The sequence below is a fragment of the Leuconostoc sp. XM4 genome, from assembly GCF_055698815.1.
Window position 1 is genome coordinate 1,963,356 of sequence record NZ_CP134507.1, and the last position, 57,671, is coordinate 2,021,026.

Sequence of the window (57,671 nt, forward strand, 5' to 3'; positions counted from 1 at the left end):
CTAGGTACTGGATTGGTAGTTGTCATTGTCTTAGTTGGCCAAATTGCTGGCAGTTTATTCGTAGACCAATTTGGGTGGTTTGGAGCTAAGAAAAATCCCATTTCAGTCATTCAACTTCTGGGTTTATTTTTCATGGTTGGTGGCGTTATGTTAATTAAATTCTTTTAAAAAGTAAATACAATTATTCACCAACTTAAAATAAAAAATATAAAAACGTAAAACACCTATAAGTGTCTTACGTTTTTTATTAAGTGTCGACAAAATACATTCTGACATTGTCTATTGCAAAGTTCAAAGTCCCGTATTCATCCACTGTTTAAAATGATTAACCGTACTTTGTGGTACATATCGCAAATGAATAATATGATGCCCATTGCCATCCCTTACAATGACATCAAGGTGTAGTGCTTTTTTTCTAAAAACTGTTATGAACCCGCTTTCTCGCACCCCTTGAATTTTATCACGACGAATATAATAACCTTCCTTGCTAAAACCATTGCTTCGCTGTATATACACTAATTCTTGATTAAAACCAAGCTTTTGATCGGTAATCGTCAGTGTGTTCTTCAGAATTAGTATAGCTGTTATCACCATCATGATGATGAAGAAGAGCAACATATATGATCTTTGCAACATACTTGGAAAATAAAACATGACAACCGAAATTACCAAAGTCATTATAAGAATGTTGCGCAAAACACTGAAACGGACCTGATACCAAGCCGCTTTATCAATATTACTCACTTGCCAATGATCTACATCAAAATCAATAGACGTTAAGACCTTTTTTAAAGTGGTCATGATTTTATCTATTGACGCCACAGGAATCAGAACCGTTTGGGCATCTTTTTCATCCTGACTCGCCGAAAGCAACACATTAACACTCACTAATCTTACCAAACGCCTTAACATTGTTTGACGAAGTTGTATCGTTTGTATTCTATTAAGTTTTAGTTGCATCGTTTTATGCGCTAAAAACCCACGTGAGATATCTAAATGATTGTTCTGATGTTCAATTTTAAAATTAAAATATCGATTAAATATTCTGAAAAAACCGATAAATATACCAACAATCACGGTTAAGACAAAAAGAATACAAAGTCCTGTCACAGATTGATGATTAAAGAAAGCTTCAAAACTCGATTTTAAATTCTTTGGTAACATCTCATCAACTTGAGACCAAATCGTGAATAATACGACAACGCCACCTAACCCACTCAAGGATGTCAACGCATAGACGATCAATTCCTTTACGGTCACCTGATATTGAAGCTTCGTTGTTTCAATTGTCTCAAATTCTTTCTGAATACTATTTTGAGCAACCCGACGTTTTTGTTCAATTAGGTTAGCTTGTTTTATAGTTAATGCATCAAAAATCACATCTGGTTTTCCTTGACCTGACGTATCAATTTGCATGCGCACAACATGAAAAGGTTGATAGTAAAAAGGTATCGTACGCGTTATCGTTTGAATTCGTTCAAATGGAATATGCAGCTGATTTTTATTGAAAATACCTTTTTTTACAGTTAATTCGTGTTCATCAAACTCAAAGATAAAGAAAAACCACTGTACCCAAGCGCTTAGTAACAGAAGTAATAAGGTAACAATCACAATGATAGGAAAATATGTGAATCGGCTCTCATTCATATTGAATAGCCCCAAAAGAGCCGGCCATATAATCAATTTTATATTAGTTAACAAATTTATAAAAATAGCAAATAGACTTTGGTGTTGTTTAATCATCGGAAGCTACCTCACGTGCATGTAAAGCAGCTATTACCAATTGACCTCGCATTTTTTTTGCGGTCAATTCCTCAATTTCTCTAATCTTAAAACCATGTGCAGCAGTTTTAATTGACAAGTCCATTAATTTGAACTGGCGTAAAATAGGTCCTTGTGTTGTATCAACATTTTGAATACGATTTAAAGGAATAGTTTCTACTTTTCTAAATACAAATCCTCGATAAATATAAACCGCATGGTCATCTATGTAGTAACGCCTAAAATGGTAAAAATAATTAATCAACGCCATATGAATAAGCGGTATCGACACAACTATTAACATGAAGACTAAAGCAATATTTGTATAAATATCCCTTTTCGATTGTAAAAAAAGGATATAGACAGTGGCTAGTCCTATAAATGTAAACAAAAACCAAATGACATCATGGATCAACCAAACGAATTTGGCTGTTTTGGGTAATTGCACGGCATCTTCTGGTATCATATTCTTCCCTCGATCACTCTAAAATTATAATATTTAGTTTATCAAAGCAATTTACCGAATGCAAAAAAGTGACATAAATAGCTGATAGATTTTAAAGATTAAAATATAATTAACAGACTTAACTATTCATATTTATGCAAGAATTCTTTTAAAAGTTGAATTGTTGATGTGTAATATGTCACGCCATAATCAAACGCCACCTTTTGCACATCCGTCATGCCATTACCTTGCCACTCATCAAGTTGCGATTTCAAATCATTGAGTTGCAACTGTTTACGGTTTATTTCTTCTGTTAGAAATTCTTTTACTTTTTCGGATTCCAAATGATTGCTAAAATATAAACGCATTAAAAAATCAGATTTTAATACTTCAGGAGAAGTTGGTTTGAGGAGTTCTTCTGAAAAAGCTTTTGTTCCTTTTGGCGTTATAGAATATACATTTTTATTTGGTTTATCAGTTTGTGTTATTTGCTCTTTAGCAACCAAACCATCTTTTTCTAATTTCTTTAGTGTTGGATAAATCATACCAAATGTGCCATCAAAGAAATGATTGATTCGTGTTTGTATCACTTCGTTGATTTCATATCCCGTACGTGGTCCGTCTTGCAAAATACCTAGGACAATTTCTTTCCCTTTCATGGTCATAGCTTTTTCCTCCGAGTAGTTGCTCTTTATTATTATACACATTTGTTACACCACTAAGGAATTTTGCATTTTTAAAATATGTCGTTGCTCCTGCACTACTAAATATTCATTTTTTACTTTTCAAAAAAAATCCAATAATAGCCGATAATAATAGAAACGGTAATGATGCCAAATAGAGATTTTCAAAGGATTTTCTCAACTCTATATTAGTATTATTTTCAATGTTTTGTATACTATGTTTCAAAATAATTGGCACATCATTGATATTAGCTTTAACAAATTTTGTTGTATTCGTGTTTGTATTAATTTTATTGATTACATTTTCTTGCTCTTTATCAGGCAAGTGTAGTTTCATAATTTGATGATGTGCATAAGTTTTCGACGCTGTTTTTGCTACTGACAAATTACTATACAGGCCCGTTACAAATATTGCTACTGCAAGCATTGATCCTACTTGTCTCAAGACACCTGTCACACTTTGCGAGGCAGCAAGAAGTTTTCCTTCTAAACTTCCAGCAGCTATTATTAGAATTGGTCCTGTGATAATACCATATCCCATGCCGATAGCAAATCCTGCCAAAATTGTTTGCATCTGACTCATTAAAGCACCAAATGCGAGCCACATATAGCCACTAGCCATGACAATAAAGCCAATCAAAATTAACCATTTAGCATTAACGCGTGCTTGTGCAAAACCCGATATAGGTGAAAAAATAAGAATTGCTAGGGAAATTGGGGAAATTAAAAGCGATGAATGAAATGAATCAAATCCTGCAATATTAGTGAAGTAACTAGGTAAAATTACCGTTGTTGCTACTAGAAAAAGATTACTGAAAATAATAACTCCGGAGGATACTGAAAAGTTACGGTCGGAAAATAATTGTAATGGCACCATTGGGTTTTTACTACGATGTTCAATCCATACAAATAATGAAAAACTAACAGCACTAGTTAGAAAACATAAAACAGTAGCAAAAGATGTCCATGTCCAAACCCTGCCCTGCATCATTCCTAATGATACTGTGGCAAGAGTAACCATGATTAATATCGCACCCAAAATATCCATGGATTGTTTATGTTGCACTTCGTTACGCATATTTAAATTAGTTATACCGATTAAAATCATAATAATCGTAAGTGGCACATTAATCCAAAAAATCCATCGCCAACCCATAAACTGCGTAACTATGCCACCAATTGTTGGTCCCAAAGCTGCTGCTAGCCCTTGCGTAATACCCAATATGGCAATCATTCCAGTCCGTTTTTCAACGTTGACTAGCCCAATACCCAAAGTCATGGATAGTGGGAATACAATCGAGGCTCCTACACTTTGAATGGCACGACCAACTAACAACATACTTAGTTCAGAAGAAAGAGCCGATAGTGTTGAACCAATACCGAATAGGAAAACACCAATTAAAAAACATTTGTGAACCCCCAACATCTCAGAAATCCTTGTTAAGAGTATTGTGAGTGATGCAAATAAAATTAAATACACATTTAATGCCCACGACAACGAATCCAATCCAACATCTAGATGTTCGCCAATATTTGGTAAACTCACGTTCAAAATGGTAGTGTCCAACATACAAATAAAAATCCCAAGTATAAACAGTATCGTTAAAATCGTTCTTCTCATCATATAACCTCTGATCATTTTTATATTAACAATGTTAATATATACTTTGTTAATATAAATGTCAATAAATTATTGGTAATGTGAAGGCTTTGCATAATACTTACCAAAAAACACACTAGTGAATAATCACTAGTGTGTTTTTCATAAAGATATCTGACTATTGCCACATATTTTATTTCTCAAGATATCCTTGTATCTTATTCATGTAATTCTTAACATTTAATACTTCCTCATTAGTTAAATGACTGAATAATTGAACTATTTGTCTATCTGTCTAGGCATTAATTTGATTCAATGCTATTATTCCATCTTTAGTAATAGTAAGTGTATTTTTTCTATTGTCACTTACAGATTTCTTTTTTCAAAAAACCATTCTTTGTAAATTTTTCTTGTATTTCAAATAAAACACGAGCCTCTGTTATGGAGTACTCAGTATTAGTGGTTTTACCGTCCAACGTACCTATAACTATTGCATAGAAACGATTAAACTGTCTGATTTCATTTATAATTTCTTATCCATGGTATCCACACTTAAAAATGTGGACATAGTCAGCATTTTATTGTCTATATTTATTAGATATCATCTATAGGAGAATTATTATCATGATTATTAGACCTATTAAAAAATCCTTAAAATCATTGTACTTTTCTATTGAAGGCATTGCACCTTTTGATAAAAAACAAAAAATATGCGAGCTCCAAAAATTATACTTGGCCCCAGAAGAACAAGGGTTAGGTATCTCAAAACAACTAATGGAGACCGCACTTTCTTTTGCTAAAACATACTATGACACTTGTTGTCTAAAAACCAATCATACTTTCAAAACTGCTGGTATTTAAAAGATTTAAATTAGATATACATAAAGTTTTTTGATATGTTTTTACTAATTAACTCTCCAAACTAATCTCATATGTTTTCTCAACAAAGTCTTTAATAACCGTCACTAATTCAACTACCGAGGGAGATACTACTTTACTTTTACCAGTTACCAATACGATTTGTCTCGTATAAGACTGATGAAATGGATAAATCTCCACATCCCCTTGAATTTTTTTTAACGCTAATTTTGGCAAAATACCAAACCCAATTCCTGCCTCCACCATTGAAATAATAGACTGGTCATCAATAGAAAAGTTGATTGAATTAATTGTAACGTTGTAATCATCTAAAACTGACTTTGTATCACGGTCATAATCTATCTTTTGTAATACAAATTTTTGATTAATAATATCTTGCTGCGTGATACTTTTCTTGTTTTTAGGCACAAAACCTGCTGGTGTAACACAATGTATTGGATCCTCAATTAACGGAATAGTTGTTAAATTGTCTGTGACTGGTAATGTGGTAAAACCAACATCAATTTCTCCCGCCTTAACTTTTTTACTAATGTCCTCAAAACTGCCTTGAACAATTGATACTTCAATATCAGGATACTGTTTAGAAAACGAACTAATAATTTTCGGCAACCAATTAATACAGACACTACTAAATGCACCAATTTTGATTGATCCTAAACGTAACCCATTAATATTTTTGCTCATTTGCAATAAATCTGTTTCATCATCTAATATTTGTTGAATAAACGGTAATACCAACTCACCATCATGAGTTAACGTCATGCCCGAACGGCTACGTATTAGTAGCGGAAATCCTAATTGTTCTTCAAGCTGATTAATGGAGTGACTTACTGCACTCGGTGTGACATTAAGTACTTGAGACGCTTGATAAAAGGACTGATAACGAACAACTGTTGCAAAAACCTGATAAGAAAATGTTGACACAATAACTCCTTAGAATACTTTTTTTCATGTAAAACTGAAAAAGATTAATTTTATTTATTATACAAGATAATTTACTATAGAACATAGTGACTTGGAGGAAAAATGTAATGAGTCAACAACAGAAATTATCACGTACCCTATCTGGACGTCATATTAATATGATTGCCCTTGGAGGGACAATTGGAACTGGGCTTTTCTTAGGGGCTGGTGATTCGATCCAAAAAGCTGGGCCCACTATTCTATTAGTTTATATCATAACTGGCTTTTTCGTATTCTTGATGATGCGTGCCCTTGGAGAACTATTATTAACTGATCATAGTCAGACTGTTTTTATTGGATTTATCAAAAAATATCTAGGTGAGCACACTGGTTTTGTCATGGGTTGGACCTACTGGTTGGGTTGGGTTATTATTGCAATGGCTGAATTGACAGCAATTGGTAAGTATATGCAATTCTGGTTTCCGAAAACACCTGCCTGGTTGTGGGAGCTATTGTTCCTAGGGATTCTTTACAGCATGAACATTATCGCTGTTAAGGCATTCGGAGAAACAGAGTTTTGGTTTGCCTTAATTAAGATTGTTGCTATTGTGGCCATGATTTTAATTGGCGTTGTCATGGTTGTTTTTCACATACGTAGTGAAGCTGGTGTTACGAAATTGTCAACTTTATGGCAGCACGGTTTAATTGCAAATCATAGAAATAATTTATTAGCAGCTTTTCAAATGGCATTTTTTGCGTTCTTAGGTGTCGAATTTGTTGGTATTACAGCTGCTGAAACAAAAAATCCATTACAAACTATTCCAAAATCAATTAACTCTATTATTATTCGGATTCTTATTTTTTATATTGGTGCTTTATTGGCTATCATGACAATCCAACCTTGGACAAACTATAGTGCCAACACTTCACCTTTTGTGCAAGTTTTTTCTGGTATTGGTATTCCTGCAGCGGCTGGTATCATCAATTTTGTTATTCTGACCGCGGCTGCTTCGTCACTGAATAGTGCGCTGTTTACAACTGGCCGCATGATTTTTTCTTTGTCACCTAAGAATAGCTTTTTTAATAAACTAAATAAACACTATATTCCAATGCGAGGCATCACACTATCAGCGGTTTTAGTCGCTTCTGTTATTGGATTAAACTATATTTTCCCAGAAGATGCATTTGGAATAGTTACTTCAACTGCTTCAGCTACCTTCATTGTTATTTACATCTCGTTACTTTTAACACATATTAAATATCGAAAATCAGAACAGTTTGCTAATGGTGAAAAATTGTTCTTAATGCCTGGTGCCCCCTACTCAAATTATTTAACTATTTTGTTTATGGCTACTGTTTTCTTGATCTTATTGTTTTCACCCAACACAATGATAACAACAATATTAGCAGTCGTCTGGTTTATCGTTCTCTTTACGATTAGTCTGTATAAAATCAAAAAATAACACTAAAAAAAGGAAGACATATCTTCCTTTTTTAATTACTTCAGTTGTTTCAACCCAATACCAGTTAGCGCAGAAGCAATTGACATCACAGGCGACAACAATGCAAACAGCGTGAATGGTGCGAAAGCTAATACCGATACACCTAGTGTTTGCGCTGCAAAGGCACCAGCGACACCCCACGGTACTAAGTAATTTGTTACTGTACCACTATCTTCAATTGTTCTTCCCAACGCCAGCCCAGATAAGTTCACACGTGTAAAGCTATCTTTAAATAACTGCCCAGGTAAAATAGTCGCTAGATATTGTTCCCCAACCAAAAAGTTGGCGCCAATACCTGTTAATAGCGTTGCTAAAACTACTGATCCTTGGGATTGCAAATGTCCTACAACAGGTGCCATTACAGCTTTCAATATACCCAAACCATCTAATAGACCACCAAGCGCTAAGGCTAACATAATCATCATTACGGTATCCATCATTGAAGACATACCGCCACGATTCAGTAAAAGAATTAAGGTAGGATTGTTACTTGTCGTCTTGAAACCATGAACTAATAAGTCAGAAAAATCAGATACACTGTGTTGTGCTAAAAAAGCCACACTGGAAACCAAAATGTTAATCATTAAGGCCGCAATAGCTGGGATTTTAAACCAAGCGGTGACTACCAGCACAGAGAGTGGCACAATAGCCCACCATGTTGGTTGCAATAATGGTAATAATGAAGCAATTTTTTGTGTTGTTCCCGCACCCGAACGGTGGCCGAGACCAAGCATAATTGTCACAAGAAATGTTATCCCGAAAGCAGGTAATGTTGTCCACATTAAATTTTTGATATGCGCAAATAAATCCGTCTCTGAAATGGCACTTGCTAGGTTAGTTGAATCAGACAAGGGAGAACTTTTGTCCCCAAAAATAGCGCCAGAAAGGATAGTTCCAGCGACCAACGCTGGATTTAAGCCCATTAACGTTCCTACACCCATTAACGCCACACCCACAGTTGATAACGTTGTAAACGCACTACCAATTAACGTTCCTACTATGGCGGAAGTTAACAAAGCAGTTGGTAAAAAGAACTGGGGATTTAGCATTTTAAATCCAACCCAAACCATCGTAGGGATTACACCGGTAGCAAGCCAAAGTGCTATCAGGGCGCCTATTAGTAAAAATAAAAACAACGGTGCTATACCTGAAGTGATTCCCTTAATCAAAGCTGCTTGACTTTCTTGCCAACTCACACCTCGTAACCGAGCGACTAGGACAATCATACTAATCACTAGCAAAATCGGCACACTCGGCGATAGTCCAAAGCCAATAACAGCAGTAGCTAAAATAATAATTACAACAATCAACAATGTCGTCGATAACTTGGTAGTTAGTTTGTTTTCCATGTTTATCTCCCGCGAATAAGAACTATATTTCTGCAATAAAAAACGTCCCTGCTGTTATAAAACAGAAGGGACGAATCGACATTTACAGAAATCCGTGGTACCACCCAGCTTACGCGTCAAAAACGCATCACTTTAACATTTGATAACATGGTGTTGCCACGCTTAAATATTAATAGCTGTATTTCAGATAACGACACCTGCGCAGTTTTCACCAACCACTGCTTCTCTTCACCCCGAATGTCAATCTTACTTAGTATTTATGCTATTCACAGAAATTTCATTCTACTATGAAAATCTTTTTCTGTCAACTTAATCTCATATGTTACAAAATTTTCTCAAATCCATGTACAAAAATGCTTATTTATTAATAAGTTCAAGACCATATTCTGCTAACAATTTTTTGTCAGAAACACTATTTAATGAAATTCCTTTCGCTCTAAAGGAATCTAACAAAGTTGTTGTAATTTTTTTACTGTCCAATAGATCTTCGTGTTTTGTGTTGGTAAACTTGTACAGGGCATCAGTATCAACTATTCTGAAGACATGCTCTTTGCTTTCATAAATCACCGTTATATATTGTTGTAACCATTCACTTTTATTCTTAATCATAATTGAAGCCCACCCTTCTTAACCACATTGTACACCTAGCAAAGAAACTTTATCTAGAAAAGACATGTGTCTGCTTAAATGAGTTCAATATAATTAACCAAGTTTCTTATTGTGACTAATTTAACTTTATTAGTACAGTCGAGTCTATTAGCTTAGCTTCTTTTCTAACCCTTCCATTGGTGCTAATGCGTTTTGGTAGTCGCTTTGCGTTTCGATGTCATCAGTAAAATGCATGACAGAATAAAAGGACTCTCTTAAATAAACTTGCATGACAGATGGAATAGCCAATTCTGCCATATCGGACGGACTAATCAAAGTTCGAATACTTTCCAAATCGTTTCTTTCAATCTTTTGAACCCATTGCGGCTCTCTAATGAATTCTCGACCAATAGCTACTAAATCTGCACCATCAGACATGACAGCATTAACATCATCTGGTGTTTCCACTGATCCTATACCAATAAGCGGTACTATATTCTTCGTATGTTGAGAAAACTGAGAAATTAACGTTTCCTTGTTCGCCTTATTGTTTAGAGATGTCCGTTTATAACTGCCCATAGATAGATGGATATAGTCTACTTTGTGCTTAATCTGATCAACGAAGAAGAGAGAATCTTCTAATCGAATACCGGGCTCCTCAATTTCTTCTGGGGAGATTCGATAACCGACTATGAATGGTTTTTTTGAATATTTTTTTACCGTTTTATTAACAGTTTCAATCACAGCTAATGGGAACTTTAGGCGCTTTCCTCTAGAACCACCCCACTCATCACTTCTTTGATTGGAATTTTCAGAATAAAATTGTTGCAACAAATAAGTGTTGGCGCCGTGTAGCTCGACGCCATCAAAACCTGCTTCAATCGCTCGCCTAGTTGCTTCGCCAAATTCAGTAATAATTTGGTGAACTTCTGAATCGTTTAATGCCCGTGGAGTCTCAGAATCAGCTGGATAACTAGCAGCAATCGCACTAGCACTAACAGGGCGTTCCCCACGAAGGATAGCACTATTGGCTTTTCGACCTGCATGAAATATTTGCAAAATTGCTTTGGTACCGTCTTTATGAATAACCTTAGCTAATTTAGTTAATCCTGGTAGCATTGCGTCATGAGCAACTGATAATTCGCCTTCAAACCCTTTACCATTATCACTAACATTAGCAACACCAGTGATGATAATCCCCGGGCCTCCAGCACGAGCTGCGTAATAATTAAGTTCATCGGTGGTTATCATGCCATTATAAAAACTAGTCATTGTTGTCATAGGTGACATCACAATATGATTTTTAATTACTAAGCCGTTATCAAATTTAAAACGAGACAAAAACTTTCGTTTTTCCATTGTATTATCCTTTCGGTCAATTGTTTCTTATTCCTGTACATGTAGTATACTGTTTACAGATATTGAAACAAGTACGCACTAATATGTACCATAGGAACTAAAAGGTACTCGTAGAATATATAAGGAGTCACGTAATTACTGATGGAAAAAATATATCATATCGGTGTAGAAGCAACTTTAGATGTGATTGGTGGCAAATGGAAACCAATCATATTATGTCATCTAGGCAATGGCCCTATTCGTACTGGCGAGCTCCGCCGTCGAATACCTAATATCGCCCAGAAAACGTTGACACAACAGCTACGCGAATTAGAAGAAGATGAAATTATTATACGCAAAGTCTATAATCAAGTGCCACCAAAAGTAGAATATTACCTATCTGAGGAAGGTAAGACTTTGCGAGAAGTATTAATAGCAATGTCTATTTGGGGTGAAAAACGAGTCAGAAAATTGCAAAGTAATATGCAACCAGTCAATTTATTGAATAATAATCACAATGGCTATTTGAAATTCGATGATTAATATTAAACCTTTCTCGCTAATTATCTGGCATGTGATTAAAACTATTATCATCAAATTCATTTATATAGTCAATATTTTATGCTCCACTTATTTTATATTTACCAATAACATTGTCAGTGGCCATTTTGATTCAAAAAACTAATATAACAAATTTAAAGCATTATAAACCTGCTGAAATACGGTTCAACCGTTCAATGTCGCTGTTAGACAAATCGAAATTCAAAGCCTCTACGTTATCTTGTGCCTGTTGTATTTTAGATGCTCCTGGGATCGCTAAAACTGTATCCCCTTGAGCATTAATTAACCAGTTTAAAGAAATCTGAGAAATTGTCATACCATAGTTTAGTGATAACCTCTTTAGTTCTTGATAAAGTGGTTCAGTCCTTTGCAAGGTTTTAGTAGTCAGATTCGACTGTAGCTTTCTAAAACGACTCACCTTTGATAAAGATTCAGGTTGTTCATGAAAGCGCCCTGTTAATAATCCTTGTTGCAAAGGCGAGTAAGCAATTATTGTTATCCCTAATTCTTTAGCAGCCTCTAGTGTGCCATTTTTCTCAGGACTACGGTGTAGTAAATTATATTTAACTTGATTGGAAGCAAGTGTCATCCCATACTCTTGCAGTAAATGATGGGCTTTGACCATTTGTTTAGCAGAAAAGTTGCTCACCCCAATCTGTTTCACTTTGTGTTGTTCTGCAAGCGACACCATGGCTTCAATCTGCTTTCTTAAAGATGACCGAGATGTCGGTTGATGAATTTGATATAAATCAATGGTCGGTACTTGTAGGTATTCTAAACGGTCATCAATCGTTTTAGTGATTGATGACGCCGAACGAGCCAAAGGAAACCATTTACTCGCGATGAAAGGATTGGTTGCTAAGGCTTCTTCTCTTTGCAAGCGCTGCGTTACTTCCCCAATAAATGTTTCAGAGGTTCCATTGCCATAAATTTCAGCTGTGTCTATCCAATTCATCCCATTCTGTAAGGAATGCTTGATAATTTCATAAACTGTCTCCGTCTCGGTATTTCCCCACATTGAGGTTCCGCTGCTATTTTTTGTACTATATTGCCAGGTACCTAGTCCCAGTGGAGATAAATACAGGTCAGTCCGTCCTAATTGTCTACTTTTATTCATGGTTATTTTATTTCCTTTTTTATTTTCAATCGTACGATGTTTGTGTAGTATGCTATTATAGATAAAAATACTTTTACTATAGGATGAAGAAAATGAATGATGCTGATTTATTAAGATATCTTATCAATGCTGTCCAAAAAGAAGGACAGAAAAAATATGCTGAGTTCTTAGCTCCTCTTGGTATAACACCTAATCAAAGTGAGGTGTTACAAGTTTTGTCAAAAAAAGAACCTCTATCATTAAAAGAATTAGGTAATCTACTAATTTGTGAAAGTAAGAGTCCTAGTCGATTAGTGCAACGATTGGTGCAAAATGGTTTCATCTATAAAAGTAAAGCCATTGATGATAATCGAAAATCAGTCCTACATTTGACCTCTAAGGGCCGTGAGTTAATACCTAGTATCAAGGAGAAAGAAAACCTATTTAATGCATATAATCTCTCCTCTCTATCTGACACGATTGATATTAAAACCTTTATTTCTGTTTTGAGATACCAAATAACTGGTACAGAGAGTGAACAAAAAATTGAAAAAAGAATGAAAATAGATTCATCATTAACTTGATGAATCTATTTTACTTTTCCAATTCGTCCATTAACATACTAGGATAACGACTACCATGTGTATTAGATTCATCAAATGTTTTATCTAAAATATGAATTATTTTATCATCAAGATCAATATGACTTGATGCAATATTTTCGTTAATATGCTGAATTGACTTACTTCCTGGGATAGCTATTAAGTTACTGTTCTTTTGCAATAACCATGCCAAGGCTAGTTGTGAAGATGTCATTCCTAACTTTTGTGATAAATTACGAATTACTTTAAATACTTCCTGATTAGCAGTGAGATTGTCACCCTGAAACCTAGGCAAATATTGGCGTACGTCTTCTTTCGACGCATCCAAACTAAAGTCATCTGCAAAAAATCCTCTGCCCAATGGACTGTATGCTACAAATCCAATTTCATTTGCTTGTAAATAAGGCATTATTTCTTTCTCAACACCACGACTCCACAATGAATATTCGCTTTGAACCGCCGTTATAGGATGTGTTTGATGAGCTCTTTTAATCGTTGACAAAGAGGCTTCTGATATCCCAATGTATTTAACTTTACCCTCTTCAACTAGTCGAGACATTTCACCAATGCTTTCTTCAATTGGTACATCTGGGTCTACTCGATGCAGGTAGTACAAATCAATATACTCTCTATCTAAACGAATCAAAGACTTTTCAACTTCAGATCTAATATAATCAGGACGACCGTTGACTCTCTTTTGGTTCAATTGCATTTCTTGAATGCCCACTTTTGTGGCCACTGTCACTTGCTTGTCCACGCCTTTAAGTGCTTTTCCTAATAATTTTTCATTATGTCCGTTACCATAAACATTTGCAGTATCAAACAATGAAATGCCATTAACGACCGCCTGCCTAATTGACGCAATTGATTCCTTGTCATCAGCGCGACCGTACGTGCTACTCATACCCATGCACCCCAACCCGACTGATGAAACTTTTAACCCTTGCGACCCTAAATTTCTTTGTAGCATTTTCTTTTCCTTTTTTTGTAATAATTTGATAAATACATGATACATCATCTATTGTTTATAAACAACATATAATTAATAAAATTTATAGTTTTATATAAATAAAATGACTAGTCATTTTTAACTACAAAAAATGTCGACTATATTCATAATATATAAAAAGAGTGCAAAGTACCTGCACTCATAAAAACAGTTTATTAGACACCTATCTACCAACCACAACAAAAAACAGCCTGCTCTCAGGTGACAAACATAAGACCCATACATCTTATGCGTCACCATCGACCCTAATTACCAGCCACATGTACGTTTTCACACGTCCATCACTTTCCAACTAGAGTACTGAGCAAACTGTCCTGGATTGAAGAAAATCCGCTTAAGCTATCATTCGTATAGCTTACACAACTTGAATTGTTTTAGGACTCTCTCCTAATCTATACTTAAATTATAACATGGTTTTTGCTTGTCTGCAAGCGCTTACACGAAAAATATTTGTCTGTTCGGTATAATTAAAAAGAGCAACATTTTTACAAAGGAGAAAAAGTAATGAAAAAAATAGATGCCTTTTTGATCATCGCAAAGGAATTGAATAAGGTAGCAATTACTCCTGTCCTGATGGGTTCTGTTGGTCTAGAATATTTAACAAAAATAGATTGGCAGGCTAATGATATAGACATTCATGTACCCGGAAATCCTAACGGTTGGGATGCACCAGACCGTCTAAGAATCTACCAATGGGACTTGATTCTAAACATCATGCTTGGTTTGGGTTTTCAACTAACGAATTTGCATGAACATGAATTCCAAAAAGGGGATTTATCAGTGGCATTTGGTAGTATAGATTGTTTACCACAATTCGCAAATGTTGATTTACAGGATTTAGTTGAAAATAACCTCGGCAGTATTAAATTTCTGACGCCCACTTTACAACAATTTATGAATATTTATACAGCATCTTCAATGGACAGTTACCGCCAACAACAGGGCAACCAAAAAGATTTATCCAAAATTGTCTTTCTTAAGAAACAACTTTCACTGAAAAAGGAGAATAACAAATAGTTTATTTGTTATTCTCCACTGTTTTTTTAGTTCGTTTCGCCATTGTGATCGCTAACAAAGCTGTGATAATTAACATGATTATAAATACTGATAAAAAAAGAATTTTCATCCAACCTCGATCCATCATCATACCCGAATAAATGGGACCAATGACTCGACCTGAGCTGATCATCATTGAAACAAAACCTTGTGCCTGTCCAGCTACTTCTTTGGGGGTGATTTGCGCAACCCATGCTGGAACCTGCGGACTTTGTAACATTTCTCCAATCGTTAGTAATTCAAACACTAGCACAATTTGCCAAAACTCTTTTACAAATATTAAAAAGAAAAAGCTAGAAGCAAAAATAATACTACCTAAAATAACTGAAACTTGATATGGTCGCTGATTTGCCCAATTAGAAACAAACTTCTGAAGCAAAATAATAGTTACGCCGTTAATCATCCATAAGTCTGCATAATTACGCGTTGGCATACCTAAACTTTTCATGTGCGGTGCCATCACGGTTTCCCACAGCATGTAGGATAAATACGTAATGAACAGCAATGCCCCAATGGCAACTAAAACTGGCGTCAAGCGAAAACGTTGATTTGGTGCACCGACACTGCTCACTTTTTCTGTTCCTTCAGGCGTCGTAACGCCCGTTGCTTCAGTATTCGTGCGAACTACCGGAACATTAAATTTGGTTGCAATAATTAACATTAATGTAAAATATAATGCTGCCGAAATCATCATCAACAGGTTAAAACCGTAATCAAATAAATATCCTACGGCTAAGGTTCCCAAAACCACCCCAATATTCAACACAATGTACATATTATTGAATACGATGCGCGTTTTTTCACCAGGAATTGTTGTGGCAAAAGAGTTAACTAACGTTTGTTCCGCGCCCATACCAAAATTAGCTAGCCAAATAAAAAAGGCAAATACGGGCCACCCATTCCAAATAATTAGACTGGAAACAGCAATTAAGATGATAAAACTCGTAATTACCATCGCTTCATATGGCCGCCAATTATCAAATAGTTTGCCACCAACAAATGAGCCAACCATACTAATAAGTGATCCCACCATTAAAACTAGTCCCGCCATCGTAAAACTTTGGTGCAAAACACCGGTCATATAAAGTGTCGTGACTGGCCAAATCATTGAATTTCCAGTGTTAGATAATAAAGTACCAAAAAGTAGCCACTTTTCATCAAGTGGCCGCGGCTTATCAGTTAAGTCAATTTGCATAAATCCTCCGAATAATAGAATAATTGTAACACGAAACCTATTCATATAACGGAAAATTAAGTGCTTAATTTATCATCATTTGCGCATATCCCGTTTGTTTTTTATTAATCGAAGGATGACATATATAATACCCATTAAAATTAGACCCTCGAACGCCACACCAATACCTAAAGTGAAAGTTAGAATTAAAAATAAAATAATAATCAAGTAAAACATTTAGCACCATCCCGTTGTAAAATTATATTGTGAATATATAGTTTATTTAACATACTCAAACCATATTTTTAGTATAAACTAGTCATTTAATCAATTTTTGACTTGTTCAACGCTTAATATGTTTGTGAATCCCGTACTTTTCCAGACCTTTTTGCGTTATAATGGAGAGTGAATTTAATTATAATATAAGGGGAACATCATGGTTTCAGAAATCAAAACGTTGGTAACTTTCTTTGGCGGAACTGGTGATTTAGCAAAGCGTAAGCTTTACCCATCAGTTTTCAACCTCTACAAAAAAGGATACTTACAAGAACACTTTGCCATTGTTGGGACAGCACGTCAACAATTAAGTGATGACGAGTTTAAGCAATTGGTTCGTGATTCAATTAAAGACTTTACTGAAGATCAAGCACAAGCTGAAGCGTTTATTGCGCATTTTTCTTACCGTGCGCACGATGTCACAGATGCCGCTTCTTATGGTATCTTGAAGTCAGCGATCGAAGAAGCAGCAACCAAATTTGACATTGATGGCAATCGTATTTTCTATATGTCAGTTGCCCCTCGTTTCTTCGGTACAATCGCTAAATATTTGAAATCAGAAGGTTTGCTAGCTGAAACTGGCTACAATCGTTTGATGATTGAAAAGCCTTTTGGTACATCATACGCCACCGCAGAAGAATTGCAAAGTGATTTGGAAAATGCATTTGATGATGACCAACTGTTCCGTATTGACCACTATCTTGGAAAAGAAATGGTACAAAATATTGCAGCATTACGTTTTGGTAACCCAATCTTTGATGCCGCTTGGAATAAGGACTATATCAAAAACGTACAAGTAACTTTGGCTGAAGTTCTAGGTGTTGAAGAGCGTGCTGGTTACTACGATACCACTGGCGCCCTTTTGGATATGATTCAAAACCACACAATGCAAATTGTTGGTTGGTTAGCAATGGAAAAACCTGAATCATTCAATGATAAGGATATCCGTGCAGCTAAAAACGCCGCCTTCAATGCACTAAAGATTTATAACGAAGAAGAAGTGAATAAGTACTTCGTTCGTGCACAATATGGTGCTGGTGATACAGCTGATTACAAACCATATTTGGAAGAAGCAGATGTCCCTGCTGACTCAAAGAACAACACATTCATTGCTGGTGAATTGCAGTTCGATTTGCCACGTTGGGAAGGTGTTCCTTTCTATGTTCGTTCAGGTAAGCGTTTGGCTGCCAAGCAAACACGTGTTGATATTGTATTTAAGGCTGGCACATTCAACTTTGGTTCAGAACAAGAAGCACAAGAATCAGTACTCTCAATCATCATTGATCCAAAGGGTGCTATTGAATTGAAGCTTAACGCTAAGTCAGTTGAAGATGCCTTCAACACCCGCACAATCAACTTGGATTGGGCAGTATCTGATGAAGACAAGAAGAACACACCAGAACCATACGAACGTATGATTCACGATACAATGAATGGTGACGGATCAAACTTTGCTGATTGGAACGGTGTATCAATTGCTTGGAAGTTTGTTGACGCAATTACTGCCGTTTACGATGCAGATAAAGCACCATTGGAGACATATAAGTCAGGTTCAATGGGTCCTGAAGCATCAGACAAGCTATTAGCTGAAAATGGCGATGCTTGGGTATTTAAAGGATAAGCACATTTAAAAAGACCATCAAACAAATCTTTGTTTGACGGTCTTTTTATATTGTCTGATTTAAGATGCGTTTGGTTTCACGGAAAACGGCTGACAAATTGGTGTATTGATCAGCATGCAATACAACCGTGATATAATGCTTCCCTTTATATGTAAATAATCCCACATAAGAAACACCTGATTTAACAGAGATACCAAGTTTAACACCGGTGACCGTATATTTCGTATTTTTAAAATAATTTTTCATTAAAACATAATTACTATCTTGTGTAATGCCATCAAATTGATTTTGTGATTGATGAACAATTCTCTTTATTCGTGGTATTTTTTCTAAAATATTATCAGTCATAAGCGCAACATCAACAGCAGACATCTTATTTTCTGCATTATCAGGCGCCTTGACGCCATCATCCATTGCTTCATCATTACGGATTCCTGCTGCATTATACCATTGCGCTGATGCAAGCCCCCAAGACTGACTAGTCTTAGTCATTAATTTAACAAACTTTGTTTGTGAACCACTAACCTGATCACCTAAGGCAATAGCCGCGTCATTAGCTGATAACTGTAAGGCAGCACGCAATAATTCATCTGCTGAATAGGATTGATTACTATCCAAATTCACACTTGCCAGATTAGATTCTTCTCCGATTTTCATCGTGTTTGACGACGGCTGCACTTGCGTGCCTAAAGGTAACTTTTTTAGTACCAAATAGCCCGTCATTAATTTACTAATTGACGCAATCGCTAAAGGTTTATGAGCGTTTTTTTCGGACAAAATTTTATCTGTATCCGCATTCATCACCACCGCTGCTTTCGCCGTTGTTGTGATTTTTTTAATTGATTTCTTTTTTTTACTTGCTTGGATTTGTTGCCCATTCACAGGAAATGCTATACTCAATGTCACAATACAAATTGCTGCCAGTAGTCCGCTTTTCTTCATGACTATAATTGTACTCAAAAATAACCTGTTGACAATAGCTTCGCTTACATTATATAATTAACTGGTTAATTAACCAGTAAACTAAAGAGGTGTTTATGGAAAAAACAGATAAGATTATTCAAGAGCTTAACTCTTTTGTTCAAGAATACGCTACTAATTCTGAACTCGTAGCGGCAACTGCTGGACAAAAGATCAATTCAACACAAGCCCACTTACTAATGTTGCTTAAAATTCTGCAATCGCAGACTAACACAGAATTAGCTGCTGCAATGAATCTATCAAAGCCTGCTATCACCAAAGCTATTAAAAACCTGATGCGCTATCATTATGTCACAGCGGTGGTAGATGATTCTGATAAACGGAGCACTCACTATTTACTGACTGAAGATGGCGAAAAATTGGCACAACTCCACGAGCAGGCCCACGCCACGATGCACGATGATATTCATACCATCATGGCTGATTTCACACAGGAACAACAACAAACCATCACCCAGTTTTTAACAAAACTCAATAAAATAGGAAATAACTCATGAAAAAAATAATTATAGCACTCTCTGCCATTGTCGTCATCGTCATTGGTGTTGCCTTATTCAGAGGTAACTCCTCGTCGTCATCCAATCAAAAAATAACTATTGTTGCTTCAACAGACTTCTACGCCGAAATCGCCAAAACAGTAGTTGGCGAACACGGTACAGCAACTGCTATTATCAAGGACGCGAATGTTTCTCCCGAAGATTATGAGCCAACAACCACGGTTGCTAAAAAGGTTAGTGGTGCTGATATCGTTCTTGCTAATGGTCTAGGATATGACGCATGGCTAAATAAGCTTGCCAAAACTTCTAAAAATACAAAACTTATTCGCGTCGGCGAAGATGTTTTAAATAAAAAAACAGGCGTCAACCCGCACTTGTGGAATGATCCTGAAACGATGAGTAAAACAGCAAATTACCTAGCAACTGAGCTTGGTAAGAAAGACCCTAAAAACCGCGATTATTACAAAAAGAACGCCAAAAAGTACGTCGCTAGCCTGAAACCTGTGAATGATTTAATCACAAAAATATCCAAAAAGGCTGATGGCCAAACCGTTGCCCAAACTGAACCTGTTTTTGAGTATATGCTAGATGCCTTAGGATACAAAATAATGGATACAGATTTCTCTGAAGCAATTGAGGAAGGTAATGATCCTTCACCCGCAACATTAGCTGCACTTAAATCAGCAATTACAAACCATAAAATTGCCTTCTTCGTTAATAATACTCAGACATCAAGTTCAACTGTCTCTAACTTAATCGATTTAGCAAAGAAAAATGACATCCCCGTTGTTAATGTAACTGAAACCATTCCAAACGGTGAAAACTATGTTAGTTGGAAGCTAAAAGAACTGAAAGCAATCGAAAAAGTTACGCAATAAAAACCTCTCTGAAAAAAATTAAAAAGATCAGCTATCCAAATCATAAAGATAGCTGATCTTTTTAGCATTAATTTGCCTACCAATGAAATACTTTATATCTAACCCTATTTTGTCGCATAGTGTGCCGCCGCGGCACCCAAATTAAAACGAGAAATTCTAACTTTTTTGAAGCCCGACTTTAGCAGCAATTGCCCAAGCGTCATATAGTCCATAAAATGTTCTGTTGTTTCATCAAGATATTTGTATTCCTGATATTTTCCTTTAGCAAAAACACGCCCAAATAATGGCATGACATGACCAAAATATAACTGCCAAAATGGTTTAACAAGGGGGCTATCGGGTTGCGATGTTTCTAAAATGACAAGCTGTCCGCCTGGCTTTAAAATACGATACATTTCTTTGATTCCTTGCTTTGGATCAGGTAAATTACGTAATCCAAAACCAATGGTCACAATATCAAAGCTGTTATCAGGAAATTCTAAATCCATCACATCTCCTTGCTCAAGTGTGATTTTTTCCGAATAGTCACTTATATCAATCTTTGTTTGCCCGACCGCAAGCATGGATTCACTGAAGTCTAGGCCAATGATCTCAGAATCAGAGTCACTGTTTTCTGCCAATGCAATTGCCCAATCAGCAGTTCCCGTCGCCAAATCAATTATTTGTGCTTTTTCTGGAAATATCATCTTATCCATAACCTTCTGACGCCACTTTTTGTGCGATCCCAGGCTGATAATGTTATTCATTTTGTCATATTCTGGTGCAATAGTATTAAACAGGGATTTCACATCTGTATTTTTTGGAGATAATGTCATATCAATTCCTTTAATCTTTCAAGTTCAGCTAGGAAAGGTTTACGTTGTGTTTTTCCACTAGCAGTAGTGTGCCAGCTTTGAGCCAGATAAAATCGTTTTGGTATTTTATAATGCGCAATACGCTCTCGACCGAATTGAATTAAAGCATCTTTTTTCAATTCTTCACCCAAAACGATAGCTATTGGCACTGAACCCCACTTTTGATCCGACACCCCGACGACGACTATTTTATTTAATCCTGGGTATTCTGCGTAAATATCTTCAACTTCATTGGGAAAAATATTCTCACCACCTGAATTTATCATATCACCTTCACGCCCTTGGACAAACAAATATCCTTCAGCATCCAAATAACCATAATCTTCAGTATTAAACCAACCATCTATCATATGTTCAGCTAGTTTATCTGGTTGATTGAGATATCCTGTCGTTAGCGTTGGTGATTGAATCCAAATATTCCCTTGCTGGGACACTTTTCCAGCATGATCAGCAATTTTTAAACGAACTGGAAATAATGGTTTCCCCACAGAACCCACTTTTTGAACCGCATCTTTTGCATCAAGCGCCACAATTTGCGAGGCAGTCTCTGTCATGCCATACGATTGAATGACAGGAATTTGGTGGATCTGTGCCTGTTTCAATGTTGCAAGGTCTGTTGGTCCACCGCCAAGAAGCATTGACCGAAAATGATTATTATAATGAGCACCTTTTGGTAGGTCAGCAACTAACTGTTTTAACATCACTGGAACGACTGATATAGCAGTAATCGATTGTTCAATCAACAGTTCATTAACCTGATGAGCATCAAATTTAGATTGTAAGACCACGCGCATACCATAAATTAATCCACGCATAATGATCGAAAATCCACTAATGTGGAAGATAGGTACAACAGCCAACCAACTATCATCAGATGTTAATCCTAAATTCAAAGCACTCCCCATCGCAGAATAGAAATGGTTTTGATATGTTTGCATAACACCCTTGGCTTTACTCGTTGTACCCGAAGTATACATGATACTTGTCACAAAGTCTTCAGGAAAAATTTCAATTGGTATTATCTTTTGCTGTGTGGACAAATCACTGAACTTAATTTGCTTATCAATACTTAGCTCGCTCATGTAATCATCATCTGTTAAAACAGTTGTCACACCCGCATCTGCAAGCTGATAATTAATTTCTGCTACTGATAAACGCCAGTTTATAAAAACGATGGTCTTGCCAAGTTGCTGCAAAGCCATAATCACCAAGTATCCCGTGAGCGTATTATTCATTATCAATGCCACGCGAGAATTATCTTGGGTAACTGTCGCAATTTTTTTGGCCATATTGTGTGCTTGGTCAGCCACTTCTTGAAATGTTAATTGTTTATTTTTATACTGTACGGCGATCCGATTCGGCGTAAGCCGTGCACGTTTTGTAAGCCAGTTTTCCATTTTTATATCATACCGCAGAATTTCTTTGAAAACAAAAATGTTGCTGTGTCAAAAATATTAGTTTTATGACTAAAATTACTCAACCTGGGCTTCAATTCCTAATTCTGAGACTGCGTTGAGATAGTCATCGTCAGAGATTTCATCTGTCGTACGCAATAGATGGAAAGTCCCGCCCATATTTTTAGTCACGAGATGCGCATCGTTAACCCCATTGCGCTTATAAAAATCATATCGTTTCACACGTTGCATTTCATTATCTGCCTGTTGGCCTGTAATTTCTGATTCTAATATTACCCCATTTGGGTACTGCTCTTTTAATGCAGCAATTGTTTTACTCCCAATCCCTCTTCCACGAATATTCGCATCAACTGCAAAATAGAGTACAAATACTTTTTGTGCTGATATTTCAACCAATAACAAAATACCAACTGGTTGTTCATCAACAACTAAAGCCATCTTAACGGGTTCTTTTGTCTTAGCCAGCTGAGCTAGCTGCATAAAATCAAGGCGTTCATATTCTGGAAATGATTGCATATAAATGTCTTGCCAATAAGCTTTATCTTCTTCGGTTACGTTAACAATTTTTATCATTAGAATGATCTCCATGTACATAGTAGCGATTGTTCTCATTTTATCATAATTCAAAGAAAGATAGGTCTACGCTATTTAAAATAAAAAACGCACCAAGCGTATCAACTTAAAGTAACACTTTTTTGATCTGCCTTAGCGTATTTTTTATGATGATGGTTCAAATTATTTGTTCTTTATCAGCTAATTTAAACACGTGCCAAATAGTAATCGCAACGACCCATGCGATAACAAACAATGCGACCAGTATGACGCCCATCTGGTTAAAATCTAGCGAAGCCGCCCATCGTGTCAATGCGTTGTTCCAATTAAACATCACGCTAAATGACTGAACAAAATCAATAAATCCAATAAATCCGGCTGCCATTATAGAAATCCCTGTAATTGTTAAATTGTAATACACTTTACGATAAGGTGATGAAAATACCCAACGATACGTCGTACTCATAAAAAAACCATCAATGGTATCCATCAAACACATACCAGCAGTAAATAATAACGGAAAAGCTAATGTTGCATACCAGGGAACTCCTGCATTTGCAGCTGTGGCAGATGTTGCTAATACTGCAATCTGAGTAGCAGTATCAAAACCTAATCCGAAAAGAAATCCAACAATTGCTACTTGCCAGTTATGCTTAATCATTCCTAATAGTTTCAAAAATAAACGATAAATCTTAGATGAATTGATTTGGTCATCTGTACCTGCTTTGGTATGATGATTACGCATAGCGACAAACTTCACCCAGATATCATGCAAGATAACACTATTCACGATGGCCAACATCATCAACATGGTAGCTGCAATAAGTGTTCCTAAGGCGCCTCCTATTTGCTCAAAAATAGGCATAGAATGTTTTGCCCATTCTACAAACAGAACGGTTACCAATGCCATCAACACCACAACCATTGAATGTCCAAATGAAAAACTAAAACCAACGCCGCGTGTATTTTTACCATCATTAAGCATCTTGCGTGTCATGTTGTCAATTGCTGCAATATGATCCACATCAAAAGCATGCCGCAATCCCATTGTGAAGGAAAGATAGGCCATCGCTATCATTTCAGGATATTGTGTAGCACTTGTCATTAACAACAGCATTCCCGATACCAAAAAAAGAATAATTATTGCCCCATAGCGTATCGCATCGGACTGAACAGTTGCTTGTTTTTTTATATTTAACATCATAAATTTTCTCCCTTTTTGCTGTAGAAATAAGATTATCACAGCACCTGTTATTGCGTAAATATGCTGAACAAATTGTGTCCCTAATGAACTAAACATGTCCTTCCATACTACATTCGATTATTTTTTAGCACGATGCTCATTCGAATTCGCGCTACTACCTCTTTAAGTTGAAAAGGACAAAAAAACACCCCAACCTTTAACAGTTGGGGTGTTTTTACTCACTTGTCCCAACTATCTACTAATCAATGTCACATTGGTTTAGTAGATAGTCACTCAAAGAACCTACTAAACATCAACTGAGAAGTAGGTAGAGGAGAGAATGGTTCATTTTTTTAATTGTTTTGTTCATAATTTTTCCTCTTTTTCATATAATTTATATTTTTTAATATGAAACTAATTATATTATCTTACTCTAATTAAGTCGAATGTTTTATTATCTTATTTTAATAATATAACTAATGATACTAACCAGCTACTGAGCAAATGTATTAACTACTGCTTAATCGTCACATCGCCGCTATCTGTTGATATTACGTATGCTCCAGTTGTTCCTTTATGTGTGTAACTTGTCTGATCATCATCATGACTATTGAAAGCAGAAATATCCCCGTCAAGCGTTTTAGCAGTCACACTACTTTTCCCAATCATTGCCGATATATCGCCATCTTGTGCTGTAATGGTAAGCTGACCAGATAGTTGGTTATTCATTAAAGCGACATCCCCATATGATGTGTTTATTTTACCCGTATTAATATGATTATGATGCATGCTCAAGTCACCATTTTCAAGTTGAATGTTCATTCCATCGCTAATTCGTGTATTTTGTATAGTTAAATCACCATTATCACTTTTAATTGTAGCTGTCGATGTAGTCACGTCATTTAAATCAGTATCTTCAATATCATCGAACGTTAAGTCATGTTGAACTATTATGTTTTTTAATCTTGTATCTGCAACATGTTGAATTGCTATTTTATCCGCTTTGACATCAGACAGGCTAACATCACTGCTATTCTGTCCGTCAATTTGAATATCAGTCAAACTTTGTGATTGCGGTACTGTAATCACAATACCCTCTTGATATCCATGGTTACCGTAATTCCAAGAAATGCCAGTAATATTAAATTCGATGTTAATATTACCTTGAGATATACTGTTAGCCTGTTTATCAGTAATTTTCAAATGACTTTGCTGATAGCTCAACTCGGGTAGTTTTTGATACGTCATTACTTTAACGGTGGTTTTCTTAACATCCCCTGTGATAATACGTACAGGTAAAGATGTTGACACGTCAATATTTTTCACCTCGCTATAAGTATATGAATGTTGTACCATTCTTTCTTTTTGTGTTTTACGGTCAATAACTTTAGGGCCATTATTCCAAGAAATAGAACTGGATCCGCCACCAAAACCAAATCCAATTAAAGCTAGCACAGCACCAATAACTATCAAACTCAATCCAATTTTAACACTTCGTTTCATGTTATTTGTCCTCCCGATGCATGTGCTTTTTATCAGTAAAGCGACGATAAATTGCCTTGCTTAATTGTGCTGTTTTATCAATTAGCCACCTCAAGAGACCAATACCAGCTGGTATTACTGTCAACATTATGCCCAATATGAGCAAACCACAACCAATATAATACAGCCCCGTCCAGATTGATTGCAGCAAAACGCCAACTCCGATAATGACTAATAAAATACTTGTCAGGCTCAGTGCAATGACAACTGCAATAAAAGCCGCTAGGACTGCAAAACCAACAGCAGCAAGCGTGACCAAGACAATGAATACAGGTAATGCTAACGGTGACGCCAGTAATGCTAATCCAATCCACCAAATCAGCTTAATATTTGACCGTGGATTTTTACTAGTGGTATCATCTGTTGATTTTTCATCTGCCTTAATTGAATAGTCAGCTAAAATTTTTCGTGAGAGTTGTTTTGGTGTGCCTAACTCACTAATGCATTGCTCATATGTGACTAAATCAGCATCCATCACGTACTCTCGATAGAAATTCATCGCTTCCTCTTTATCTGAATGGTGCAACTGATGTAGTAGTTGCTCTAACTCAGCTAAATAATTCTCCATCTGCTTATCTCTCCTTCAATAATGTGTCAACGTTTGCTTGGAACATTACCCAATCTTGGCGTATGCTAGCCAATCTGTCACGACCTCGTGTTGTAATCTGGTAGTAACGTCGATTTCTGCCTTGATAAGGTTGATCATACGTTGTAACAAATTGATTATTTTTTAATCTCCGTAGTACAGGGTATAACGTCGATTCCGAAACAGAAATCGTGCCCTGCACTCTTTGCGTTAATGCATAACCGTAATAATCTTCTTTATCTAATATCGCTAAAACGCAACCGTCTAATAATTCTGAACTCATTTGAATTGCCATACTTATTTTCTCCAATACTATACGACATATAATATATGTTCAAAAATATTATATGGATTTTTAATTGTTTTGTCAACAAAAAAATATCTCAACAAATGTCATTGTTGAGATATTTTTCGTTGCCTAATCATCTTTTAATAGCTCGCAATCAATAAAATAGATAGCGTAACGCTCGTTTGGCTTTTAACTGTTTTATGCAATTTTTTAGTAATAAAATCCGTGACGATAGTCCCATGACGAGAAAATATCACTCATAATTTTCATGATTTTGTCGACATCTAATCCTTTACGAATAACGATTGGCGCTGGTTGGATACCAACAGCACCATTTTGTTCTGGAATGAGCTTACCTGTCTCATCAACCATAGATACCATCACCCCTTGTTCGTAACGTGTATCTAATGTCTTGTCGGGTTGAATTGATGCCACGTAATCATCGGCCTCAATAATTAAGTCAGCAGCATTTTCAATTTGGTCACCAATACCAGCTACCAAACCACGATTCCCCTTACCAGAAGGATTAGCTGAACTTGCAAATGAGAACTTACCGTACTTTTCCCACATTTCTTTGGCAATATTTTCACTTGGTGTACCAAACTTGATAACAAAACAACTAGTTTCACGTTTATCCATCATCAAATTTTTGGTCCCGTCATTTGGTATCTTGCTCTTTGCTTCTTCTTTCCATGGCAAGATACAACCCAACAAAATGTCCTCATCCCAATGTTGTTGATACATTTGTTCGATTTCAGGTGTCATTTGTGCTAATTCTTTAACTTGTTCTACTGAACCACATAGTACGACACCTGGTTTATTACGCTTACGATTCTTAGCAGCAAATTTTCGTTCCAACCCTTGATCATCTGAAGTCATGATAATGTAACCCACTTTTGTTGGACTAACGATCATCCCCCCATCTTCTTTCAAGATGTCAATGGCTTCACCTTGAACGCCACCATTCCAATGAATCTTTGCTGTTGTTGCTTCTGTCATGATAAAATACCATCCTTTTAATATATTGCTTTTTGTTTTGTTTCTGGCCCATAAACTGCGACCACAATAGCTGCAATTAGCGCCACTGCTGCGATAAAATAGAAAATCAAGTTCGCACTAAATTGTGTAATTGCCCACGCTGCAAAATATGGTGTTAAAACCGTCAATATTTTAGCAACGCCATTAGCATAACCTGTTCCACGGAATCTAAAGTAAGTGGGGAACAACTCTGACATATAAACCCCGACAACCGAAGCCATCAAAATATACATCATAGTTACGACCAAAAATCCTACCGTTAAAATTCCAACCGTTGTATGTTGCTGCGAATAAATCATCCCAAACACCGCAGTCATTACAAAGGCAGAAACAATGACCTTTTTACGACCTATCACGTCAACCAATAATGCGCCTATAAGTGCGCCTATTGGAGCCCCAGCCATCATAACTGCGGAGAATGTTAGTGAATGAACCACTTCGATTCCTTGTTTGATCAATAATGTTGGCATCCACGATGTAAATGTATACTGTGTTAAATTAACTGCACTGACAGCAACCGTTGCAACCAAAAGCCCAATACCAATCCTAGTCTTCACTGGTAGTCGTTTTACACTAGAATCATTTGTGCTGTACGAACCATTCACTTCCAATTTCTCAATGATCTTTTCAGCTTTATCATATTCTCCGCGTGCAATTAACCATCGCGGTGATTCGGGAAAATGACGGCGAACCACCCATAAAATCAATGCTAACACACCAACAATAACAAACATTGCACGCCATGTATAACGAGGAATAACGCTTGCTGCCAAAAGTAAGGTCAATGGTGCAGCCAAATTAGCAATCACAGAAGTTACGCCACTCCACCGACCACGATTTTTAATTGGGGCAAATTCATTAATTAGGGCATAACCTGTCACAATTTCTGCGCCTAACCCAATTGCGGCGAAAAAACGTAGTCCGACTAACATCCAAATATTAGTTGCAAATGCCGCACATAGGGTTAGTACACCAAATATCAACAAATTAGTCGAATACGCTTTTCTTCTGCCCAGAAAATCACCGATAAATCCAGCAAAAATGGACCCAAAGAAAAGACCTAAAAATCCAGAGGAAAGAAACACAGAACCTTGTGCAAGTGTGGCAAAATGTGTGCTAACTATTGCACTATTTACTGCACTAGCAAGATAAACGTCCGCCCCATCTAAAATCATACCAGCTGCAATCATCGCAAAGACACGGTAAAATGTCGCTGTTTCTTTGGTCGTGTCCATCCGTTGTTGCAAATTCATTGCCTGTTCCATGTACTGCCTCCTAACCAAAATTTGGTCGTTGCTTTTCGAATGCAGCGATCAATTTTTCATATTTCATCGTGTTATCAATATCATCTTCACCATTGATAAACTTTTCTTTCCATTGTGAGTTGATATCAAAGTGGAAAGTATAGTTTTTATAAGTCACAGTTTGTTCGGGTAAATCAATTTGAATATTTTCATCTGCTTGAATACCCCGTAATATTTTCCGATTTTCTTCGGGCAACACAATCGGTAACAAACCATTCTTAGTTGAATTCATGTAAAAAATGTCTGAAAATCCGCCGCCAATCACTGCCCTGAATCCATAATCCGTTAACGCCCATACTGCGTGTTCTCGTGATGAGCCCGATCCAAAATCATTTCCTGTAATTAAAATTGAAGCCCCTTGATGTGCTGGTTTGTTCAACTCAAACGCCTCATTCAACGAACCGTCGGCATTGTAGCGCCAATCAAAGAATAAATCTTTACCAAAGCCGGTCTTTAAAATGTTTTTCAAAAATTGTTTAGGCAAGATAATATCAGTATTAATGTTGTCATTTGGAATAACAACCGCTCTACCTGTTTCTCTTACAAAAGCTTCCATATTATTCCCCTATACAAATTCATCTGTCGTAATATCAACGAAGTGACCAGCAATCCCTGCTGCAGCAACCATAGCTGGAGAAGCCAAATGCGTTCTCGATCCTGCACCTTGGCGTCCAATGAAATTTCTATTTGATGTTGAAGCAACATGTTTCCCTGCTGGAATTTTATCGGGATTCATCGCCAAGCATGCCGAACATCCTGGTTCACGCCATTCACAACCAGCTTCTTCAAATATTTGAGCAATACCCGATTTAATCGCACGATTTCTTATCGCACGACTGCCAGGCACCACCCAGGCAGTGACATTAGGCGCCAAGTGATGCCCCTTCATCATATTCGCAGCAATTTCAAGATCTTCATAACGACTATTCGTGCATGATCCGATGAAAATGTAATCTAAATTAATGTCAACTGGCTTCATATTGGGATGCAAGCCAATATATTCATAGGCATTGGCATCATTATCATCTTTGATTGCTGGCAAAGACTGATCAACAGGTGTGGCCATGCCTGGATTTGTTCCCCATGTCACCATCGGTTTCAAATTTGATACATCAAAGGTCAACGTCTCATCAAAATCACTTTCATCATCTGTGTAGAATTGTGACCAATAGTTTTTAGCGGATTCAAAATCTTTTGGTGCTTGTTCACGACCTTCAATGTAGTCAAATGTCGTTTGATCTGGTTGCACCATACCAGTTCTTGAACCAGCTTCAATTGACATATTACACATCGTCATACGAGCCTCCATTGAAAGGTTCTCAACAGTTTCTCCGTAAAATTCGATCGCATAACCGACTCCAAACGACACCCCATATTTAGCAATGATGCCCATGATAATATCTTTGGCGTATGTATTTTTAGGCAGTTTTCCAGTCACCTTAATCCCCATGGTTTTTGGTTTAACTTGCCAAATCGTTTGGGTCGCTAGCACATGCTCAACTTCGGAAGTGCCAATGCCAAAGGCGATTGCTCCAAACGCACCATGTGTTGCTGTGTGGGAATCACCACAGACGATTACTTTGGCAGGCTGTGTCAGACCCCGTTCAGGCCCCACAACATGCACAATTCCTTGCTTGTCATCACCAATTGATGCTAATGGGATGTCAAATTCCTTCGTGTTTTTGACCAATGTATCCATCTGCAATCGAGACATTTGATCTTGTACATTAAAAATATCTTTAGTCGGCACGTTATGATCCATTGTCGCAAAGGTTAAATCCGGTCGCCTAACGCGGCGATTTGTACTTCTCAACCCATCGAAAGGCTGTGGTGAGGTGACCTCATGTACTAAATGTAAATCCACATAAATCAGTTGAGCTTCACCGACTTCCCCAGTAATGACGTGTTTTTCCCAAATTTTGTCAAATAGTGTTTTGCTCATTTTATATCCGCCGATTCATACTTTTTAATGTAATCAACCATTTTTTGCGTGACCTCATCGGTCGTCATCGCGCCACCCATGTCTGGTGTCACATAGTGGTTTTCAATAATGTAGTCTACTGCTGCAGTAATTTTATCGGCAATCCTTTTTTCATCAAAACTTTCCGTTAACATCATAGCTACTGTATTTACCATAGAAATGGGATTGGCTATGCCTTGCCCAGCAATGTCAGGTGCTGAGCCATGAATTGGCTCATACAAATTAGGGCCGCTTTCACCAACTGACATAGAAGGTATTTGTCCAATTGAGCCTGTAATTTGTGCTGCTTCATCACTTAAAATGTCCCCAAACAAATTAGGTATAATCACAACATCAAATGCTGTGGGCTTGGCCATAATAGCCATTGTCATCGCGTCAACATAGTAATAGTCGATTGTCACATCCGGATAACTTTTGCCAACTTCATTAGCAATCTTTCGCCAAAACTTTGATGTAGCCAATACATTTGACTTATCAACAATGGTGACATGCTTGTTCCGTTTTTGCGCCATTTTAAAGCCTTGGTGCATAATACGAGTTACTTCTTCTTCACTGTAATACATCGTATCAATCGCTTGATGTGCTTCGAGCTTACGTGGCTTTCCAAAATAAGCACCAGAGGTCAGCTCACGAACGATTACAAAATCCGTATTTTCAACATACTCTGGCTTCAGTGGTGAACGGTCAATTTGTGCTGCCGTCACTTTTGTTGGCCGGATATTAGCAAATACGTTAAGTTTTGATCTAATTTCTAATAGCCCTTGTTCTGGACGTCGTGGCGCATTATCCCATTTCGGCCCACCAATTGCACTAAGTAGCACCGCATCAGCTTGTTTTGAAACATCAATAGTTGACTGTGGTAGAGGGTCACCAGCTCGATCAATACCATCACCACCAAATGGTGCATCTATAAGTTCATAAGCAAATGTTGTATCCTTTGTCGCAGCGTCCAATACTGCTAATCCTGCTGTCATGATTTCCGGACCGATATAATCGCCTTTTAAAACTACTATTTTTTTAACTGATGTCATATTATTGATAACTCACCATTTCTTTTTCTTCAACGACTTGCATAATAACCTTTAATTGATCATCTGTAATCAAATCAGACTCTTCGGCAACTGATTTAAAGATTGGGAAAATTGATTTCATATCACCACGAGTCACCTCATAACCTAGGCTATTTAGTTTTGACATTACCGCATGCGATCCTGACAATTTTCCCAGAGGTAGGGATGCCGTCGCACCAACCATTTCTGGCTTCAAAATTTCATAAGTTTCTGGATTTTTTAAGTAACCATCCTGATGAATCCCAGATTCATGAGCAAAGGCATTGCGTCCCATAATGGGTTTATTACCCGCAACTGGCATGCGGGTTGCGCGTGCGACAATGTCAGAAATGGCTTTTGACTGAGCTAAGACAATATCTGTTTCTGCATTAAACTTTTCATGACGCACATGAATAGCTGCTGCTGCTTCAATCATATCAACGTTTCCGGCACGTTCACCAATCCCGTTGATTGTACCTTGAATTTCCGTCGCACCATGCTCAATGCCTGCCAAAGCATTAGCCGTTGCCATACCCAAATCATTATGTGTATGTGTTGACCAACCAACTGTGTCAAAACCAACAATATTTTGACGCAAGTTTTCAAAAACTTCACCGTATTCTTCTGGCGTATCATAACCAACTGTGTCTGGTATGTTAATCATTGTTGCTCCAGCGTCAATAGCTGTTTGCACGCTGGCTACCAAAAAATCAGGTTCAGTTCGTGTCGCATCTTCAGGTGAGAATACAATATCTTGCATATGTTGCTTAGTAAAAGTAACGTCTGCTTTGATTTTGTCCAAAATTTCTGCTTTGGTCATGTGTAATTTAAACTCACGATGAATTGGTGAAGTTGCAATGAACACATGAATCATTGGATGTTTTGCATCCTTGGTTGCCTCAATAACCGCATTAATATCATTTCTGACCATTCGTGCCAAACCGACAACTTTTGCGTTATCCACAACTTCTGCAATTCTTTTCACTTCTTCAAAGTCTTTCTGAGAAGCCGCAGGAAATCCCGCTTCAATTGCTGCAACGCCATAATCATCCAATCCTTTTGCTATTTCAATCTTTTCTTCAATTGAAAAGTTAACCCCAATTGTTTGTTCACCATCACGCATTGTTGTGTCATAAAAAGTTACTTTGCTTGCCATAATTTTCTCCTTAAATTAAAATCCCGGACCAGTCAATTTGACTAGTCCGGGATCATGCACTCACATCCTTTTATTCACTAGCCATTAGATAAGTACCTAACAACCAGCTCAAAAGCTCAACTTGCTAGGGTAGTCTAAGCAAGTTGAGGAGAAGGGCTGCATTTGTAATATTCGTTTGTACAGTAGCCTGATTTCTCATGTGAAACACTTCCTTTTAATTTAATAATCCAATCATAACTACTTTATAATTCATCGTCAATTACAAGGTGTGTTTTATTCCAATTTTATATAATTTAGTCGTTTTATAATCCTAACGCCATTTTTGCGTATCGCGACATTCGATCAATTTCCCAAGCTGGTTCCCATGTGAGTTCAACTTTGGTTGTCTTTACTTCAGGTAAAATTTTTAATGCTTCGTCAATCATTTCTTCCAACACACTAATTAACGGACACCCCATCGTTGTAAGCGTCATATTAATGGTTACATCACCGATAGAATTGATATCAACAGCATTGATTAATCCTAAGTTAACAATATCAACTCGCAGTTCTGGGTCAATGACTGTCGTTAAAGCATCCATGATACTTGCCTCAACTTTTTTATTCATACCTTATCCTACCGATCCCACCATTTCAAATTTCATTAATCGATTTAACTCAACAGCATATTCCATTGGCAGTTCTTTTGTGAAAGGTTCGATAAAGCCCATAATAATCATCTCTGTGGCTTTTTCGGCAGAAATACCACGTGTCATTAGATAATACAATTGCTCTTCGGAAACACGCGATACTTTTGCCTCATGCTCCATTGACACATTACCATTCAAAATTGTATTGTATGGAATCGTATCAGCTGAAGATTTATCATCAACTAAAATCGTGTCACACTCGACGTGAGCAAATGACCCATCAGATTCGCGACCAAATTTCACTGTGCCACGATAATCTGTAGAACCACCATCGTGTGCAATCGACTTTGAAATGATAGATGACGACGTATTTTTTGCATTATGAATCATTTGCGCACCAGAATCTAAGTTAACGCCCTCGCCAGCAACAGCAATCGATAGCATTGTTCCCTTTGCGCCCTCGCCTTCCAAATATACTGATGGATACTTCATCGTCGTTTTTGAACCAAAATTACCATCAACCCATTCCATTGTTGCGTTTTCATGCGCTGCTGCACGTTTTGTTTCTAATGAATACACATTATTAGACCAGTTTTGAATCGTAGTGTAACGGCAATATCCGTCTTTTTTAACAATCACTTCTACCACAGCAGCATGTAGTGCATCCCCTGAATACATTGGTGCTGAACAGCCCTCAACGTAATCAACATGCGCCCCTTCATCAACAATAATAAGTGTCCGTTCAAACTGACCTTCATTTTCAGTATTAATTCGAAAATAAGACTGAATAGGTGTCGTAACGTGAACACCTTTAGGGACATAAATGAATGTACCACCAGACCAAACTGCTGAATTTAAGGCCGCTAATTTATTATTGGTTGGTTTAACCAGTGATCCAAAGTATTCTTGAATAAGCTCTGGATATTCTTGGACCGCAGTATCTGTGTCGGTAAAAATAATACCTGTCTTAGCGAATTCTTCTTTCATCCGGTGGTAAACCACTTCAGACTCGTACTGGGCAGAAGACCCTGCTAGCCACTTCCGTTCGGCTTCAGGTACACCCAAACGCTCAAAGGTTTCCTTTAATTCAGCTGGTACATCATCCCAATCACGATATTTATCATTTGTTGGCTTATTATAGTAGTAAATATCTTCAAAATGAATTTCACTTAGATCTGGCCCCCATGTATGCATAGGCATTCTGAGGTATGTTTGATAGGCTTGTAACCGGTAGTCTAACATCCATTGAGGTTCATTCTTTTTAGCTGAAATTTGACGAATAATGTCTTCGTTTAACCCTTTTCCTGTTGAAAATACAGCCTGGTAGTCATCTTGAAATCCTAGTTCACTGGCCTTGTCATTTGAAATGGCTGCTTTTGTTTGATTAATAGCTTCTTGTCTATCTATTTCCATCATCGAAACCTCTTTATTTCTCTACTGATAATAACTCGTCCAAGGCATGCCATGCTAAAGTTGCGCACTTTATTCGTGTAGGAAATTTAGTAACCCCTGCTAAAATTTGTGCTTCTCCAAGAGGTTTTGTATCAGCTACTTCGCCACGTGTCAGTTTTGAAAACTCCTCAAGTAAGGTAGCGACAGCTTCACGACGCTGTCCCAGTACTAAATCTGTCATCATTGAAGCCGAAGCCTTTGATATAGCGCAGCCATCCCCATAAAAATATATATCTGTCACTTTATCGTCAGTCATCTCAAAAGCTAAATCAATAATATCACCACAAGTGGGATTATATTTTCGAACATGATAAGTTTCTGTACCCAACATAGGCTTATAATGATGCGGATGTTGGGCATATTCCATGACTGTTTGACGATATAAAAGATCTAAATTATGCAAACTCACGGTTAAAATACTCCTTAATATCTTCAATGACACTAAGAAATCGATCGATTTCTTCACGCGTATTATAGATATACAAACTAATACGAACTGTCGCTGCAATATTCAAATATTTCATCAGCGGCTGCGCACAATGATGTCCTGCACGAACCTCAATCCCTTCTTGATCCAAGGCCGTTGCTAAGTCGTGGGCATGGACCCCTGCTAAATTAAATGCAATCACGCCTGAATGCTGTTCACTGTTTTGCGGACCATAAATGGTGACACCCGCAATACTTTTTAGCTTTGGCAAGGCATAATCAACTAGAGACTGCTCATAGTTTTCGACCTCTTTCATTCCGATATTTGTCAGATAATCAATAGCGGATCCTAAAGCAATTGCACCAGCAATATTAGGCGTTCCCGCCTCAAAACGCCATGGTGAAGGCTGAAAGGTCGCTTCTTGCAAGTCTACCAATTCAATCATTTCTCCACCAAATTGAGCAGGTTTCATATTTTCTAAAATATCATGTTTGCCGTAAAGAACTCCTATACCTGTTGGTCCAAGCATTTTATGACCCGAAAAAGCAAAAAAATCAACATCCATATCTTGCACATCAACACGCATATGCGGAACAGATTGGGCGCCATCAGCAATCATGATAGCATCATGTTTGTGGGCTATTTTTGCGATTGTTTTTATGGGATTAACAACCCCCAACACATTAGAAGCATGTGTGATTGATACAATTTTAGTTTTGTCTGTTATTTTCCGTTCAAGATCAGCCATATTTAAGGTGCCATCGTCATTGAGTTCGACATATTTTAAATGAGCCCCAACACGTTGCGCTAATTGTTGCCACGGCACAATATTAGAATGATGTTCCATGTAAGATATTAGGATTTCATCTCCTTGTTTAACATTTTCTGCACCATAAGTACTTGCCAACCAATTAAGCGACTCAGTTGTGCCACGAGTGAATAAAACTTCTTCCCGTTTTTGAGCATGAATGAATTTTTGCACTTTATCGCGGGCTTGTTCATATTGTTGTGTCGCACGCTCTGATAGCTCATAAATACCACGATGCACGTTTGCATTATTATTTTGATAATAATTCACTAATGAATCAATCACATACTGGGGTTTTTGTGACGTAGCCGCACTATCAAAGTAGAGCAGCTCTTGCCCATTGACTGTTTGATTTAGTATTGGAAAATCATGTCTAATCGTCTTCATGTCGTAACTTTCTTTCTATTTCTTCAACTACTTGCCTTTGTGCCGCTTTTGTTGGCATTTTTGCTAAAACTTCACCCATAAAGCCGCGAATAACTAGCTTTCGAGCTACTTGCTCACTAATACCCCGACTCATTAAATAATACATTTGATTTTCATCAACACGTCCCACAGAAGCTGCATGCCCCGCCGTCACATCGTTTTCATCAATTAGTAACAAAGGATTTGCATCTCCACGTGCGCGACGTGATAGCATCAAAACACGCGATTCTTGCTGCGCATCCGATCCTTTAGCGCCCTTAATAATTTTCCCGATACCATTAAATACTAAAGTTGACCGATTGAGAATAACGCCTCGTTGGAAGATATGACCAATGGTATGGCGACCACGATTCAAAATGGTTGTCACCAAACCTTGCGTTTGTTTTTTTGTGGTAAGTCCGATGACATTTGTATGTGACGTAGCGCCTTCACCATTTAGTTGACTAGCTAATCGTATGATTGCATTACCGTCATTAAACTCAGCATTTTGCCAATCCACAGTTGCATGATCTCTTACTTCAACTTCTCGATTAATAAATGCTGTCGTTTGTTCACCAAAGGCATCAATATTAGCGTAAGTGACTTGGGCACCTACATCCGCTACAGCTTCGATAACAACAGAAGCCTTTGTTTTTTGAGTCCCGATTGTATGCATTTCTTGTAGTATGTCAACCTTGGCATTGGCGCCAACGCATACAAAAATACGAGCCACAAAATCCTCTCCAGATATAGCTAAATGATTCAATGACAGGTGCAAAACATCATCAAATTGAACGTTTTCTGGTATATAGACAAAAATTCCTGTGTTAAACTGTGCAAAATTTTGTGCTGATAATCGATCGGCTGTTTTGGAAATCACACTACCCACCAGCTTTTCAACTAATGCTGGATGTTCAATCTGTGCTTGTGCCATATTCATCAGAATCACTCCACGAGCGATCATGTCATCCGATAATTGCTGATAAGTAGTGGATAGCCCACTAACTTCGATGCCGTGAACATTATTCTCAGTGAAATATGACGTTGTCGTTTCTTCCTTGGCTGCTACCATTTCATCAAGTTGCCAGGAACTGTATCGAACTTTAGCAAATGTTGGTAGTGGTAAAGACTGTATTGCGCTATTATCAACCATATCAATCCTCCACAAAATACGAATTCACATCTTCATCTGTCAAATGAACGTTCAATCCGAGTTCATCTCGCAATCCCGCATATCCCTCAGATTCTAGTTTCTTCGCCAAATCCGCACCGCCTGTTTTAACTATTTTCCCGCCCATCATCACGTGGACAAAATCAGGCACAATATAGTCAAGTAACCGTTGATAGTGCGTAATCATAAGTGTGCCAAATTCACTGGAACGCATTTCGTTAACACCACGAGAAACGACCTTTAAAGCATCAATGTCTAATCCTGAATCAATCTCATCTAAAATAGCAATTTTCGGCTCTATCATCATCATCTGTAAGATTTCATTACGTTTTTTTTCACCGCCAGAAAATCCTTCATTAAGATAGCGTTCTGCCATTTCTTCTGACATCGATAAAAATTCGCGTTTTTCATCAAGTTTTTCAATAAAAGACATAATACTGATTTGATCGTCTTCAGCACGACGAGCATTGATAGCTGCCCGCATAAATTCAGCATTGGTCACCCCTTGAATTTCAGATGGGTACTGCATGGCCAAGAATAGACCTGCACGAGCGCGTTGATCAACTGACATGTCAGCCAAATCTTGATCATCCATGTAAATATGACCTTCAGTAACTTCATATGCTGGATGTCCCATAATTGTTTGTGATAAAGTTGATTTTCCAGTCCCATTAGGTCCCATAATAGCGTGAATTTCACCAGTGTTGACGACTAAATTAACGCCCTTTAAAATTTCTTTTCCTTCTACTGAAACATGTAGATTCTCTACCTTGAGTGTTGCCATATTATTTTTCCCCTTTTCGCTGACTGATTTTTTGTAAAATAGCTTCGTTTTTATGTATTTTAGCAATCACACGCGCATTTTCAATCATCTCATTTACAATAAAATTCTGACTATCCCAAGTATCACTAGCTTGCACCAATAGCCAAAAAAAGTTTTCTAAGAAATAAGTACTATCGCTTGCGCTCGCTAAATCAATGCCATAAGTTGCCAACATCATAGCATATTTGTAGTTTTTAATCGACATTTGATATTGTGCTAACAAATAAACAATCGCCGCTTGAAATCCAGAATGGTCTACTGTTGTACTTTCCTTTTGGTAGCGCCAAACGTCTTCAAAAGCCTGGTGAGCCTCTTTGAATTGGCCTCGTTGATAATAGTAATGACTCGTTATGGCATAAAACAATAACTTGTGTGACTTGTTAAGACCTGCTATATCAATTTTTTTAATGATTTGTTTTGCTTTTAGACAGTCTTGTTTTAAGATAACTGCCGAAAAATATTGCGTAATTTGATAGGTTGGCCGTTCGGTATCAACCATTTTATCGATTTCTACTTGTTTGATTAGATGCTCAAATTTTCCAATATTTTGATAAAAGAGTGCTTGTGTGGCCAATGTTAAAACACGCTCATTGTTTGTTTGACGCGCAGTAACATTGATTGGAAAAACATCATTCAACGTTAACCCTAACCGTTCACACAGAGCAATCATGATATCAAAAGCTGGCACTTGTTGATGCTTTTCAAATTTGGACAAAGTAGCTTGTGTACAGATATCAGTACATAGCGCCATTTGTGAAATTTTTAAGCGTTTTCTCGTGCTGATAAATTTTTCTATGTTTATCATTGATCCCCCAATCCTATGAAAAAAGGCACCTAACTGCGTTCACAGTTAGGTGCCTGAACAAAAAATGTCCCAACTGTCTACTAAATCCAAATCGATTAGTAGACATTCACTCAAAATAACCTACTAATCATCAGCTGATAAGAAGGATAATGAGAATGTTGTTCAATTTTTTTATATTTTTATTCATTATGTTATCTTTCGTTTCTTAGTAAAAACTCACATTAATATTGAAATAATTATATTCCTATAATTTTAAAATGTCAAACGTTATCGGAAGATAAGCAAGATTGTCTCTATATTTTTACAGTCATCGTCATAATCTGGTCATTTTATAGATGAAGCGATAAATCATATAAATTTGGAATAGTTCGTTGACAATTGAGTTTATACCCCTATACTCATATTAGTAAAAACATATTAAAACTTAGAAAACGCGGAGATTTATTTCATGACAGACACTTTTTCATTTAATGTAAATAGCGATGACTTACAAAAACGATCTGATCATATCAAAATGGGTATTCATCAAGCTCCAGCCCGCTCGTTATTATATGCGACAGGTCAAGTCAGTAACCCCGAAGATATGAAAAAACCATTCATTGCCATCTGTAATTCCTATGTAGAAATCATCCCTGGCCACGTTCATCTGCGTGAACTAGCTGATGTCGCCAAACAAGCCATTCGTGATGCCGGTGGCATTCCTTTTGAGTTTAACACCATTGGTGTGGACGATGGTATTGCGATGGGGCATTTAGGCATGCGCTATTCGTTGCCATCTCGTGAATTAATCGCCGATTCAGCTGAAACTGTCATCACAGCACACTGGTTTGATGGTGTATTCTTCTTACCAAACTGTGACAAAATTACGCCTGGCATGATTATGGCTTCTTTGCGCTGTAATGTACCCTCTGTATTCGTCTCCGGTGGCCCCATGAAAGCTGGTTTAGATCCTCAAGGAAAAGCCACGACTTTATCTTCTATGTTCGAGGCCGTGGGTGCATTTAAATCAGGACTAATGACTGAGGAAGAATTCTTAGAAATGGAGCAAAATGCCTGCCCTACTTGTGGATCTTGTGCTGGTATGTTCACAGCTAACTCCATGAATACCTTAATGGAAGTGATGGGTATCGCCTTGCCGTTCAATGGCACTGCACTAGCAATTTCTGATGAACGACGTGATTTAATTCGCGATGGCGCCAAGCAATTAATGCGTATGGTTAAGGAAAATGTTAAACCACGCGATTTAATTACAAAAGAAGCGCTTGATGATGCCATGGCACTTGATATGGCCATGGGTGGCTCAACCAATACTGTTTTGCACGTGTTGTCTATCGCTCATGAAGCTGGCATTGATTATGACCAAGCAGACATTAACGAAATTGCTAAAAAAGTACCTTACCTATCTAAAATTGCCCCTTCTTCTAAATGGGCAATGGAAGACGTGCATAATGCTGGTGGTGTGCCCGCTATTATCAATGAACTAATTCGTATGGGTGACGTTTTGCACCCTGACCGCATGACTGTAACCGGTAAGACATTGCGCGAAAATGTTGCTGATCATGAAATCATTAATGACGAAATTATCCGGAAGTTCGATGTTAATCCCTATTCAAAGCAAGGTGGCTTATCCATTTTATATGGCAACTTAGCACCCAAAGGTTCAGTTATTAAAGCAGGTGGCGTTGACCCAAGTATTAAAGATTTTACCGGAGAAGCCATTGTCTTTAATTCTGAACAAGAAGCGGTTGAGGCGATAGATAGCGGTCAAATTCACGCTGGTCACGTGCTGATTATTCGCTATGAGGGACCAAAAGGTGGCCCTGGTATGCCCGAAATGCTAGGACCTACATCAGCTATTACTGGTATGGGTCTAGGAAAAGAGGTGGCTTTGGTTACGGATGGCCGTTTTTCCGGTGCATCACGTGGTATCTCTGTTGGCCATGTTAGTCCCGAAGCCGCTGATGATGGTCCAATTGCACTGGTTGAAAATGGTGACAAGATTACCATTGATCTTGTCAATCGTACGATGCATTTGCATGTTGATGATACAGAGCTAGCGGAACGCCATGAACATCTCAAACCCTTTGTTCCTAAAATGCGAAATGGCTGGATGGCACGTTATCAAGCCTTAGTCACTTCAGCAAATACTGGCGGCGTATTAAAGGGCGCTGATGAATTATTCCCTAGCTAAAAGCTATCCTCAAATGTCATAAAGGACGCTGACACATGGAAAATAAAACACAAGAACTACAAGACCAGATGTTGGAAGCCTTATCACAGGTAATCGACCCCGAACTGCGTTGCGATATTGTTAGCTTAGGATTAGTTTATGGACTAGCTATGGATGAAAATGGACATGTCACTGTTAAGCTTACTTTGACCACGATGGGCTGTCCATTGACTGCGGTATTAGATACGATGATTACACGTGCACTCATGGCAATAGATGAAGTACACGATGTCAAAATTGAATTAGTTTGGGAACCGGCATGGTCTACGGACAGAATGAGTCGCTACGCAAAAATGGTTTTGGGTGTCCATAATTGAAAAAAACAGCCAATTTATTATAAGTTACTGGGAGAGCAACTATGAACACAATCAAATCACTTTCAAAATTTCTTACTAAATACTTTACCTTTTTTGTTATTTTAGTAGCTTTATTGGCTATTTTTATTCCTGGACCAGGTACTACGCTTGCTACAACAAAAGTGGGCAACCTCTCGGCTGTATCAATCTTACTGATGATTGTCTTATTTGGTATGGGTATTACGTTGACACCAAATGACTTTAAAAGGGTTGCTCGTAATCCCCTACAAGTTATTTTAGGAACGATAGCACATTATGTTATTATGCCTTTCATTGCTTTTTTACTGGTACATTTGTTTGGGTTAACCGGCGCTGCAGCTGTTGGTGTAATTTTGGTAGGATCAGCGCCCTCTGGCACATCCTCTAACGTTATGTCCTTCTTATCTGGAGGGGATGTTGCGCTTGATGTTTCAATCGGCCTGCTCTCTACATTGTTAGCACCTGTCATGATTCCGACACTATTGAAGCTATTAGCCGGAAAATGGGTGAATGTACCTTTTTCATCAATGTTTTTTTCTGCATTTCAAATTGTTGTCATACCTATTGTTTTGGGTATCATCGTTCATACGATTTTTAAAGAACATGTCCAAAAAGTCATTGAGATTATGCCTTTAATATCCCAAGTGGCTATATTAGTGATTATTCTAGCCGTGTTGTCAGCTAACTCTAAAACCATTTTAGCAGTATCAACCCTAATTTTGGTGCCAGTCATCATATTACATAACTTGCTTGGTTACTTACTGGGTTACGGTTTCTCGAAACTAATGAAAATGGATACCCCTCAACAAAAGGCAATTACCTTCGAAGTTGGTATGCAGGATTCGGCACTTGCATCAACACTGGCCATTTCATTTTTTGAACCTGCTTCAGCCATCGCAGCCGTGATGTTTTCTGTCTGGCACAACATTTCTGGTTCAGTATTAGCTTCTCTCTGGAAAAATCACACAGAGAAAGCACCAGACTAAAAACATTTTAAAAAGACGATGAATTCAATATCATCGTCTTTTTTGATAAAAAAACGCCAGTTTATTACTGACGTTTGAATAATCTGAACTTTACCGCAAAATTTCGTTTTCAGTAACGCCGCCATTTACCATCGTTACGGCATCATTTAAAGCCATTTCCACCATATTTTTTATTGCTGTGTTTGTATAAAAAGCAATATGTGGTGACAGTAGAAAGTTGTCATATTCGATTAAGCGCTTTACATCTGCTGGTAGCGCCGTTATATCTTGCTTTTGGTTCATAAAATCATTTTCATTTGGTGTCACATCAAATGCTGCACCAGCCAATAACTTTGATTCGAGTGCTTTTTCAAGCTCAACCATGTCAACAATTTCACCACGCGCAAAATTCAACATAATTGTTCCTGGCTGAATTTTAGCAAAGAAATTTTCATCAGCCATATAGCGCGTCTCGTCATTTAATGGTGTATGAAAACTAATAACATCTGCTCGAGACAAAGCATCATCTAATGTCGTATAAGTTACAAATGGTTCGTTCTGGGCACGATATATTGGGTCCACACCTAACACTGTTGCGCCCAGCGCGTGAAGCATTTCTGCAAGGGCTGTCCCAATTCGACCTACACCAATCACAGCAACAGTTAAATCATGAATTTCTCTCGCTTGACCACCAGCAGCCCAAGTATAGTCACCCGTATTCATGGCGCGATCAAACTTTTTATTGTGTCGAATTAAATTAAAAAGCTGTGTTAGCGTGTATTCTGCAATTGCTCGGGGTGAATAGGCTGCAACATTAGACAAACGAATATTGTGAGCAAAGGCTTCTGGCAAGTCCAACACATCATAGCCAACCTGTCGAATAGCGATTTGCTTAATATTGAATTGAGCTAGTTGCGCATAAACTGGTGCATTAATGGCTGTTGTTTGTTGTGTGGTAATTGCATCAAAACCTTTAGCGCGATCCACCGTCGTTTCGTTAAGTGGTTGATCAATGGTCACTACTTCGTGGCCTGTTTTTTCAGTCCATTTTTCAACATATGGCATTTCGTCTGAAACTGTATTGTACATTAAAATTTTCATAATATCCTCCAAAGGTGCGCTAGCAATAAGTTATTTAACTTTTCCCAAGAAATATTTTTTCTTACCACGACGAACCAATACAAATTCACCATCATAATGTTTTGTTGGATCGATTTCAAAGTTAACGTCCGTTACTTTTTCACCACTAATGGTAATCGCCCCATTTGTAACGTCTTCACGCGCTTGACGCTTTGATTTCTCGACTTCTCCGTCGACTAAGAAATCGACAACATTTTTCTTTTCCGATGTAATGTCAAAGCTTGGCACACCACCAAATGCATCAGCAATATCTGCTGCAGATAAATTAGCAACATCACCACTAAATAATGCTGCTGATAGCTTTTCAGCATCAGCAACAGCTTGTTCTCCGTGAACAAATTTAGTTACCTCTTGTGCCAAGCGTTTTTGTGCTATACGACCTCCAGGGTTATTTTTGGCTTCTTGTTCGAGGTTATTAATCTCATCAACACCCAAAAATGTAAAGTATTTCAAATACTTCACAACATCTTCATCACTTTGGTTATACCAGAATTGGTAGAAAGTGTAGGGTGAAGTTTTTTCCGGATTCAACCAAATTGCATTTCCTTCTGACTTACCAAACTTTTTACCTGATGAGTCAGTCATCAAAGGAATCGTTAGACCAAAAGCTGTTGCATTATTCCCTTCAATTGAGTGAATTAAATCAATGCCAGACGTAATGTTTCCCCATTGATCTGAGCCACCGATCTGCAATTGTACATTATGACGACGCCATAGTTCATGGTAATCAATGCCTTGCAAAATCTGGTAGGTAAACTCTGTAAATGAAATACCTGTTTCTAAACGTGAAGCTACGACGTCCTTTTTCAACATCACATTGATAGAGAATAACTTACCATAATCGCGTAAAAAGTCTGTCAATGTTAATTTGCCAAGCCAGTCGTTATTATTAACAATAGCAGTTTTTTCATCACCAAATAGCTTGGTTACTTGCTCAGTAATTCCTTTTTCATTCTGACGTAACTGTTCTGGTGAAAGTAATTGACGTTCTGTTGTTGGACGTGGATCACCAATAGCACCAGTTGCACCGCCAATAATAATAACGGCTTTTCCGCCAGCATTTTGAAAACGTTTTAACACCATAAATGGAATCAAGTGCCCCAAATGTAATGAATCAGCTGTTGGATCGGTACCCACATAGGCCCCAATTTCTCCTGATGCCATTGCTTCAATTAATCCTGCTTCATCTGTTACTTGGTTCAGCGCACCGCGCCATTTCAAATCTTCAATAAAATTCATTGCCATCTCCTTTAATTACAGAAAAAATCGTCCTAATCTTAATAGACTAGGACGATTTTCACCGTGGTACCACCTAAATTGTAAGTCATCGGACCTACCACTTAATATGCCTTATCGCGGCACACGTCATTGATTTGCACACTGTGTAACTCAACAATATCCACGGATTAGCTCACAGCAGCCGCTAACTCTCTTTGACGCGTATGATATTATCTTTATCAGTGTAATGAATGTTTTTATTATACCAGAATATTAGATAAAAAAGGACATTTTAATTTTACAAGAAAACGATCAGAATGTTTCATGTGAAACATTCTGATAACAGCCTATAATAAATTACTTTGACAACCACAGTAATATGTTATATTATGTAGTTATAAGAGGTAACTGCATATGGATATATCAAAAGATCTCATTCGTGGTCATACGGACACCATTATTTTAAATATTCTTAGTCAAGGTGATTCTTATGGATACCAAGTTTCAAAATCCATTCGCCAATTATCCAGTAAGCAATACGAACTGAACGAGGCAACACTGTACACTGCGTTTAGACGCTTGGAAAAGGTCGGAGACATCCGTAGTTACTGGGGTGATCAAACCCAGGGGGCTAGACGAAAATACTATACCCTTACTGATCAGGGCCAAGAACATTTTAAATCAGCACAACAAGAATGGGACTTCGCCAAAGATATCATTAGCCATTTAATTAGCGGAAGGATAAAAGATTATGATGAGCGTTGAAATGGAAATTAGAACCCGTTTGGATGTTATTTTTTCTAAATATACGCCGAACGCACAATTAACGGAATTTAAAGAAGAACTTGTAGCCGATTTATTAGAAGCTTATCAAGATTTTTCCAAAACTGATCGGTCCCATAATGAAGCTTTGGACGATGCTTTTGAGCAACTAGGTGATATTGATAGTTTGTTAAAGGACTTAAGTGAACCCAGTACAAAAGAGGAAACAGATAAAGAATCTGAACCAAAACGACCTTACGTGGATATTTCAAATAAAGGCGTGCACATTGGAAATTTACACATCAACAAAAAAGGCGTAACACTTGGTGATGATATCATACTTGATGGCAAAAATAATAAAGTCCAATTTGGTGACTGGTTGCACGTTGACCGTGATGGCGCCCGTGTGGGCGATAAATACTATAAATTTGAAGATAATGTTGATTCAGATATCAATGATACTTTTGAAAATAAAGACTTCAAGGAACCTAACTGGGCTAAATCTCACCATCAATTGACCGTGCCAACCAGTACCAAAGATTTTGTAATTGATTACAGCGAAGCTTCGATTCACTTCTATACAAATGATAAAATCGACCTCATTACTATTGATGAATACTTTAGTCGTGATAATAGACGTTATTTTGCCACTATCTCAGAAAATGATGATAAAATTGTAGTTAACCAGGGTGAACATCCAATGCTCTTCCATGTCCGCACTGCTGTGAACATAGGAATTCCGCGCTCGTTCACCACCGGGAAAATAGAAGTACGAAACCAAGCAGGTAGCTTATATGCACAAGACTTAGTTACCGAGAAGTTTAACGTTCAAATTAACGCCGGAAGTTTCAAAGTCAAAAATATGGATACCAAGACTGCAGATTGGCAGCTTGCATCCGGATCAATAAAGGCAACACATATCAAGGCTGAACAAGCTAAAATACATGCTCAATTAGGTGCTGTTAATATCAGCGATGCAACTATTGATTATGCTAAAGTTAACGCTGACTTTGGTTCTGTACGTATAGACAATCTTGTTGGTGGCGGAGAATTCACGATTAATTCTGGTTCACTTCGTTTGAGAGTTGACCAACTAACAAACGATTTGAAACTAAACTCTAATTCTGGGACCATTCGCTTGACAGCTCCAGCTGATCAAGACTTCAATTTTGAACTAGCAACTAACTCAGGGGCAGTTCATTTGGATCGCAATGACATCCATTATAATAAAAGTTTCGATGGCTATAAAAGTGGATTTGTTGGCGCTAACCCTGAATTTACAATCGATGCACAAGCAGATATGGGTTCTATAAAGATATACTAGTACCTATATTTGATTTCTAAGTCTAAATCAACAATTATTACATGGAGGAATAACAATGACAAAACATAAAAAATTAACTCGCTCACGTGATAACCGTGTGATTGCCGGTGTCCTTGGTGGAATTGCTAACTATTTTAATTGGGATGCTACGTTAGTTCGAATTATTTTCGTGGTATTAGGATTCTTACCCGTTCTGCCTGGAATTTTAGTTTATATTATCGCTTGGGTGTTGATTCCTGATGAACCACGTCAGACACATTATTATTCAGACGGTTCCAGAAAAGATGTCACACCTGATGACTACGATGATCGCCCTTAATTAAAACATTAATCTCAAATAGACCCTGTGGATTTTTTTCATATCCACAGGGTCTATTTACTTGCTTTGCAAAAACGCATTGTTAGTTAGTATTTTGTCTGATAAATGCCAATTTTTTTGCATGAATATCATCCGTGTTGAAATCACGTGGTCCATGATGCGCATCATCAACTAGTATCACCTCAGCTCTTTTACCCACTTTCTGATAATACTTTTCAGCCAATGAAACACTCTGTAAATAAGGTACTACGTCATCCTTAGTTCCAGCAAATAATAACAAGGGCGGCATATTCTTTGAAAAATAAGTTGCTGGGTTCGCTTGTGCAACTTTGCTTGGCATCTGGTCCGGCCGTTTGGTACCTAACATTATTCCTTCAAATGACTGTGCCTCACCAGTTTCGCTGAACTGTGGTTTTATGTTGAGAGCAGCAAATTGTTTAGAAAAATCGTCAACTTTGTAGGGCCCATACATCCCAATCACACAACTAATTTTTGGAAAAAACGTGTGTTCCGCTACATCTTTGAGTCTGCCCAACAATAAATGCTCAGATATTGTTGCTGCCGTTAAAACAGCTAACTGGGCTCCGCTAGATTCCCCAATCAATATAATGTTGTCCTTATCAAGGCCATACTGCTTTGAATTCTTTATCAAAAAATTTATTACTGCACGAATCTCAGCGATTTGGACAGGGAAAGTTTGTTCACCTAGCTGATTAAGTGAATAATCTGGACTCACTACTGCAAAACCATCATTCAAGAACCGTAAACTGGGATTAAGTTTATATGAGGATTTTTGGCCTCGAAGCATACCCCCACCATATATGTCTACAATAACTGGACAATTCTCCCCCGCTTTAGGTAAATAAAGGTCAAGCTGATTACGATCTCCAACCGAATAGCTAAGATTATGAAACACCCTAGCATTTTTTGGCATATTTGCTGGAACATATTTATATGTTTTATCTTTGAATAACATACTTTCATTATAAAACAATTAACGTATCCGTCAAATTGTAATAATAATATTAAAACTGATACAAATTTTACCACTACCAGCTTATAATAAGTTAAAATGGTTTAAATATAACAATTGGAGAACGTTGTATGCTTCAAAATTCTATACAACTTACAGATAACAAGCTACGTGAAATACTATTTGCTGGTCGTTTTGGTATTGAAATAGAAGAACACCGTGTACAATCAGGAAGTAAAAGCCTATCCCAACATCCACACCCTCGTGATTTAGGCAATCGGCAGTATCAACCCTACTTCCAGACTGATTTCTCTGAAAGCCAAGAGGAACTAGTCACCGGTACTAAACATTCTTCAAAAGATGCCTTAATGCATTTGCACGAACTCCAGACTATTTTGGCATCTGAACTGGCTGAGGATGAAATTATTTGGCCACTTTCGATGCCCCCACATTTGTCTGCCAATGATATTGATTATTTGCTTAATCATTTTGAACGATCTTGGTATCAAGAATATCGGGATGTTTTAGTCAAACGTTATGGACCTTTTAAGCATATTATGGCTGGAATTCATGTTAATTTTTCACCAGCTGACGACTTAGTTTGGTGGTTTGGCTCTCAAAAAGAAATCAATTCCTATCCTGCTGCCAAAAATGAGTTATACTTTCAAATCGCTCAACAGATAGCTAGTTATAGGTGGCTACTGACCTATCTTTTTGGTGCAAGTCCCGTTTCTGAAAATTCAACAGATAGTTTACCAACTAATTTCAAACATAGGCAAGCGGTTCGCTCTTGGCGCGCCAGCAATTTTGGTTTTGCAAATAATAACGATATTGAAATTGACTATACTAACTTTGAAACGCATATGAAACAAATTCAACATTATGTTGATACTGGCCAATTCTATGATAAAAGTGAGTTTTATGGTCCAGTGCGTTTAAAGGCTCCAGGAAGTTTGACTAATATGGCACAACGTGGCGCCTCATACCTAGAATTTAGGATGTTTGATACCAATCCCTTCACACTAGATGGTATTTCACAAGATGCGTTAAGCTTCCTCCATTTGCTAATCATCGATGCCATCATTAATCCACAGCAATGGTCAGATGACGACCTAAAAAGCGCGCAGTCTCTAAACCATATGGTATCTTTACAACATCCAAATGCTCCCCTCATCCCATCACTCGCCACTTCTGCTAAACAATTGATTCAACGCTTGGAGGATATTATTAAGCTGTCCCCCGCTGAACTACAGGAAGATTTTTTTAGCGCTCTCACATTCGCTAAGGATGCCCTTGCTGATCCAACGAAAACTATTGGGGCCCAGTTATCAAACTTCATTAGTAATGATTCTCTGGAAACATTTGCTTTGAAACGCGGACAACAGATTTTGTCAGAACGAAAATCCAGCAGTAATAATTTTGTTTTTGCCCCAAATCATTTAAAACAAACTTACATCCAGGCGCATAAATTAGGATTTAAAACATTATTGCGCAAGGACAATTGTCTACAAATAAGCCAAAACGACCATGTCTGGACGTTCACAAAAAATACAGACTTAACTAATTATGTCAAAACAAAAAAGTAATGATACGGACTGTATCATTACTTTTTTAGTAGTTGTTATCTTAAAATATCAATCAGGTTTTTATTACTTGCTGTTTTTGCTGGTAAAATACCAAACACTAGACCAACAACTGTTGACGTTCCGAAAGCCAATAAGAATGTTGATAGTGAAACACTAGCTTTAAATGGTAGGAAAGCAGAAATTCCCATCGCTACCCCTAACCCCGCAAGGTAGCCAATCATCCCGCCACTAAGTGTTAACATAACTGCTTCAATCAAAAACTGCCATAAAATTTGTTTCTGAGATGCCCCCACAGCCATCCGAATACCAATTTCTTGAGTCCGCTCGCTGACTGCAATATACATCATGTTCATGACCCCAATGCCGGCAATAAATAACGAAATACTTGCGACAGCAACAATAAAGTAAGTAATACCCTTAATGACTGCTGTTATACCTTTAAGCATAGCTGCCGTATCAAAAAACTCATAGGATCCGGAAGCATGTTGTGAACCAATTTTATTGAGTTGATCTTTAATATCAGTTGTTGCTTTAGATATATTTGTTCCAGACACAAATGTTAGCTTTAAGGTATTCGCATTAACCGTTGCGTTACTGTTCTCAAACACGTGTCGTGGCACAACAACGTCGTAATTGTAAAATTCACCCTTTACCGCATTATTATTAATAATACCAACAATTGTATACATTGTGCCATTGATTTCAATTCCTGAATTCAACGCATTTCGATTTGTTCGATACCCCTTCTTGGCAATTGATTGACTAACCAATGCAACTGGGTTATCCATTGAGATATCTGTTGCTTTAAGGCCATGCCCAGTAATTATCTCACTGTCATTTGCTGTTGTTGCTAAATATACTGATGCTGTTAAGCTCTTACCATTAATGGTCCCCTCACTGGATAAGATACCATGATCATCAGACTGTACCGTAACTTTGCTGACTTTGGCATTAGCGCGAATACGCGCTAAATCATCATTATTAAATCCGGAAACTTTAGCATCATTACTTGGCGAAAATGTAATTTCCGTCGACTGCTGTCCACTACTATCGGCCTGCAAATTTTTCAGCATTTCAATTCGTGCACCATCGCCAAGAGATAGGATGGTAATCACCGAAGCAATACCAATAATAATTCCAATCATAGTTAAAATACTGCGACGTTTATTTGAAATTAATGACCTGAATGAACTGACAATTAACTCACGAACCTGCATGTTGCACCTCCATGTCACTTTGTAAACGACCGTCTAAAATTCTAATCAGACGATTTGTTTGGCGTGCAACGTTTTCATCGTGTGTCACCATAATGATTGTTGTTCCATTACGATTTAGCTCTTCAAAAAGTGCCAATATTTCTCGAGATGTCGCCGAATCTAATGCCCCCGTGGGTTCATCTGCCACTAGAAAGTTAGGCCGTGTGACAATTGCACGAGCAATTGCAACACGCTGCTGTTGTCCACCCGATAAATTTTTAGGTAGTTTATCATAACTGCCGGGCAATCCCACTTGCTCCAACACATCATTTACACGAGCAATAATATCACGTCGCTTCAAACCAGCATATAATAACGGCAACCCAACATTTTCGCCTACACTTTGGTTCCTAATTAGTTTGAAATTTTGAAAAATAAAACCAACTGATTGATTACGCAATCGAGCATGATCGCGTCTATTCAAATCATTAACTACAGTGCCGTTGAAATTATATTGTCCATCAAAATTATTGTCTAAAAAACCAATAATGTTAATCAATGTTGATTTCCCTGAACCGGACGGTCCCATAATCGCAACAAATTCACCAGCATCAATATTTAACGAAATTTCATGTAAAGCCTTATAATTCTCGTTTCCCTGTCGATAACTTTTGCTGACTGAAACTAAGTTAATCATCAACAACCTCTCCGTTTGTCAACTTTGCATCCGGATTAGTAACCAATTCTTCCCCTTTACTAATACCAGAGTTAACAATGTACGTATCTCCATTTTGCGTTAAGTCAGCTTGAGCTCGACTAGCCTTACCATCAATAACTTTGTAAACACTACCTTTATATACCGCTGATTTCGGAATTTTCAACTCTGACTGCGGCACCTTTACTTTAACGCTTTGTCCGTACAAAAAGTCGTTATTAACACTGGCAGAGAAAGGATAATACGTTGTTCCTTTGCCCTGATTAGATGGAATTTGTTCAATTTTTGTAATCTTAGTACTTTGTTTTGGCGAGCCATCAATACCGCTCACTGTGACAATATCTCCAGCGTGTACCTTGCTGTAATCATATTCTGACACATTAGCTTGCAAAACTTTTTGACTTGAATTCATTGTAATGGCTGGTATACCATCTTTTGTATCATTACTAACTGAAACAACCCCGTCAAAAGGTGCCTTTAAAGATACAGTTAATTTACCTTGTAATTCTGCTAGCTTATTTTGGGCATCTTGCAAATCACCATTTGCATCAGTTAATGCTTGTTGCGCTTGTGTAACAGTGTCCTTTAGCGAAATTTTAGTATCCGCATCTGCTTGATTGTAACTTTGTTGCGCATTTTTAAGAGTAGCTGATGCGCTGCTAACTGCGCGATTGGCTTTATTTACAATGTCCTGTTGTGAACTAATAGACTCTTGCACGTCTGTAGCAGTTACGGTAAGTAAAATATCACCATTTTTAACAGACTGCCCGTCTTTCACATTAATTTGTTGCAATTTCCCAGTTGGTGAGTTTAAAGATTGTGTTTTTTCAGCAACCACTTTTCCTGACATTGTAAGTGGTAAGGCGCCGGTTACTTTATACACTTGATACTTGTTTTTAGCAGTTGATGTTGGCTTTACCAGTTTATGGTAAGCTTGCACGCCAGTGGCAGTTAACATACCAAGTGCAGCAATACTTCCAACAACAGTTACTATAATTTTTGTCTTGCGTTTCATATACTTCCCCTACATAACATGTTAATGATTATTCAAAACTCTTTACATCTCGTTAACTACAAAAAGTTAAAACGCAAAGGCCATCCCAGTGCCTAGAGCTACTGAAATCACAATAAAAATAATCTGTGTACGTTTTGTAATCGTACCATCCTGACGCAAAATTAATGTATATAAGAATGTCGCAACAAGATCACCAATAATGCTTGCTACTTTATTATCATTCTTATATAGATTCAAAACAGTTATTAGAAACAGATTAATGATTCCAACAGGTAACGTACTTACTACTGTGGCGTACCATGAATTCATGAATGATACGGATTGCTTTGCCTCTTGACCAAGTTGCGAAAGAAAAATAAATAATTTGCTGAATAACGCACTAAATATAACGTATGCTGTTGCTCCAACAGCTATACTAATCATTACATACAAGTTTTGAGTACTAGATTCAGTACCACTTACGTCTTTTATAGCGATCAAACTACTAACCATCGTTATTCCGATTAGAACCAAAGTACCAACGATTGTTAACACAATCTTAACTGTTTTTGTCATATTTCTCCCTGTTGATTACCAAGACTACAAGATTCATCATGCTTGCACCTAATAATAGTTCAAACTGTAACAATACTTGAAGTAAAATAGATGAGTTTTGAAAATATCCCCACAGACTTTCAAAAAATCATCTATTTTTTAAATACAAGTATAAGTGAACTATTCAGATAATCTCTTTTCTCCTTTATTTGTATCAGGCCTATACTATTTAGCCGATAGTTATTATTATATCAAAATCAATACGACCAAAATTCATCAAAAGTTACGTCATATCGTATTTTTTGCGATAAATATTTTATTGACTTTTGTTGTAAAATCTGATAATAATTGTTTTAATTAAACAAACGACAAATAAATGTCATTTTTTACCCATGTTTTTCGGACTTTATTATTAATTTATAAAAAAGTAGTGGTATTTTCATGTATGAAATTAATAAAATAATTAAAAAAATTAGAGATGACAACAAACTCACGCAAACAGAGTTTGCTGCTTTTTTGTCTGTATCTCACCAAACTGTTTCAAGTTGGGAACGTGCGAGAACCCGGCCCACACTTGTGATGTTGAAAAAAATATCCCAATCATTTAATATACCACTTTCAAAATTATTACCCGTCGATAAGGTGCCAAAGAAAAGTAAACGTGATCTGGATAAAGAAAAATTAGCCCATGCATTCTTGTGCTTATTATCTCGCTCTGATATGCGAAACGTCACTATGCAAGATATTATTCTTGAGTCCGGCCTAAGTCCACATTATGTCTCATCGCTTTTTTCAACACCTTTGGATATATTAACTTTTATTGCGATGAAAATCGAACAGGAAATATCAATTGCGCTGGAACATACAACAGCAACTGACCCTTTTATCATACTTGCTGATGTTATATTGCCTATTTTATATCAGCATTGTCACGTTCTAAAAATACTCTATTCGAAAAATTATGCAAATGGCGAATGGCTGCATTTTTTAGAGCAGAGATACATTAAATGGGTGACTCCGTTTTTTAATAATTATTGTGTTGAAAACGCCCCAGTTAGTCGATCATTTGCTATTGAACTCAGCGTGAAAATGACACTCTCAATTATTTCAACTTGGCTAACTCAACCTATCCCCGAAACACCAGAAACTTTTCGAGTTCATTTCTTACAATTAACCAAGATGTCTATCACTGACATAGCCACTTTATAATTTTTAAATAAAAACACCGTATTTTACTAATACGGTGTTTTTATTCAATAATTATGCACACAGTATAATTATTGGTTTTGATTAATTTCATATTGTGATTTTGTTAACTTTTATATCAACAGAGCTATCTCGATATCTATGAATAAAAATACAAGCACCATGTATTATACCTGCTTTCATCATTAATAATGGCACTTAAATTATAAAACTAAGAATAGTATTGCTTTTTTATGTTGTTTGTTTTATACTTAGAAACATGAACAAGCAAATGAACTCACAAGTAAACAATACAATTATCAACGCAATTATTATTATTTAATAGTTGGGTTGTTATTTAACGTAACGACTCGTAATATCTGGTCGTTACGGTTATAAAGGAGTTTAAAATCCCATTTAATAACTGTAATAGTTATTAAATGGGATTTTTTGTTTGAAATAACAATAAAAGAGGAAAATATCATGACAACATCAACAACACACACCGTACAAGAATTAACTACTAAACTCTTCCAAGCATTTGATACCAACACGCCACTTGACCGAGACGAATATGTCGGCGTCGTTGATAATTTCGAAAATGCCTATAAAGTCCAAGATGCCGTTCTTACTCAAAAGAATGCTCCAGTTGCTGGTTACAAGGTTTCCTTAACGTCTCAGGAAACACAAGATTTATTTAACTCTGATTCACCACTATATGGTGCCCAATTAGCTAATCGATTTGTCCAATCTGGTTTCAATTTAGATTTAACAGCATACAATGAACCGCAAGTTGAGGTGGAATTAATGTTTACTGCAAAGAAGGACCTAACCCCATCAATGAGCGAAGTAGAACTACTCCAAAATACAACTGTTGCACCAACTTTAGAATTACCAGATGCCCGTTTCAAAAATTGGTTCCCAAAGCTCGACAAGTATCTCGTTTTGTGCGATGCGGCCGTAGGGGGTGCAGTAGTTTATGGTAATCAACGTGATGGCGCTGACTTAGATTTAGCTACTTTAGCTCGTGTTTCAGCTGTTCTGTCGCACAATGATCAAGAAGTTGCCAATGGCGTTGGCAGTGAAGTCCTTGGCAACCCAGTTACATCACTAAAATGGCTTGTTGAAAAACTATTTTCACAAGACAAAGATTTTCCAGCAGGAACGCATGCTTCGACAGGAACATTTCTACTCCCCTTGTCACTTACAACCGGCACTTGGAAAGCGCAATTTACTGAAGGCTTTGGTTCTGTTTCGGTTCATGTGAAATAATAATAAAAAGTGTTCCACGTGGAACACTTTTATAATAGGCTTGTAGCTCAATGGCAGAGCGTTGCGCTGATAACGCAGAGATAGAGGATCATTACCTTTCAGGCCGATATATACTAAATTTAAAATAGAATTTTTATTAAAATAATAGCAAGTATGACCTGTACTGCACCAGTCACAAGGCCAAAGCTAAGAAACTTTCCCCCAGACTTTCTGATTGTGTCCAACTTAAGATTCAATCCGATTCCCGCTAAGTTCACGACGCCGAAAAACCCAGAAATCTGTTTGGCTCCACTTGTTATTAAGTTGGGTAATGGAATAAAACTATTAACTAATAGTAAAACTACGAATGCCATGATGAACCAAGGAATTTTGACACCTTTACTATTAATATTTGTTGCTGAATCGTCTTTTTTTTGTGCCATTTTAGCAAAAACTAACACAACAACTGTCAACATGATGACACGTAGCATTTTAAACAGGGTCGCATACGTGACAACAGTAGTATTAATCAATGATGCTGTTCCAACGACTTGCCCAACTGACTGAACCACACCACCAACTAGTGCACCCAACAGTAAGTTATGGTCTCCTAACACGTGTGGCCCAAGAATCGGCAATATCAGTAACAACACA

The 57,671-nt window shown here is 37.3% G+C and carries 57 protein-coding genes, 1 tRNA gene and 1 pseudogene (2 of these 59 cut by a window edge); 19 read left to right on the forward strand and 40 right to left on the reverse strand.

Features of this window, described 5'->3' with window-relative positions; translation table 11 throughout:
- Positions 1-168, forward strand: partial view of a DMT family transporter gene (locus tag RHP64_RS09930; RefSeq protein WP_025268566.1) — the 3' portion only. 789 nt of this gene lie to the left of the window's left edge; only the last 168 of its 957 coding nucleotides appear in the window; the start codon falls outside the window, past its left edge; it ends in the stop codon at positions 166-168.
- A 123-nt stretch (positions 169-291) separates the two neighbouring features.
- On the opposite strand, the gene RHP64_RS09935 is transcribed toward RHP64_RS09930, so the two are convergent.
- The 4 genes from RHP64_RS09935 to RHP64_RS09950 all read right to left on the reverse strand — a co-directional run bounded on the left by RHP64_RS09935 (position 292) and on the right by RHP64_RS09950 (position 4,510).
- Positions 292-1,647: a PH domain-containing protein gene (locus RHP64_RS09935; protein ID WP_223825241.1), complete on the reverse strand. Its 1,356-nt coding sequence runs from the start codon at positions 1,645-1,647 to the stop codon at positions 292-294.
- A gap of 88 nt (positions 1,648-1,735) precedes the next feature.
- Complete coding sequence (locus RHP64_RS09940; protein WP_011680524.1) at positions 1,736-2,227, reverse strand: PH domain-containing protein; 492 nt, start codon at positions 2,225-2,227, stop codon at positions 1,736-1,738.
- Positions 2,228-2,349: 122 nt separating this feature from the next.
- Positions 2,350-2,871: a PadR family transcriptional regulator gene (locus RHP64_RS09945; RefSeq protein WP_014325230.1), complete on the reverse strand. Its 522-nt coding sequence runs from the start codon at positions 2,869-2,871 to the stop codon at positions 2,350-2,352.
- A gap of 106 nt (positions 2,872-2,977) precedes the next feature.
- Positions 2,978-4,510, reverse strand: coding sequence for a DHA2 family efflux MFS transporter permease subunit (locus RHP64_RS09950; RefSeq protein WP_025268569.1), 1,533 nt, complete (start codon positions 4,508-4,510; stop codon positions 2,978-2,980).
- 603 nt (positions 4,511-5,113) lie between these two features.
- Here RHP64_RS09950 and RHP64_RS09955 point away from each other — a divergent pair.
- Entirely contained in the window at positions 5,114-5,350 is a 237-nt protein-coding gene (locus RHP64_RS09955) for a GNAT family N-acetyltransferase (protein WP_014325232.1), read from the forward strand.
- A 48-nt stretch (positions 5,351-5,398) separates the two neighbouring features.
- Here the strand turns inward: RHP64_RS09955 and RHP64_RS09960 are convergent, their stop codons facing one another.
- The gene (locus RHP64_RS09960) at positions 5,399-6,292 is read right to left on the reverse strand and encodes a LysR family transcriptional regulator (RefSeq protein WP_014325233.1); all 894 of its coding nucleotides are present in this window, start codon (positions 6,290-6,292) and stop codon (positions 5,399-5,401) included.
- Positions 6,293-6,399: 107 nt separating this feature from the next.
- Between RHP64_RS09960 and RHP64_RS09965 the strand changes: the two genes are divergently transcribed.
- On the forward strand, positions 6,400-7,734 hold the full coding sequence (locus tag RHP64_RS09965) for an amino acid permease (protein WP_014325234.1): 1,335 nt from the start codon (positions 6,400-6,402) through the stop codon (positions 7,732-7,734).
- A 35-nt stretch (positions 7,735-7,769) separates the two neighbouring features.
- Here the strand turns inward: RHP64_RS09965 and RHP64_RS09970 are convergent, their stop codons facing one another.
- The 3 genes from RHP64_RS09970 to RHP64_RS09980 all read right to left on the reverse strand — a co-directional run bounded on the left by RHP64_RS09970 (position 7,770) and on the right by RHP64_RS09980 (position 11,069).
- Positions 7,770-9,122 (reverse strand): Na+/H+ antiporter NhaC family protein, encoded by a 1,353-nt coding sequence (locus RHP64_RS09970; RefSeq protein WP_025268570.1) that lies wholly within the window; start codon positions 9,120-9,122, stop codon positions 7,770-7,772.
- Between the two features lie 357 nt (positions 9,123-9,479).
- The gene (locus RHP64_RS09975) at positions 9,480-9,731 is read right to left on the reverse strand and encodes a hypothetical protein (protein WP_014325236.1); all 252 of its coding nucleotides are present in this window, start codon (positions 9,729-9,731) and stop codon (positions 9,480-9,482) included.
- Between the two features lie 147 nt (positions 9,732-9,878).
- Positions 9,879-11,069 carry an NADH-dependent flavin oxidoreductase gene (locus RHP64_RS09980; RefSeq protein ID WP_025268571.1) on the reverse strand — a complete coding sequence of 397 codons (1,191 nt, stop codon included), beginning with the start codon at positions 11,067-11,069 and terminating at the stop codon, positions 9,879-9,881.
- Positions 11,070-11,210: 141 nt separating this feature from the next.
- Here RHP64_RS09980 and RHP64_RS09985 point away from each other — a divergent pair, with 141 nt between their 5' ends.
- Positions 11,211-11,591, forward strand: coding sequence for a winged helix-turn-helix transcriptional regulator (locus RHP64_RS09985; RefSeq protein WP_014325238.1), 381 nt, complete (start codon positions 11,211-11,213; stop codon positions 11,589-11,591).
- A gap of 160 nt (positions 11,592-11,751) precedes the next feature.
- On the opposite strand, the gene RHP64_RS09990 is transcribed toward RHP64_RS09985, so the two are convergent.
- Positions 11,752-12,726, reverse strand: a complete 975-nt coding sequence (locus tag RHP64_RS09990) for an aldo/keto reductase (protein WP_025268572.1) — start codon at positions 12,724-12,726, stop codon at positions 11,752-11,754.
- Positions 12,727-12,818: 92 nt separating this feature from the next.
- Between RHP64_RS09990 and RHP64_RS09995 the strand changes: the two genes are divergently transcribed.
- Complete coding sequence (locus tag RHP64_RS09995) at positions 12,819-13,289, forward strand: MarR family winged helix-turn-helix transcriptional regulator (protein WP_010285549.1); 471 nt, start codon at positions 12,819-12,821, stop codon at positions 13,287-13,289.
- Positions 13,290-13,299: 10 nt separating this feature from the next.
- Here the strand turns inward: RHP64_RS09995 and RHP64_RS10000 are convergent, their stop codons facing one another.
- Positions 13,300-14,277 carry an aldo/keto reductase gene (locus RHP64_RS10000; protein WP_014325240.1) on the reverse strand — a complete coding sequence of 326 codons (978 nt, stop codon included), beginning with the start codon at positions 14,275-14,277 and terminating at the stop codon, positions 13,300-13,302.
- Positions 14,278-14,820: 543 nt separating this feature from the next.
- On the opposite strand from RHP64_RS10000, the gene RHP64_RS10005 reads away from it, so the two are divergent.
- A complete protein-coding gene (locus tag RHP64_RS10005; RefSeq protein WP_014325241.1) occupies positions 14,821-15,333 on the forward strand; it encodes a hypothetical protein in 513 nt (170 codons plus the stop codon).
- 1 nt (position 15,334) lies between these two features.
- Here the strand turns inward: RHP64_RS10005 and RHP64_RS10010 are convergent, their stop codons facing one another.
- Entirely contained in the window at positions 15,335-16,567 is a 1,233-nt protein-coding gene (locus RHP64_RS10010) for an MDR family MFS transporter (RefSeq protein ID WP_011680533.1), read from the reverse strand.
- Between the two features lie 415 nt (positions 16,568-16,982).
- Here RHP64_RS10010 and zwf point away from each other — a divergent pair, with 415 nt between their 5' ends.
- Positions 16,983-18,443, forward strand: coding sequence for a glucose-6-phosphate dehydrogenase (gene zwf / locus RHP64_RS10015; protein ID WP_002815576.1), 1,461 nt, complete (start codon positions 16,983-16,985; stop codon positions 18,441-18,443).
- Positions 18,444-18,489: 46 nt separating this feature from the next.
- Here zwf and RHP64_RS10020 read toward each other — a convergent pair whose 3' ends face one another.
- Entirely contained in the window at positions 18,490-19,404 is a 915-nt protein-coding gene (locus RHP64_RS10020; RefSeq protein ID WP_237048902.1) for a D-alanyl-D-alanine carboxypeptidase family protein, read from the reverse strand.
- 77 nt (positions 19,405-19,481) lie between these two features.
- On the opposite strand from RHP64_RS10020, the gene RHP64_RS10025 reads away from it, so the two are divergent.
- Both RHP64_RS10025 and RHP64_RS10030 read left to right on the forward strand, forming a co-directional pair.
- Positions 19,482-19,922, forward strand: a complete 441-nt coding sequence (locus tag RHP64_RS10025) for a MarR family transcriptional regulator (protein ID WP_002815572.1) — start codon at positions 19,482-19,484, stop codon at positions 19,920-19,922.
- The gene (locus RHP64_RS10030) at positions 19,919-20,800 is read left to right on the forward strand and encodes a metal ABC transporter solute-binding protein (protein ID WP_010285772.1); all 882 of its coding nucleotides are present in this window, start codon (positions 19,919-19,921) and stop codon (positions 20,798-20,800) included. Before RHP64_RS10025 ends, RHP64_RS10030 begins: the two co-directional genes overlap by 4 nt.
- Positions 20,801-20,904: 104 nt before the next feature.
- On the opposite strand, the gene ubiE is transcribed toward RHP64_RS10030, so the two are convergent.
- From ubiE to RHP64_RS10130, 20 genes and pseudogenes are all read right to left on the reverse strand, one after another.
- Positions 20,905-21,615, reverse strand: coding sequence for a bifunctional demethylmenaquinone methyltransferase/2-methoxy-6-polyprenyl-1,4-benzoquinol methylase UbiE (gene ubiE / locus RHP64_RS10035; protein ID WP_025268574.1), 711 nt, complete (start codon positions 21,613-21,615; stop codon positions 20,905-20,907).
- Positions 21,612-23,051, reverse strand: a complete 1,440-nt coding sequence (locus RHP64_RS10040; protein WP_025268575.1) for an o-succinylbenzoate--CoA ligase — start codon at positions 23,049-23,051, stop codon at positions 21,612-21,614. The genes ubiE and RHP64_RS10040 overlap by 4 nt, the downstream gene beginning before the upstream one ends.
- Positions 23,052-23,126: 75 nt before the next feature.
- Positions 23,127-23,642 carry a GNAT family N-acetyltransferase gene (locus RHP64_RS10045; RefSeq protein WP_010295526.1) on the reverse strand — a complete coding sequence of 172 codons (516 nt, stop codon included), beginning with the start codon at positions 23,640-23,642 and terminating at the stop codon, positions 23,127-23,129.
- A gap of 157 nt (positions 23,643-23,799) precedes the next feature.
- Positions 23,800-24,825, reverse strand: coding sequence for a HoxN/HupN/NixA family nickel/cobalt transporter (locus RHP64_RS10050; protein ID WP_081107467.1), 1,026 nt, complete (start codon positions 24,823-24,825; stop codon positions 23,800-23,802).
- A gap of 492 nt (positions 24,826-25,317) precedes the next feature.
- On the reverse strand, positions 25,318-26,307 hold the full coding sequence (locus RHP64_RS10055) for a DUF4097 family beta strand repeat-containing protein (protein WP_025268578.1): 990 nt from the start codon (positions 26,305-26,307) through the stop codon (positions 25,318-25,320).
- Positions 26,308-26,764: 457 nt separating this feature from the next.
- A pseudogene (locus RHP64_RS10060) lies at positions 26,765-26,914 on the reverse strand (HAAS signaling domain-containing protein); the annotation flags it as partial.
- A gap of 4 nt (positions 26,915-26,918) precedes the next feature.
- Positions 26,919-27,227 carry a PadR family transcriptional regulator gene (locus RHP64_RS10065; protein WP_025268580.1) on the reverse strand — a complete coding sequence of 103 codons (309 nt, stop codon included), beginning with the start codon at positions 27,225-27,227 and terminating at the stop codon, positions 26,919-26,921.
- 204 nt (positions 27,228-27,431) lie between these two features.
- Positions 27,432-28,220 carry an L-threonylcarbamoyladenylate synthase gene (locus RHP64_RS10070; protein ID WP_025268581.1) on the reverse strand — a complete coding sequence of 263 codons (789 nt, stop codon included), beginning with the start codon at positions 28,218-28,220 and terminating at the stop codon, positions 27,432-27,434.
- A 17-nt stretch (positions 28,221-28,237) separates the two neighbouring features.
- The gene (locus RHP64_RS10075) at positions 28,238-29,524 is read right to left on the reverse strand and encodes an MFS transporter (RefSeq protein WP_025268582.1); all 1,287 of its coding nucleotides are present in this window, start codon (positions 29,522-29,524) and stop codon (positions 28,238-28,240) included.
- 10 nt (positions 29,525-29,534) lie between these two features.
- Positions 29,535-30,119 carry a 3-isopropylmalate dehydratase small subunit gene (leuD, locus tag RHP64_RS10080; protein ID WP_010290567.1) on the reverse strand — a complete coding sequence of 195 codons (585 nt, stop codon included), beginning with the start codon at positions 30,117-30,119 and terminating at the stop codon, positions 29,535-29,537.
- A gap of 9 nt (positions 30,120-30,128) precedes the next feature.
- Entirely contained in the window at positions 30,129-31,505 is a 1,377-nt protein-coding gene (gene leuC / locus RHP64_RS10085; protein ID WP_014325251.1) for a 3-isopropylmalate dehydratase large subunit, read from the reverse strand.
- The gene (gene leuB / locus RHP64_RS10090) at positions 31,502-32,575 is read right to left on the reverse strand and encodes a 3-isopropylmalate dehydrogenase (protein ID WP_025268583.1); all 1,074 of its coding nucleotides are present in this window, start codon (positions 32,573-32,575) and stop codon (positions 31,502-31,504) included. The genes leuC and leuB overlap by 4 nt, the downstream gene beginning before the upstream one ends.
- A 1-nt stretch (position 32,576) precedes the next feature.
- A complete protein-coding gene (locus RHP64_RS10095; RefSeq protein ID WP_014325253.1) occupies positions 32,577-33,749 on the reverse strand; it encodes a 2-isopropylmalate synthase in 1,173 nt (390 codons plus the stop codon).
- A 302-nt stretch (positions 33,750-34,051) separates the two neighbouring features.
- A complete protein-coding gene (locus RHP64_RS10100; protein WP_011680547.1) occupies positions 34,052-34,357 on the reverse strand; it encodes a metal-sulfur cluster assembly factor in 306 nt (101 codons plus the stop codon).
- Positions 34,358-34,360: 3 nt separating this feature from the next.
- A complete protein-coding gene (sufB, locus tag RHP64_RS10105) occupies positions 34,361-35,791 on the reverse strand; it encodes a Fe-S cluster assembly protein SufB (RefSeq protein WP_014325254.1) in 1,431 nt (476 codons plus the stop codon).
- Positions 35,792-35,804: 13 nt separating this feature from the next.
- Positions 35,805-36,239, reverse strand: a complete 435-nt coding sequence (gene sufU / locus RHP64_RS10110) for a Fe-S cluster assembly sulfur transfer protein SufU (protein WP_025268584.1) — start codon at positions 36,237-36,239, stop codon at positions 35,805-35,807.
- Complete coding sequence (locus RHP64_RS10115) at positions 36,226-37,452, reverse strand: cysteine desulfurase (RefSeq protein ID WP_014325255.1); 1,227 nt, start codon at positions 37,450-37,452, stop codon at positions 36,226-36,228. Before RHP64_RS10115 ends, sufU begins: the two co-directional genes overlap by 14 nt.
- On the reverse strand, positions 37,439-38,623 hold the full coding sequence (gene sufD, locus RHP64_RS10120) for a Fe-S cluster assembly protein SufD (protein ID WP_025268585.1): 1,185 nt from the start codon (positions 38,621-38,623) through the stop codon (positions 37,439-37,441). Before sufD ends, RHP64_RS10115 begins: the two co-directional genes overlap by 14 nt.
- A gap of 1 nt (position 38,624) precedes the next feature.
- Positions 38,625-39,425, reverse strand: coding sequence for a Fe-S cluster assembly ATPase SufC (gene sufC / locus RHP64_RS10125; protein WP_025268586.1), 801 nt, complete (start codon positions 39,423-39,425; stop codon positions 38,625-38,627).
- Position 39,426: 1 nt separating this feature from the next.
- The gene (locus RHP64_RS10130) at positions 39,427-40,269 is read right to left on the reverse strand and encodes a helix-turn-helix domain-containing protein (protein ID WP_025268587.1); all 843 of its coding nucleotides are present in this window, start codon (positions 40,267-40,269) and stop codon (positions 39,427-39,429) included.
- Positions 40,270-40,717: 448 nt separating this feature from the next.
- Here RHP64_RS10130 and ilvD point away from each other — a divergent pair, with 448 nt between their 5' ends.
- From ilvD to RHP64_RS10145, 3 genes are read left to right on the forward strand one after another with little or no spacing between them, the layout of a single operon-like run.
- The gene (gene ilvD, locus RHP64_RS10135) at positions 40,718-42,460 is read left to right on the forward strand and encodes a dihydroxy-acid dehydratase (protein WP_011680553.1); all 1,743 of its coding nucleotides are present in this window, start codon (positions 40,718-40,720) and stop codon (positions 42,458-42,460) included.
- A 35-nt stretch (positions 42,461-42,495) separates the two neighbouring features.
- Positions 42,496-42,816, forward strand: coding sequence for a metal-sulfur cluster assembly factor (locus RHP64_RS10140; RefSeq protein ID WP_011680554.1), 321 nt, complete (start codon positions 42,496-42,498; stop codon positions 42,814-42,816).
- 41 nt (positions 42,817-42,857) lie between these two features.
- Positions 42,858-43,820, forward strand: coding sequence for a bile acid:sodium symporter family protein (locus RHP64_RS10145; RefSeq protein WP_014325259.1), 963 nt, complete (start codon positions 42,858-42,860; stop codon positions 43,818-43,820).
- A gap of 90 nt (positions 43,821-43,910) precedes the next feature.
- Here RHP64_RS10145 and RHP64_RS10150 read toward each other — a convergent pair whose 3' ends face one another.
- Both RHP64_RS10150 and tyrS read right to left on the reverse strand, forming a co-directional pair.
- Entirely contained in the window at positions 43,911-44,900 is a 990-nt protein-coding gene (locus tag RHP64_RS10150) for a D-2-hydroxyacid dehydrogenase (RefSeq protein ID WP_011680556.1), read from the reverse strand.
- Positions 44,901-44,930: 30 nt separating this feature from the next.
- Positions 44,931-46,178 carry a tyrosine--tRNA ligase gene (gene tyrS, locus RHP64_RS10155; protein ID WP_011680557.1) on the reverse strand — a complete coding sequence of 416 codons (1,248 nt, stop codon included), beginning with the start codon at positions 46,176-46,178 and terminating at the stop codon, positions 44,931-44,933.
- 393 nt (positions 46,179-46,571) lie between these two features.
- On the opposite strand from tyrS, the gene RHP64_RS10160 reads away from it, so the two are divergent.
- From RHP64_RS10160 to RHP64_RS10170, 3 genes are read left to right on the forward strand one after another with little or no spacing between them, the layout of a single operon-like run.
- The gene (locus RHP64_RS10160) at positions 46,572-46,922 is read left to right on the forward strand and encodes a PadR family transcriptional regulator (RefSeq protein WP_010293234.1); all 351 of its coding nucleotides are present in this window, start codon (positions 46,572-46,574) and stop codon (positions 46,920-46,922) included.
- Positions 46,909-48,243 carry a DUF4097 family beta strand repeat-containing protein gene (locus RHP64_RS10165; RefSeq protein ID WP_025268588.1) on the forward strand — a complete coding sequence of 445 codons (1,335 nt, stop codon included), beginning with the start codon at positions 46,909-46,911 and terminating at the stop codon, positions 48,241-48,243. The genes RHP64_RS10160 and RHP64_RS10165 overlap by 14 nt, the downstream gene beginning before the upstream one ends.
- Positions 48,244-48,298: 55 nt before the next feature.
- Entirely contained in the window at positions 48,299-48,562 is a 264-nt protein-coding gene (locus tag RHP64_RS10170; RefSeq protein ID WP_011680558.1) for a PspC domain-containing protein, read from the forward strand.
- Between the two features lie 82 nt (positions 48,563-48,644).
- On the opposite strand, the gene RHP64_RS10175 is transcribed toward RHP64_RS10170, so the two are convergent.
- Entirely contained in the window at positions 48,645-49,538 is an 894-nt protein-coding gene (locus RHP64_RS10175) for an alpha/beta hydrolase (protein ID WP_025268589.1), read from the reverse strand.
- A 128-nt stretch (positions 49,539-49,666) separates the two neighbouring features.
- On the opposite strand from RHP64_RS10175, the gene RHP64_RS10180 reads away from it, so the two are divergent.
- Positions 49,667-51,121, forward strand: a complete 1,455-nt coding sequence (locus RHP64_RS10180; RefSeq protein WP_025268590.1) for a glutamate--cysteine ligase — start codon at positions 49,667-49,669, stop codon at positions 51,119-51,121.
- A gap of 35 nt (positions 51,122-51,156) precedes the next feature.
- Here the strand turns inward: RHP64_RS10180 and RHP64_RS10185 are convergent, their stop codons facing one another.
- The 4 genes from RHP64_RS10185 to RHP64_RS10200 all read right to left on the reverse strand — a co-directional run bounded on the left by RHP64_RS10185 (position 51,157) and on the right by RHP64_RS10200 (position 54,602).
- Positions 51,157-52,338, reverse strand: coding sequence for an ABC transporter permease (locus RHP64_RS10185; RefSeq protein ID WP_014325263.1), 1,182 nt, complete (start codon positions 52,336-52,338; stop codon positions 51,157-51,159).
- The gene (locus tag RHP64_RS10190; RefSeq protein WP_002815509.1) at positions 52,325-53,014 is read right to left on the reverse strand and encodes an ABC transporter ATP-binding protein; all 690 of its coding nucleotides are present in this window, start codon (positions 53,012-53,014) and stop codon (positions 52,325-52,327) included. Before RHP64_RS10190 ends, RHP64_RS10185 begins: the two co-directional genes overlap by 14 nt.
- Positions 53,007-54,047 (reverse strand): efflux RND transporter periplasmic adaptor subunit, encoded by a 1,041-nt coding sequence (locus RHP64_RS10195; protein ID WP_025268591.1) that lies wholly within the window; start codon positions 54,045-54,047, stop codon positions 53,007-53,009. The genes RHP64_RS10190 and RHP64_RS10195 overlap by 8 nt, the downstream gene beginning before the upstream one ends.
- A 66-nt stretch (positions 54,048-54,113) precedes the next feature.
- The gene (locus tag RHP64_RS10200; protein WP_010287976.1) at positions 54,114-54,602 is read right to left on the reverse strand and encodes a hypothetical protein; all 489 of its coding nucleotides are present in this window, start codon (positions 54,600-54,602) and stop codon (positions 54,114-54,116) included.
- 420 nt (positions 54,603-55,022) lie between these two features.
- On the opposite strand from RHP64_RS10200, the gene RHP64_RS10205 reads away from it, so the two are divergent.
- The 3 genes from RHP64_RS10205 (at position 55,023) to RHP64_RS10215 (ending at position 57,145) form a co-directional block, all read left to right on the forward strand.
- On the forward strand, positions 55,023-55,790 hold the full coding sequence (locus tag RHP64_RS10205; protein ID WP_014325265.1) for a helix-turn-helix domain-containing protein: 768 nt from the start codon (positions 55,023-55,025) through the stop codon (positions 55,788-55,790).
- Between the two features lie 459 nt (positions 55,791-56,249).
- Positions 56,250-57,038: a 2-keto-4-pentenoate hydratase gene (locus RHP64_RS10210; RefSeq protein WP_462785050.1), complete on the forward strand. Its 789-nt coding sequence runs from the start codon at positions 56,250-56,252 to the stop codon at positions 57,036-57,038.
- 36 nt (positions 57,039-57,074) lie between these two features.
- A tRNA-Ile gene (locus tag RHP64_RS10215) sits at positions 57,075-57,145 on the forward strand.
- A gap of 12 nt (positions 57,146-57,157) precedes the next feature.
- Here the strand turns inward: RHP64_RS10215 and RHP64_RS10220 are convergent.
- Positions 57,158-57,671 carry the 3' portion of a YeiH family protein gene (locus RHP64_RS10220; RefSeq protein WP_025268592.1) on the reverse strand. It continues 479 nt past the right edge of the window, so 514 of the gene's 993 nt are visible here — the last part of the coding sequence; its start codon lies beyond the right edge, outside the window; the stop codon is at positions 57,158-57,160.

What these genes read in the sequence shown, in the direction of transcription:
- RHP64_RS10175 (WP_025268589.1), bottom strand. Translation starts at nt 49,538, where the DNA reads ATGTTATTCAAAGATAAAACATATAAATATGTTCCAGCAAATATGCCA.
- RHP64_RS10100 (WP_011680547.1), bottom strand. Translation starts at nt 34,357, where the DNA reads ATGAATAAAAAAGTTGAGGCAAGTATCATGGATGCTTTAACGACAGTC.
- RHP64_RS10145 (WP_014325259.1), top strand. Translation starts at nt 42,858, where the DNA reads ATGAACACAATCAAATCACTTTCAAAATTTCTTACTAAATACTTTACC.
- RHP64_RS10040 (WP_025268575.1), bottom strand. Translation starts at nt 23,051, where the DNA reads ATGGAAAACTGGCTTACAAAACGTGCACGGCTTACGCCGAATCGGATC.
- RHP64_RS10005 (WP_014325241.1), top strand. Translation starts at nt 14,821, where the DNA reads ATGAAAAAAATAGATGCCTTTTTGATCATCGCAAAGGAATTGAATAAG.
- zwf (WP_002815576.1), top strand. Translation starts at nt 16,983, where the DNA reads ATGGTTTCAGAAATCAAAACGTTGGTAACTTTCTTTGGCGGAACTGGT.
- RHP64_RS10160 (WP_010293234.1), top strand. Translation starts at nt 46,572, where the DNA reads ATGGATATATCAAAAGATCTCATTCGTGGTCATACGGACACCATTATT.
- RHP64_RS10115 (WP_014325255.1), bottom strand. Translation starts at nt 37,452, where the DNA reads ATGAAGACGATTAGACATGATTTTCCAATACTAAATCAAACAGTCAAT.
- RHP64_RS10095 (WP_014325253.1), bottom strand. Translation starts at nt 33,749, where the DNA reads ATGGCAAGCAAAGTAACTTTTTATGACACAACAATGCGTGATGGTGAA.
- RHP64_RS10075 (WP_025268582.1), bottom strand. Translation starts at nt 29,524, where the DNA reads ATGGAACAGGCAATGAATTTGCAACAACGGATGGACACGACCAAAGAA.
- RHP64_RS09965 (WP_014325234.1), top strand. Translation starts at nt 6,400, where the DNA reads ATGAGTCAACAACAGAAATTATCACGTACCCTATCTGGACGTCATATT.
- RHP64_RS09975 (WP_014325236.1), bottom strand. Translation starts at nt 9,731, where the DNA reads ATGATTAAGAATAAAAGTGAATGGTTACAACAATATATAACGGTGATT.
- RHP64_RS10205 (WP_014325265.1), top strand. Translation starts at nt 55,023, where the DNA reads ATGTATGAAATTAATAAAATAATTAAAAAAATTAGAGATGACAACAAA.
- ilvD (WP_011680553.1), top strand. Translation starts at nt 40,718, where the DNA reads ATGACAGACACTTTTTCATTTAATGTAAATAGCGATGACTTACAAAAA.
- RHP64_RS10150 (WP_011680556.1), bottom strand. Translation starts at nt 44,900, where the DNA reads ATGAAAATTTTAATGTACAATACAGTTTCAGACGAAATGCCATATGTT.
- RHP64_RS10140 (WP_011680554.1), top strand. Translation starts at nt 42,496, where the DNA reads ATGGAAAATAAAACACAAGAACTACAAGACCAGATGTTGGAAGCCTTA.
- RHP64_RS10130 (WP_025268587.1), bottom strand. Translation starts at nt 40,269, where the DNA reads ATGATAAACATAGAAAAATTTATCAGCACGAGAAAACGCTTAAAAATT.
- RHP64_RS09955 (WP_014325232.1), top strand. Translation starts at nt 5,114, where the DNA reads ATGATTATTAGACCTATTAAAAAATCCTTAAAATCATTGTACTTTTCT.
- leuC (WP_014325251.1), bottom strand. Translation starts at nt 31,505, where the DNA reads ATGAGCAAAACACTATTTGACAAAATTTGGGAAAAACACGTCATTACT.
- RHP64_RS10200 (WP_010287976.1), bottom strand. Translation starts at nt 54,602, where the DNA reads ATGACAAAAACAGTTAAGATTGTGTTAACAATCGTTGGTACTTTGGTT.
- ubiE (WP_025268574.1), bottom strand. Translation starts at nt 21,615, where the DNA reads ATGACATTATCTCCAAAAAATACAGATGTGAAATCCCTGTTTAATACT.
- sufC (WP_025268586.1), bottom strand. Translation starts at nt 39,425, where the DNA reads ATGGCAACACTCAAGGTAGAGAATCTACATGTTTCAGTAGAAGGAAAA.
- leuD (WP_010290567.1), bottom strand. Translation starts at nt 30,119, where the DNA reads ATGGAAGCTTTTGTAAGAGAAACAGGTAGAGCGGTTGTTATTCCAAAT.
- RHP64_RS10185 (WP_014325263.1), bottom strand. Translation starts at nt 52,338, where the DNA reads ATGCAGGTTCGTGAGTTAATTGTCAGTTCATTCAGGTCATTAATTTCA.
- RHP64_RS09995 (WP_010285549.1), top strand. Translation starts at nt 12,819, where the DNA reads ATGAATGATGCTGATTTATTAAGATATCTTATCAATGCTGTCCAAAAA.
- RHP64_RS10195 (WP_025268591.1), bottom strand. Translation starts at nt 54,047, where the DNA reads ATGAAACGCAAGACAAAAATTATAGTAACTGTTGTTGGAAGTATTGCT.
- RHP64_RS10045 (WP_010295526.1), bottom strand. Translation starts at nt 23,642, where the DNA reads ATGATAAAAATTGTTAACGTAACCGAAGAAGATAAAGCTTATTGGCAA.
- RHP64_RS10210 (WP_462785050.1), top strand. Translation starts at nt 56,250, where the DNA reads ATGACAACATCAACAACACACACCGTACAAGAATTAACTACTAAACTC.
- RHP64_RS09985 (WP_014325238.1), top strand. Translation starts at nt 11,211, where the DNA reads ATGGAAAAAATATATCATATCGGTGTAGAAGCAACTTTAGATGTGATT.
- RHP64_RS10000 (WP_014325240.1), bottom strand. Translation starts at nt 14,277, where the DNA reads ATGCTACAAAGAAATTTAGGGTCGCAAGGGTTAAAAGTTTCATCAGTC.
- RHP64_RS10025 (WP_002815572.1), top strand. Translation starts at nt 19,482, where the DNA reads ATGGAAAAAACAGATAAGATTATTCAAGAGCTTAACTCTTTTGTTCAA.
- RHP64_RS10050 (WP_081107467.1), bottom strand. Translation starts at nt 24,825, where the DNA reads ATGATGTTAAATATAAAAAAACAAGCAACTGTTCAGTCCGATGCGATA.
- RHP64_RS09970 (WP_025268570.1), bottom strand. Translation starts at nt 9,122, where the DNA reads ATGGAAAACAAACTAACTACCAAGTTATCGACGACATTGTTGATTGTT.
- RHP64_RS09945 (WP_014325230.1), bottom strand. Translation starts at nt 2,871, where the DNA reads ATGACCATGAAAGGGAAAGAAATTGTCCTAGGTATTTTGCAAGACGGA.
- RHP64_RS10070 (WP_025268581.1), bottom strand. Translation starts at nt 28,220, where the DNA reads ATGACAGAAGCAACAACAGCAAAGATTCATTGGAATGGTGGCGTTCAA.
- RHP64_RS09935 (WP_223825241.1), bottom strand. Translation starts at nt 1,647, where the DNA reads ATGAATGAGAGCCGATTCACATATTTTCCTATCATTGTGATTGTTACC.
- RHP64_RS10180 (WP_025268590.1), top strand. Translation starts at nt 49,667, where the DNA reads ATGCTTCAAAATTCTATACAACTTACAGATAACAAGCTACGTGAAATA.
- RHP64_RS09940 (WP_011680524.1), bottom strand. Translation starts at nt 2,227, where the DNA reads ATGATACCAGAAGATGCCGTGCAATTACCCAAAACAGCCAAATTCGTT.
- RHP64_RS10010 (WP_011680533.1), bottom strand. Translation starts at nt 16,567, where the DNA reads ATGCAAATTGACTTAACTGATAAGCCGCGGCCACTTGATGAAAAGTGG.
- RHP64_RS10165 (WP_025268588.1), top strand. Translation starts at nt 46,909, where the DNA reads ATGATGAGCGTTGAAATGGAAATTAGAACCCGTTTGGATGTTATTTTT.
- RHP64_RS10030 (WP_010285772.1), top strand. Translation starts at nt 19,919, where the DNA reads ATGAAAAAAATAATTATAGCACTCTCTGCCATTGTCGTCATCGTCATT.
- RHP64_RS09950 (WP_025268569.1), bottom strand. Translation starts at nt 4,510, where the DNA reads ATGAGAAGAACGATTTTAACGATACTGTTTATACTTGGGATTTTTATT.
- RHP64_RS10055 (WP_025268578.1), bottom strand. Translation starts at nt 26,307, where the DNA reads ATGAAACGAAGTGTTAAAATTGGATTGAGTTTGATAGTTATTGGTGCT.
- tyrS (WP_011680557.1), bottom strand. Translation starts at nt 46,178, where the DNA reads ATGAATTTTATTGAAGATTTGAAATGGCGCGGTGCGCTGAACCAAGTA.
- RHP64_RS09990 (WP_025268572.1), bottom strand. Translation starts at nt 12,726, where the DNA reads ATGAATAAAAGTAGACAATTAGGACGGACTGACCTGTATTTATCTCCA.
- RHP64_RS10065 (WP_025268580.1), bottom strand. Translation starts at nt 27,227, where the DNA reads ATGGCAATTCAAATGAGTTCAGAATTATTAGACGGTTGCGTTTTAGCG.
- RHP64_RS10190 (WP_002815509.1), bottom strand. Translation starts at nt 53,014, where the DNA reads ATGATTAACTTAGTTTCAGTCAGCAAAAGTTATCGACAGGGAAACGAG.
- sufD (WP_025268585.1), bottom strand. Translation starts at nt 38,623, where the DNA reads ATGGTTGATAATAGCGCAATACAGTCTTTACCACTACCAACATTTGCT.
- leuB (WP_025268583.1), bottom strand. Translation starts at nt 32,575, where the DNA reads ATGACATCAGTTAAAAAAATAGTAGTTTTAAAAGGCGATTATATCGGT.
- sufB (WP_014325254.1), bottom strand. Translation starts at nt 35,791, where the DNA reads ATGGAAATAGATAGACAAGAAGCTATTAATCAAACAAAAGCAGCCATT.
- RHP64_RS09980 (WP_025268571.1), bottom strand. Translation starts at nt 11,069, where the DNA reads ATGGAAAAACGAAAGTTTTTGTCTCGTTTTAAATTTGATAACGGCTTA.
- RHP64_RS10170 (WP_011680558.1), top strand. Translation starts at nt 48,299, where the DNA reads ATGACAAAACATAAAAAATTAACTCGCTCACGTGATAACCGTGTGATT.